This window comes from Nocardia sp. NPDC057227, assembly GCF_042669725.1.
Classification (GTDB): domain Bacteria; phylum Actinomycetota; class Actinomycetes; order Mycobacteriales; family Mycobacteriaceae; genus Nocardia; species Nocardia asteroides_A.
Genome location: NZ_JBHUXA010000010.1, coordinates 54,635 through 112,305, shown reverse-complemented (window position 1 = coordinate 112,305; position 57,671 = coordinate 54,635). Strand labels below are relative to the sequence as shown.

Annotated in this window: 43 protein-coding genes (2 of these 43 running past the window's edge); 16 read left to right on the top strand and 27 right to left on the bottom strand. The window is 73.6% G+C overall.

Features of this window, described 5'->3' with window-relative positions; all coding sequences use genetic code 11:
* The 3 genes in view from ACFUJ1_RS16315 to ACFUJ1_RS16305 are tightly spaced (at most 18 nt apart) and all read left to right on the top strand, a layout consistent with a single transcriptional unit that may run on beyond the window.
* Positions 1-1,984 carry the 3' portion of a type I polyketide synthase gene (locus tag ACFUJ1_RS16315; RefSeq protein WP_378646292.1) on the top strand. 5,579 nt of this gene lie to the left of the window's left edge, so only the last 1,984 of its 7,563 coding nucleotides appear in the window; its start codon lies off the left edge, out of view; its stop codon occupies positions 1,982-1,984.
* Positions 1,985-2,002: 18 nt separating this feature from the next.
* Complete coding sequence (locus ACFUJ1_RS16310; protein ID WP_378646290.1) at positions 2,003-10,408, top strand: SDR family NAD(P)-dependent oxidoreductase; 8,406 nt, start codon at positions 2,003-2,005, stop codon at positions 10,406-10,408.
* Between the two features lie 3 nt (positions 10,409-10,411).
* Positions 10,412-16,690 carry an SDR family NAD(P)-dependent oxidoreductase gene (locus tag ACFUJ1_RS16305; protein WP_378646288.1) on the top strand — a complete coding sequence of 2,093 codons (6,279 nt, stop codon included), beginning with the start codon at positions 10,412-10,414 and terminating at the stop codon, positions 16,688-16,690.
* Positions 16,691-16,742: 52 nt separating this feature from the next.
* Here ACFUJ1_RS16305 and ACFUJ1_RS16300 read toward each other — a convergent pair whose 3' ends face one another.
* The 6 genes from ACFUJ1_RS16300 to ACFUJ1_RS16275 are packed head-to-tail and all read right to left on the bottom strand — an operon-like array spanning position 16,743 to position 23,163.
* Complete coding sequence (locus ACFUJ1_RS16300; protein WP_378646286.1) at positions 16,743-17,156, bottom strand: ester cyclase; 414 nt, start codon at positions 17,154-17,156, stop codon at positions 16,743-16,745.
* Between the two features lie 29 nt (positions 17,157-17,185).
* On the bottom strand, positions 17,186-17,953 hold the full coding sequence (locus ACFUJ1_RS16295; RefSeq protein ID WP_378646284.1) for an SDR family NAD(P)-dependent oxidoreductase: 768 nt from the start codon (positions 17,951-17,953) through the stop codon (positions 17,186-17,188).
* Positions 17,950-19,722, bottom strand: coding sequence for a dipeptide ABC transporter ATP-binding protein (locus ACFUJ1_RS16290; protein WP_378646282.1), 1,773 nt, complete (start codon positions 19,720-19,722; stop codon positions 17,950-17,952). Before ACFUJ1_RS16290 ends, ACFUJ1_RS16295 begins: the two co-directional genes overlap by 4 nt.
* Positions 19,719-20,555, bottom strand: a complete 837-nt coding sequence (locus ACFUJ1_RS16285) for an ABC transporter permease (protein ID WP_378646280.1) — start codon at positions 20,553-20,555, stop codon at positions 19,719-19,721. The genes ACFUJ1_RS16290 and ACFUJ1_RS16285 overlap by 4 nt, the downstream gene beginning before the upstream one ends.
* Positions 20,552-21,490 (bottom strand): ABC transporter permease, encoded by a 939-nt coding sequence (locus ACFUJ1_RS16280; protein WP_378646278.1) that lies wholly within the window; start codon positions 21,488-21,490, stop codon positions 20,552-20,554. The genes ACFUJ1_RS16285 and ACFUJ1_RS16280 overlap by 4 nt, the downstream gene beginning before the upstream one ends.
* A 5-nt stretch (positions 21,491-21,495) precedes the next feature.
* Positions 21,496-23,163, bottom strand: a complete 1,668-nt coding sequence (locus ACFUJ1_RS16275; RefSeq protein WP_378646276.1) for an ABC transporter substrate-binding protein — start codon at positions 23,161-23,163, stop codon at positions 21,496-21,498.
* A gap of 174 nt (positions 23,164-23,337) precedes the next feature.
* On the opposite strand from ACFUJ1_RS16275, the gene ACFUJ1_RS16270 reads away from it, so the two are divergent.
* Entirely contained in the window at positions 23,338-23,919 is a 582-nt protein-coding gene (locus ACFUJ1_RS16270; protein ID WP_378646275.1) for a GNAT family N-acetyltransferase, read from the top strand.
* Positions 23,920-23,927: 8 nt separating this feature from the next.
* Here ACFUJ1_RS16270 and ACFUJ1_RS16265 read toward each other — a convergent pair whose 3' ends face one another.
* Positions 23,928-24,560, bottom strand: coding sequence for a TetR/AcrR family transcriptional regulator (locus ACFUJ1_RS16265; protein ID WP_378646274.1), 633 nt, complete (start codon positions 24,558-24,560; stop codon positions 23,928-23,930).
* Between the two features lie 80 nt (positions 24,561-24,640).
* Between ACFUJ1_RS16265 and ACFUJ1_RS16260 the strand changes: the two genes are divergently transcribed.
* Both ACFUJ1_RS16260 and ACFUJ1_RS16255 read left to right on the top strand, forming a co-directional pair.
* Positions 24,641-24,808: a hypothetical protein gene (locus ACFUJ1_RS16260; protein WP_378646273.1), complete on the top strand. Its 168-nt coding sequence runs from the start codon at positions 24,641-24,643 to the stop codon at positions 24,806-24,808.
* Positions 24,805-26,739: a hypothetical protein gene (locus ACFUJ1_RS16255; protein WP_378646271.1), complete on the top strand. Its 1,935-nt coding sequence runs from the start codon at positions 24,805-24,807 to the stop codon at positions 26,737-26,739. The genes ACFUJ1_RS16260 and ACFUJ1_RS16255 overlap by 4 nt, the downstream gene beginning before the upstream one ends.
* A 182-nt stretch (positions 26,740-26,921) precedes the next feature.
* Here ACFUJ1_RS16255 and ACFUJ1_RS16250 read toward each other — a convergent pair whose 3' ends face one another.
* Positions 26,922-28,091, bottom strand: a complete 1,170-nt coding sequence (locus tag ACFUJ1_RS16250; RefSeq protein ID WP_378646270.1) for a PucR family transcriptional regulator — start codon at positions 28,089-28,091, stop codon at positions 26,922-26,924.
* Positions 28,092-28,498: 407 nt separating this feature from the next.
* Between ACFUJ1_RS16250 and ACFUJ1_RS16245 the strand changes: the two genes are divergently transcribed.
* Positions 28,499-28,975, top strand: coding sequence for a hypothetical protein (locus ACFUJ1_RS16245; RefSeq protein ID WP_378646268.1), 477 nt, complete (start codon positions 28,499-28,501; stop codon positions 28,973-28,975).
* Between the two features lie 45 nt (positions 28,976-29,020).
* Here ACFUJ1_RS16245 and ACFUJ1_RS16240 read toward each other — a convergent pair whose 3' ends face one another.
* Complete coding sequence (locus tag ACFUJ1_RS16240) at positions 29,021-30,016, bottom strand: sigma-70 family RNA polymerase sigma factor (protein ID WP_378646266.1); 996 nt, start codon at positions 30,014-30,016, stop codon at positions 29,021-29,023.
* A 64-nt stretch (positions 30,017-30,080) separates the two neighbouring features.
* Between ACFUJ1_RS16240 and ACFUJ1_RS16235 the strand changes: the two genes are divergently transcribed.
* Positions 30,081-30,425 carry a DoxX family protein gene (locus tag ACFUJ1_RS16235; RefSeq protein WP_378646264.1) on the top strand — a complete coding sequence of 115 codons (345 nt, stop codon included), beginning with the start codon at positions 30,081-30,083 and terminating at the stop codon, positions 30,423-30,425.
* Here ACFUJ1_RS16235 and ACFUJ1_RS16230 read toward each other — a convergent pair.
* From ACFUJ1_RS16230 to ACFUJ1_RS16220, 3 genes are all read right to left on the bottom strand, one after another.
* Entirely contained in the window at positions 30,409-30,867 is a 459-nt protein-coding gene (locus tag ACFUJ1_RS16230) for a DUF2231 domain-containing protein (RefSeq protein WP_378646262.1), read from the bottom strand. The two genes, ACFUJ1_RS16235 and ACFUJ1_RS16230, sit on opposite strands and share 17 nt — an antisense overlap.
* A gap of 32 nt (positions 30,868-30,899) precedes the next feature.
* On the bottom strand, positions 30,900-32,486 hold the full coding sequence (locus tag ACFUJ1_RS16225) for a GMC family oxidoreductase (RefSeq protein WP_378646260.1): 1,587 nt from the start codon (positions 32,484-32,486) through the stop codon (positions 30,900-30,902).
* A gap of 144 nt (positions 32,487-32,630) precedes the next feature.
* Positions 32,631-34,364 (bottom strand): GMC oxidoreductase, encoded by a 1,734-nt coding sequence (locus tag ACFUJ1_RS16220; RefSeq protein ID WP_378646258.1) that lies wholly within the window; start codon positions 34,362-34,364, stop codon positions 32,631-32,633.
* 144 nt (positions 34,365-34,508) lie between these two features.
* Between ACFUJ1_RS16220 and ACFUJ1_RS16215 the strand changes: the two genes are divergently transcribed.
* On the top strand, positions 34,509-35,237 hold the full coding sequence (locus ACFUJ1_RS16215; protein WP_378646256.1) for a TetR/AcrR family transcriptional regulator: 729 nt from the start codon (positions 34,509-34,511) through the stop codon (positions 35,235-35,237).
* Positions 35,238-35,294: 57 nt separating this feature from the next.
* Positions 35,295-35,828 carry a hypothetical protein gene (locus ACFUJ1_RS16210; protein ID WP_378646254.1) on the top strand — a complete coding sequence of 178 codons (534 nt, stop codon included), beginning with the start codon at positions 35,295-35,297 and terminating at the stop codon, positions 35,826-35,828.
* Here the strand turns inward: ACFUJ1_RS16210 and ACFUJ1_RS16205 are convergent.
* From ACFUJ1_RS16205 to ACFUJ1_RS16190, 4 genes are all read right to left on the bottom strand, one after another.
* Positions 35,815-37,389: a molybdopterin-dependent oxidoreductase gene (locus tag ACFUJ1_RS16205; RefSeq protein WP_378646252.1), complete on the bottom strand. Its 1,575-nt coding sequence runs from the start codon at positions 37,387-37,389 to the stop codon at positions 35,815-35,817. The genes ACFUJ1_RS16210 and ACFUJ1_RS16205 overlap by 14 nt on opposite strands.
* A gap of 61 nt (positions 37,390-37,450) precedes the next feature.
* Positions 37,451-38,173 carry an anti-sigma factor domain-containing protein gene (locus tag ACFUJ1_RS16200; RefSeq protein ID WP_378646250.1) on the bottom strand — a complete coding sequence of 241 codons (723 nt, stop codon included), beginning with the start codon at positions 38,171-38,173 and terminating at the stop codon, positions 37,451-37,453.
* Positions 38,166-38,831, bottom strand: a complete 666-nt coding sequence (gene sigK / locus ACFUJ1_RS16195; protein WP_378646249.1) for an ECF RNA polymerase sigma factor SigK — start codon at positions 38,829-38,831, stop codon at positions 38,166-38,168. Before sigK ends, ACFUJ1_RS16200 begins: the two co-directional genes overlap by 8 nt.
* Before the next feature lie 142 nt (positions 38,832-38,973).
* A complete protein-coding gene (locus ACFUJ1_RS16190; RefSeq protein ID WP_378646248.1) occupies positions 38,974-40,119 on the bottom strand; it encodes an acyl-CoA dehydrogenase family protein in 1,146 nt (381 codons plus the stop codon).
* 107 nt (positions 40,120-40,226) lie between these two features.
* Here ACFUJ1_RS16190 and ACFUJ1_RS16185 point away from each other — a divergent pair, with 107 nt between their 5' ends.
* Positions 40,227-40,898, top strand: a complete 672-nt coding sequence (locus ACFUJ1_RS16185; RefSeq protein WP_378646246.1) for a TetR/AcrR family transcriptional regulator — start codon at positions 40,227-40,229, stop codon at positions 40,896-40,898.
* 128 nt (positions 40,899-41,026) lie between these two features.
* On the top strand, positions 41,027-42,487 hold the full coding sequence (locus ACFUJ1_RS16180) for an SDR family oxidoreductase (protein WP_378646244.1): 1,461 nt from the start codon (positions 41,027-41,029) through the stop codon (positions 42,485-42,487).
* Positions 42,488-42,536: 49 nt separating this feature from the next.
* On the opposite strand, the gene ACFUJ1_RS16175 is transcribed toward ACFUJ1_RS16180, so the two are convergent.
* The 4 genes from ACFUJ1_RS16175 to ACFUJ1_RS16160 form a co-directional block, all read right to left on the bottom strand.
* Positions 42,537-43,031, bottom strand: coding sequence for a DUF6764 family protein (locus ACFUJ1_RS16175; protein ID WP_378646242.1), 495 nt, complete (start codon positions 43,029-43,031; stop codon positions 42,537-42,539).
* Between the two features lie 208 nt (positions 43,032-43,239).
* Positions 43,240-43,734, bottom strand: a complete 495-nt coding sequence (locus tag ACFUJ1_RS16170; protein WP_378610622.1) for a MarR family winged helix-turn-helix transcriptional regulator — start codon at positions 43,732-43,734, stop codon at positions 43,240-43,242.
* A 63-nt stretch (positions 43,735-43,797) separates the two neighbouring features.
* Positions 43,798-45,078 carry a family 1 glycosylhydrolase gene (locus tag ACFUJ1_RS16165; RefSeq protein WP_378646240.1) on the bottom strand — a complete coding sequence of 427 codons (1,281 nt, stop codon included), beginning with the start codon at positions 45,076-45,078 and terminating at the stop codon, positions 43,798-43,800.
* A gap of 113 nt (positions 45,079-45,191) precedes the next feature.
* Positions 45,192-46,172, bottom strand: coding sequence for a helix-turn-helix transcriptional regulator (locus ACFUJ1_RS16160; protein WP_378646238.1), 981 nt, complete (start codon positions 46,170-46,172; stop codon positions 45,192-45,194).
* On the opposite strand from ACFUJ1_RS16160, the gene ACFUJ1_RS16155 reads away from it, so the two are divergent.
* Positions 46,143-47,495: an FAD-dependent oxidoreductase gene (locus ACFUJ1_RS16155; RefSeq protein WP_378646236.1), complete on the top strand. Its 1,353-nt coding sequence runs from the start codon at positions 46,143-46,145 to the stop codon at positions 47,493-47,495. The two genes, ACFUJ1_RS16160 and ACFUJ1_RS16155, sit on opposite strands and share 30 nt — an antisense overlap.
* On the opposite strand, the gene ACFUJ1_RS16150 is transcribed toward ACFUJ1_RS16155, so the two are convergent.
* The 3 genes from ACFUJ1_RS16150 to ACFUJ1_RS16140 all read right to left on the bottom strand — a co-directional run bounded on the left by ACFUJ1_RS16150 (position 47,492) and on the right by ACFUJ1_RS16140 (position 50,841).
* Positions 47,492-48,868 carry a DUF4153 domain-containing protein gene (locus ACFUJ1_RS16150; protein ID WP_378646234.1) on the bottom strand — a complete coding sequence of 459 codons (1,377 nt, stop codon included), beginning with the start codon at positions 48,866-48,868 and terminating at the stop codon, positions 47,492-47,494. The two genes, ACFUJ1_RS16155 and ACFUJ1_RS16150, sit on opposite strands and share 4 nt — an antisense overlap.
* A gap of 237 nt (positions 48,869-49,105) precedes the next feature.
* Positions 49,106-50,173, bottom strand: a complete 1,068-nt coding sequence (locus ACFUJ1_RS16145) for an ATP-binding protein (RefSeq protein WP_378646564.1) — start codon at positions 50,171-50,173, stop codon at positions 49,106-49,108.
* Positions 50,173-50,841, bottom strand: coding sequence for a response regulator (locus tag ACFUJ1_RS16140; protein WP_378646232.1), 669 nt, complete (start codon positions 50,839-50,841; stop codon positions 50,173-50,175). Before ACFUJ1_RS16140 ends, ACFUJ1_RS16145 begins: the two co-directional genes overlap by 1 nt.
* Positions 50,842-51,026: 185 nt before the next feature.
* Between ACFUJ1_RS16140 and ACFUJ1_RS16135 the strand changes: the two genes are divergently transcribed.
* Positions 51,027-51,638 (top strand): flavodoxin family protein, encoded by a 612-nt coding sequence (locus tag ACFUJ1_RS16135; protein WP_378646230.1) that lies wholly within the window; start codon positions 51,027-51,029, stop codon positions 51,636-51,638.
* Positions 51,639-51,854: 216 nt separating this feature from the next.
* Here the strand turns inward: ACFUJ1_RS16135 and ACFUJ1_RS16130 are convergent, their stop codons facing one another.
* Together ACFUJ1_RS16130 and ACFUJ1_RS16125 are read right to left on the bottom strand one after the other, a co-directional pair.
* A complete protein-coding gene (locus tag ACFUJ1_RS16130; RefSeq protein ID WP_378646226.1) occupies positions 51,855-52,427 on the bottom strand; it encodes an ADP-ribosyltransferase in 573 nt (190 codons plus the stop codon).
* Between the two features lie 62 nt (positions 52,428-52,489).
* Positions 52,490-53,656 carry a site-specific integrase gene (locus ACFUJ1_RS16125; protein ID WP_378646222.1) on the bottom strand — a complete coding sequence of 389 codons (1,167 nt, stop codon included), beginning with the start codon at positions 53,654-53,656 and terminating at the stop codon, positions 52,490-52,492.
* Positions 53,657-53,862: 206 nt separating this feature from the next.
* Here ACFUJ1_RS16125 and ACFUJ1_RS16120 point away from each other — a divergent pair, with 206 nt between their 5' ends.
* Complete coding sequence (locus tag ACFUJ1_RS16120) at positions 53,863-55,272, top strand: alpha/beta hydrolase domain-containing protein (protein WP_378646220.1); 1,410 nt, start codon at positions 53,863-53,865, stop codon at positions 55,270-55,272.
* Between the two features lie 9 nt (positions 55,273-55,281).
* Here ACFUJ1_RS16120 and ACFUJ1_RS16115 read toward each other — a convergent pair whose 3' ends face one another.
* Positions 55,282-56,181, bottom strand: coding sequence for a macrolide 2'-phosphotransferase (locus ACFUJ1_RS16115; protein ID WP_378646218.1), 900 nt, complete (start codon positions 56,179-56,181; stop codon positions 55,282-55,284).
* 45 nt (positions 56,182-56,226) lie between these two features.
* Here ACFUJ1_RS16115 and ACFUJ1_RS16110 point away from each other — a divergent pair, with 45 nt between their 5' ends.
* Complete coding sequence (locus ACFUJ1_RS16110; RefSeq protein WP_378646216.1) at positions 56,227-56,676, top strand: HIT family protein; 450 nt, start codon at positions 56,227-56,229, stop codon at positions 56,674-56,676.
* Positions 56,677-56,878: 202 nt separating this feature from the next.
* Here ACFUJ1_RS16110 and ACFUJ1_RS16105 read toward each other — a convergent pair whose 3' ends face one another.
* A protein-coding gene (locus ACFUJ1_RS16105) for a diguanylate cyclase (RefSeq protein WP_378646214.1) crosses the window boundary here: on the bottom strand, positions 56,879-57,671 show its 3' portion. 296 nt of this gene lie beyond the right edge of the window; 793 of the gene's 1,089 nt are visible here — the last part of the coding sequence; its start codon lies off the right edge, out of view — the gene reads right to left on this strand; the stop codon is at positions 56,879-56,881.

Genomic DNA, 57,671 nt, shown 5'->3' with positions numbered 1-57,671 from the left:
CACGCTGCCCACCTATGCCTTCGAGCGCACCCGCTACTGGATCGAGGAGCCCGCAGGCACCGAATCCGCCGCCGACCGCTGGTTCTGGGAGCGGGTCGAGGAGCGCGACGGCACCGCGCTCGCCGCCACCCTCGGCGTTGCCGCGGAGCCACTGTCCGCGCTGCTCCCCGCCCTGGACACCTGGCGCACCCGCCGCGCCGCGGCCGGGGCCGTCGACTCCTGGACCTACCGGGTCGAGTGGCGCGACATCCCCGACTCCGCCGCCGTCCCGCGCGGCACCTGGCTGCTGGTCACCCCCGCCGACGGCGCCGCCGACCCGTGGGCGGCAGCGCTCACCGCCGCGCTCACCGCGCACGGCGTCACCGTGCGCACCCTGCGGCTCGAGCCGGGAACCGTGCCCGAATTCGCCGACCGCGCGGACCGGGTCGTCTCCCTGCTTCCGCTGTCCCCGGGTGGCACGCTCGCGGACAGCGTTGCCCTGGCTCGCGCGGTCCCGCGCCCGGACACCCTGCGCGTGCTCACCCCGGACCCGGTGCACACTCCGCAGGCCGCCTGGCACCGCTCCTTCCTCGACGTACTGGCCGTCGAAACCGGTTCGAGCCCGGCGGTTCTCGAACTCCCCGACGACCCGTCGAACGCTCCCCGAGTAGTCGCGGCACTGGCCGCGAACGAACCCAACCTCGCCGTCACCGCCCACACCACCCGCACCCGCCGCATCGTCCCCGCCGCACCCGCCGGTCCACCGGTGACGTGGCGCCCCACCGGCACCGTCCTCATCACCGGCGGCACCGGCGCACTCGGCGCCCACGTCGCCCGCCGTCTGGCGGCCAACGGCGCCACCGACCTGCTCCTGCTCAGCCGCCGCGGCCCGGACGCACCCGGCGCCGCCGCCCTTGCCGCCGAACTCGGCGCCACCGTCGTCGCCTGCGATATCGGCGACCGCGACGCCATCGCCGCCGTCCTCGCGGCCATCCCGGCCGACCGCCCGCTCACCGACGTGGTGCACACCGCCGCCGTCCTCGACGACGCCCTCGTCACCGGCCTGGATCCCGAGCGGATCGAGCGGGTACACCGGGTGAAGGTCGCCGGGGCACTGCACCTGCACGAACTCACCCGCGACCTGCCGCTGCGCTCGTTCGTCCTCTTCTCCTCCGTCACCGGCACGGTCGCAGGCCCCGGCCAGGGCAACTACGCGCCGGGCAACGCGGTGCTCGACGCGCTCGCCGAGCACCGGCACGCGCTCGGCCTGCCCGCCACCGCCATCGCCTGGGGCCACTGGGACGGCGACGGCATCGCTGGCGCCGACGCGGCGGAACAGCTGCGCCGCAACGGCCTGCGCCCCATGAACCCGGAGACCGCCCTGGACGCGCTGGAACGAGCGGTCGCGGACGGCCGACCCCGCGTGATCGTCGCCGACATCGACTGGCCCGCCACCAACGCCAGACCGGGGCTGCTCGCCGAGCTCCTCCCCGAACCCGAGCAGGCCGCGGGCCCCGACCTCGCGGAACTCGACCCCGCCGAACTCCGCGCGCACCTGGAAAACCTGGTGCGCACCGAGGTCGCCGCCGCACTCGGCCACACCGGCACCGCCGCCATCGACGACGAACGCGGCCTGCGCGACCAGGGCTTCACCTCGCTCACCTCGGTCGAACTGCGCAACCGGCTGAGCACCCGCACCGGGCTCGAGCTCCCCGCCACCCTGGTCTTCGACCACCCCACCGTCGCCGCGCTCACCGACCTGCTGCTGCACCGGCTGGCCCCGGCTCCACCGCCGCTGCTCGACACCGTGCTCGCCGACCTGGAGCGGATCGCCGACGTGCTGGCGGGCAGCGCCATCCCGGACGCCGACCGCGCCGTCGCGCTGGACCGGCTGCGCCGGCTCACCGAGGCCACCGCGCCGGGCACCGACCCGACCGCGGCCCTGGCGAGCGCCTCCGACGACGACCTCATCGATTTCATCGGCTCCGAACTCGGTATCTCCTGACACCCGAAAGGTCACGCTGTGAACGACGTCGCCTCCGACGACAAGATGCGGCACCTGCTCCGGCGGGTGAGCGCGGAACTCTACAAGACCCGCGAGGAACTGCGCGAGGTCACCGACGCCGCCCGCGAACCCATCGCCATCGTGGCGACCGGGCTCCGCCTGCCCGGCGCCGACACCCCCGAGCAGTTCTGGGAGCTGCTGGCCGATGGCAGGGACGCGCTGCGCGACTTCCCGGCCGACCGCGGCTGGGACACCGCCGCGCTCTACCACCCGGACCCCGCGCACACCGGGACCACCTACACCACCCGCGGCGGCTTCCTGGACGGCGTCGCCGGCTTCGACCCGGACTTCTTCGGCATCTCCCGCCGCGAGGCGCTCGCCATGGACCCGCAGCAGCGGCTGCTGCTGCACACCACCTGGGAGGCGTTCGAGCGGGCCGGGATCGACCCGCGCACCCTGCGCGGCAGCCGCACCGGCGTCTACACCGGCACCAACGGCCAGACCTACGTCACCGGACCCGGCCCGGTGCCCGCCGCGGTCGAGGGATACCTGGTCACCGGGACGGCGGCCAGCGTGCTCTCCGGGCGGATCGCCTACACCTTCGGCTTCGAGGGGCCCGCGCTCACCGTCGACACCGCCTGCTCGTCCTCGCTGGTGGCGCTGCACCTCGCGGTGCGGGCACTGCGCGCGGGCGAGATCGACTTCGCGGTGGCGGGCGGCGCGACCGTGCTCGCGGCGCCGGACATCTTCGTGGAGTTCTCCCGGCAGCGCGGGCTCGCGGTCGACGGGCGCTGCAAGGCGTTCGCGGCGGGCGCCGACGGCACCGGCTGGGCCGAGGGCGTCGGGGTGCTGCTGGTCGAGCGGCTCTCCGACGCGCAGCGCCACGGCCACCGGGTGCTCGCCGTGCTGCGCGGCTCGGCGGTGAACCAGGACGGCGCCTCCAACGGCCTCACCGCGCCCAACGGCCCGGCCCAGCAGCGGGTGATCCGGGAGGCGCTCGCCGACGCCGGGCTGACCACCGGCGACGTCGACCTGATCGAGGCGCACGGCACCGGAACCGCGCTCGGCGACCCGATCGAGGCGCAGGCGCTGCTCGCCACCTACGGCCGGGACCGGGCGACGCCGGTGTGGCTGGGGTCGGTGAAGTCCAATATCGGCCACACCCAGGCCGCCGCCGGGGTGGCGGGGGTGATCAAGGCGGTGCTGGCGCTGGAGCGCGGCGTGCTGCCGCCGACGCTGCACGTGGACGAGCCGTCGCCGCTGGTGGACTGGGAGTCCGGGCAGGTCGGGCTGCTCACCGAGCTCAGGGAGTGGCCGGAGACCGGAAGGCCGCGGCGGGCGGGGGTCTCGGCCTTCGGGGTCTCGGGGACCAATGCGCACGTCGTGCTCGAGCAGGCGCCGGAGAACGCCGAAGGCGAACCGGTTCCACTCACCGGGGTCGCCCCGTTCGTGCTCTCCGCCGCCACTCCGGAGGCGCTGCGCGGGCAGGCCGAGCGGCTCGCCGCGCACCTGGACGAAGCCGCACCGCTCGGTTCGGTGGCCTCGTCGCTCATCCGGGACCGGGTGCGGTTCGGGGCGCGGGCCGTCGTGCTGGCCGCCGATCACGCCGGGCTGCGGGCGGGGCTGGCGGCGGTGTCCGGCGGGACCTCGGCCGCGAGCGTCGTCACCGCTCCGGAGCAGCCCGCCGCCGGGTCGGTGGCGGTGGTCTTCGGCGGGCAGGGCAGCCAGCGCGCCGGGGCCGGGGCGGAGCTGTATGCGCGGTTCCCGGTGTTCCGCGATGCCTTCGATGCCGCCGCGACGCTGCTGGACGCCGAACTCGGCGCGCCGCACTCGATTCGCGCGGTTTCCTTCGGCGCGCCGGGGACCGAGGGGCTGATCGATGCCACCGAGTACACCCAGCCGGTGATCTTCGCGGTGGAGACCGCGCTCTACCGGCTGCTGGAGTCGTGGGGGATCGAGATCGGCGTCGTGGCCGGGCACTCCATCGGCGGGATCGTCGCCGCGCACGTCACCGGGGTGCTGACGCTGCCCGATGCCGCCCGGCTGGTCGCGGCGCGGGCCCGGCTCATGGGCGCGCTGCCCGCGGGCGGGGCGATGGTGGCCGTGCAGGCCACCGAGGCCGAGGTACGGGAACGGCTGGCCGGCGATGCGCGGGTCGCGGTGGCCGCGGTGAACGGCCCGCGCGCGGTGGTGCTCTCCGGCGCCGAGGAGCCGGTGCTCGAGCTGGCCGCCGAATTCACCGCGGCGGGCAGGCGTACGCGGCGGCTCGCCGTTTCGCACGGCTTCCACTCGCCGCTCATGGATCCGGTGCTGCCCGAGTTCGCGGCGGTCGTCGCCGGGCTGACCTTCGCCGAGCCGACCGGCCCGGTGCTGGTCTCCGACGCGACCGGCGCGGTGGTCACCGCGGCCGAGCTCGCCGACCCGGCCTACTGGACCGGGCACCTGCGCGGCACCGTGCGTTTCGCCGATGCCGTGCGCACCGCGCGTGCGGCCGGAGCCGGGGTCTTCGTCGAGGTCGGCGCCGGTGCGGTGCTGACCCCGCTGGTCACGGCCACGCTCGGGGACGAGGTCGCCGCGGTGCCGACCGCGCGCAAGGGAAGGGACGAGGTCGCGACCGTGCTGGGGGCGGCCGCGACGGTCTTCGCGCACGGGCACCGGGTGGACTGGGCCGCGGTGGTGCCCGAGGCCCCGCGCACCCCGCTGCCCACCTATGCCTTCCGGGCCGAACGGTTCTGGGCCACCGTGGAATCCGGGCAGCGCGTGGTCGGCGGGCACCCGCTGCTCGGCGCGGTCGTCGCGCTGGCGGGCGGGGACGGCGCGGTCGCCACCGGACAGATCTCGCCGCGCAGCCACCCGTGGCTGGCCGAGCACGTGGTCGCCGGCGCGGTGTTCGTGCCCGGCACCGCGCTGGTGGAGCTGGCGGTGCACCTGGCCGACACCGTCGGCGCCGACACCGTGGACGAACTCGTCATCGAGGCGCCGCTGGTACTGCGGCCGGAGGCGGCAGTGGAGCTGCAGGCTCAGGCCCGTCGCACCGGCGACGAATTCACCGTCGAGATCCACTCCCGCCCGGCCGACCGGCCGGACGTCCCGTGGACCCGGCACGCCACCGGCACCCTGCGCGGTACCGGCACTGCCGAATCCCGTTCGATCGCCGACTCTTCCGCGCAGGCACCGGGGGGTTCCGCGCTCACCCCGCCGGGATCGTCGGCCATCGGCGGCACCGAATCCTGGCCGCCCGCCGACGCCGCCGCGCTCGACCCGGCCGAGGTCTACGCCCGGCTGCTCGCCGCCGGACTGGACTACGGCCCGCTCTTCCGCGGCCTCACCGCCGTGTGGCAGCGCGGCGACACGATCTCCGCCGAGGTCACGCTGCCCGACGGCGAACCGGGCGGCTACACCGTGCACCCGGCGCTCTTCGACGCCGCGCTGCACCCGGTCGCGCTGCTCACCGGCGACTTCACCGCGCCGCGCATCCCGTTCGCCTGGACCGGCGTCCGGGTGCACGCGAGCGGCGCCACCGCGCTGCGCGTCACCTTCACCGCCGCCCCGGACGGCCTCACCGCGCTGCGCGCCACCGACACCGCGGGCCGCCCGGTGCTCACCGTCGACGCACTCACCCTGCGCGCCGCCACCGGCTCCGCACCCGCCGTTGCCGACCTGTACGAGCTCGGCTGGGTCGAGCACCCGCTGCCCGCGGTCACCCCGCTCGGGCACCGGATCTGGGACGCGGCGCTGCCGGAGACCCTCGCCGCCCTGCAGCAGGCCGAGCCCGAGCACCCGCTGGTCGTGCTCACGCACAGCGCCGTCGCCGTGCTCGACGGCGACCGGCCGGACCCGGAAACCGCCCCGATCTGGGGGCTGGCCCGCAGCGCCCAGACCGAGCGGCCGGGCGCGGTCATCCTGCTCGACACCGACGACACCGCCGCCTCGGCCGCCGTCCTCAACCACGCCATCGCCGCCGCGCTCGACGGCGAGCCGCAACTCGCGCTGCGCGCGGGCACCGCCCACCTGCCCCGCCTGGCCCGCTCCACCGCCGTCGCCGACGGCAGGGCCTGGAACCCGGACGGCACCGTCCTGATCACCGGCGGTACCGGCGGACTCGGCGCGGCACTGGCCAGGCACCTGGTCGCCGAGCACGGCGTCGGGCACCTCCTGCTGGCCGGACGCCGCGGAACGGCGGCACCCGGCGCCACCGAACTCGCGGCCGAGCTGCGCGCCGCGGGCGCGACCGTGCTGGTGGTCTCGGCCGACGTCACCGACCGGGACGCCGTCACCAGGCTGCTCGCGGCCGTCGCGCCGGAGCACCCGCTCACCGCGGTGGTGCACACGGCGGGCATCGTCGACGACGGCGTGCTCGACGCGGTGACCCCGGAGCGGCTGGCCGCCGTCCTCGCCCCCAAGCTCACCGCCGCCGGGCACCTCGACGAGCTCACCCGCGACCACGACCTGGCCGCCTTCGTCCTCTACTCCTCCGTCGCGGGCATCCTCGGCACCGCGGGCCAGGCCGCCTACGCCGCCGCCAACACCGGCCTGGACGCGCTGGCCGCCCGGCGCCGCGCCGACGGCCTGCCCGCCACCTCGCTCGCCTGGGGGCTGTGGGCCGAGACGACCGGGGTCACCGCGCACCTCACCGACGCCGACCGGGCCCGGCTGGCCCGCCAGGGCGTCCGGGCGCTGGCCACCGAGGAGGGGCTCGCGCTCTTCGACGCCGCCGTCTTCCACCGGGACCGGGCCCTGCTGATCCCGGCCCCGCTCGCGCTCACCGGCAGCACCGACACCCCGGTCCTGCGCGGACTCGTCCGCCGGACCCGGGCGAAGGCGACCGCGGCGCAGCATGATTCGGGGCTGCGCGCCCTGCCCGCCGCCGAGCGCCGCACGACCCTGCTCGAGCTGGTGCGCCGGGAGGCCGCCGCCGCGCTCGACCACCCGGACCCCGCGGGCATCCGCGGCGACCGCGGGCTCACCGAGCTCGGCATCGACTCGCTCACCGCCGTCGAGCTGCGCAACCGCCTGGCCGCAGCCACCGGGCTGAAACTCCCGGCCACGCTCACCTTCGACCACCCCACCCCGGACGCCATCGCCGCCTTCCTCGACCACCTGCTCGGCGGCGGCACCGGTGAGCGGGCGGTCGCCGCGCAGCGCGGCGGCGGGGACGACGACCCGATCGCCATCGTCGGGGTAGCGCTGCGGCTGCCCGGCGGCATCGCGAGCCCGGAGGCGCTCTGGCGGCTGCTGGAATCCGGCGGCGACGCGGTCGCCGAATTCCCGGACGACCGCGGCTGGGATCTGGCCGCGCTCTTCGACGACGACCCGGCCACCCCGGGCACCTCGTACACCAGGCACGGCGGATTCCTCACCGACGTCGCCGATTTCGACGCCGCCGCCTTCGGCATGGCGCCGCGCGAGGCGCTCGCCACCGACCCGCAGCAGCGGCTGCTGCTGGAGACCTCCTGGGAGGCGCTGGAGCGGGCCGGGATCGACCCGACCTCGCTGCGCGGCAGCCGGACCGGCGTCTTCGCGGGCACCATGTACCACGACTACGCCCCGCACATCCAGGACGCACCACCCGACCTGGAGGGGTACCTGGTGAACGGCAGCGCGGGCAGTATCGCCAGCGGCCGCATCTCCTACACCTTCGGGTTCGAGGGGCCCGCCATCAGCGTGGACACCGCCTGCTCGTCCTCGCTGGTCGCGCTGCACCTGGCCGCGCAGTCGCTGCGCTCGGGGGAGAGCGATCTGGCGCTGGCGGGCGGGGTCGCGGTGATGTCGAGCCCGGCCGCCTTCGTCGAGTTCTCCCGGCAGCGGGCGCTCGCCCCCGACGGGCGGTGCAAGGCGTTCGCGGCGGCCGCGGACGGCACCGGCTGGGCCGAGGGGGTCAGCATCCTGGTCCTCGAGCGGCTCTCCGACGCGCGGCGTGCAGGGCATCCGGTGCTCGCGCTGGTCCGCGGCTCCGCGGTGAACCAGGACGGCGCCTCCAGCGGGCTGACCGCGCCGAACGGCCCCGCGCAGCAGCGGGTGATCCGGCAGGCGCTGGCCAATGCCGGGCTCACCGCCGCCGACGTGGACGCTGTCGAGGCGCACGGCACCGGCACCACGCTCGGCGACCCGATCGAGGCGCAGGCGGTGATCGCCACCTACGGCGCCGGGCGCGACCCGGAGCGACCGCTGTGGCTGGGGTCGCTGAAGTCCAACGTCGGGCACACCCAGGCGGCGGCGGGCGGTGCCGGGATCGCGAAGATGATCCTGGCACTGCGGAATCGCACCCTGCCGCGCACCCTGCACGTCGACGCGCCGACGCCGCACGTGGACTGGTCGGACGGGGGAGTCCGGCTGCTCACCGCCGCTGTCCCGTGGGAGCCGGGGGCTCGCCCGCGCCGCGCGGGGATCTCGTCCTTCGGCGTCAGCGGCACCAACGCGCACGTCATCATCGAGGAGCCGCCCATAGAGCCGGAGCTGCCCGCCCGGAGCGGGCAGGGAACGGACACCGGCGGAGCCGTGCGCACGGTGACCAACGCCGATTCGGTGTCGGCCGCGCCCGGCGGCAGTGTCGTGAGCCCGCTGCCGGACGAGCGCCCGCTGCCCTGGGTGCTCTCCGCGCACACCCCGGCAGCGCTGCGCGGACAGGCGGTGGCGCTCGCGACGTACCTGCGCTCCCGGCCCGAGGTGAACGCCGCCGACGTGGCGCGCACCCTGCTCGAGGGCAGGGCCGCGCTGACCGAGCGGGCGGTGCTGGTCGGCGACGACACCGCCCTGCGCGCCGGGCTGGAGGCGCTCGCCGCGGGCGGCGCGCTCCCCGAGCACGCCGCGCGCGGCAGCGCCGACGTGGCCGGGCGCACCGTCTTCGTCTTCCCCGGCCAGGGCGGCCAGTGGCGCGGCATGGCCGCCGAGCTGTACCGCACCGCCCCGGTCTTCGCCGACCGGCTCACCGAGTGCGCCGAAGCGCTGGCCCCGCACGTGGAATGGGATCCGCTCCCGGTGCTGCTCGGCACCGCCGGGATCGACGACGAGCGGGTCGACGTGGTGCAGCCCGCGCTGTGGTCGGTCATGGTGGCGCTGGCCGCGCTGTGGCGCGCGCACGGCGTCGAACCGGATGCCGTCGTCGGGCACTCGCAGGGCGAGATCGCCGCGGCCGTCGTCGCGGGCGCGCTCTCGATCGCGGACGGCGCCCGCGTGGTCGCGCTGCGCAGCCGCGCCATCGCCGCGAGCGCCGGTCCCGGCGCGATGGCCGCGGTGCAGCTGCCAGCCGCCGCGGCCGCCGAGCTGATCGAGCCGTGGGCCGACCGGGTCGCGGTCGCCGTGGTCAACTCACCGACCTCGGTGGTGCTCTCCGGCGAGATCGCGGCCGTTGAGGAGATCCTGGCCCGGCTGGAGGCCGACGGCGTGCGCAACCGCAGGGTCGCCGTCGACTACGCCTCGCACTCCCCGACGGTGGAGCCGCTGCGCGCCGAGCTGGCCGCCGCGCTCGCCCCGGTGCGGCCGCGGGAGTCGGCGATCCCGCTGCTCTCCACGGTGACCGCCGACTGGATCGACGGCACCGCGCTCACCGGCGGCTACTGGTTCGACAACCTGCGCGGCACGGTCCGCTTCGAGCAGGCGACCCGCGCCCTGGCCGAGGCGGGCTACCGGGCCTTCGTGGAGATCGGACCGCACCCGGTGCTCGCGACCACCGTCGAGGAGACGCTGGAAGCGGCGGGCACCCCCGCCACCGCCGTGGTCGGCACGCTGCGCCGCGACGACGGCGGCCTCGCCCGCTTCACCACCTCGCTCGCCGCCGCGCACACCAGGGGCATCCCGGTGGAATGGGCCGCACCACGGGGCAACCGGATCGAGCTGCCCACCTACGCCTTCCAGCGCACCCGCTACTGGATCGACGCCGATCGCTCCGCCGCCCGCCGCGACGAGCGCGCCCCCCGCGCGGTGACCCCGGAACCGGCCGCCCCGGTCGCGCTCGACCGCTTCACCGGGCTGGACATCCCGTCCCGCCGCGCCGCCGTGCTCTCGCTGGTCAGGGACGAGACCGCGGCGGTCCTGAAACACCCGAGCGGCGACGAGGTCGCGGTCTCCCGCGCCTTCCGCGATCTCGGCCTCGACTCGCTCACCGCGGTCGACCTGCGCAACCGGCTGCGCGCGGCCACCGGCCTCGCGCTGCCCGCCACGCTCATCTTCGACCACCCCTCCCCGGAGGCGGTCGCCGAATTCGTGGTCTCCGCCCTGCCGGACGGCAGGGAACCCGAACCGCGCGACGCCGAATCGGCGCTCCGCACCCTGGAATCCGCGCTCACCGCGGTGAACGGCGAGGCGGGCGCGCTCGCGGAGCGGCTGCGCGCCCTCGCGGACCGGCTCGACGGCGACGGCGGACCGGCCGCCGACCTCGACTCCGCCACCGACGACGAACTGTTCGACCTGGTAGACAGGACCTGACCCATGGCAACCGAAGCCAAACTCCGCGATTACCTCAAGCGCTCCATCGCCAAGGAGCAGAAGCTGCAGCAGCGCCTCGACGACCTGCAGGCCAAGACCCGGGAGCCGATCGCGATCGTCGGCACCGCCTGCCTGCTGCCCGGCGGGATCGAATCCCCGGAGCAGCTGTGGGAGCTGGTGGCCGCGGGCGGTGACGCCGTCGGCGAGTTCCCGGCCGACCGCGGCTGGGATCTGGCCGCGCTCTACGACCCCGACCCGGACCGCCCCGGCACCTCCTACACCAGGCACGGCGGCTTCCTGGCCGGTGTCGCCGACTTCGACCCGGACTTCTTCGGCATCTCGCACCGCGAGGCGCTGGCCATGGACCCGCAGCAGCGGCTGCTGCTGCGCACCACCTGGGAGGCGTTCGAACGCGCCGGGCTCGACCCGAACGCGTTCGGCGGCAGCCGGACCGGCGTCTACGCCGGGCTGGCCGGGCACGACTACGGCTCCCGGCTCGACCCGATCCCCGAGGATCTGGAGGGGTACCTGGCGATCAACAACCTGGGCAGCGTCGTCTCCGGGCGGATCGCCTACACCTTCGGGTTCGAGGGGCCCGCGGTCACCGTGGACACGGCGTGCTCGTCGTCGCTGGTCGCCGTGCACCTGGCGGTGCGGGCGCTGCGCTCGGGGGAGATCGACCTCGGGGTGGCGGGCGGGGCGTCGGTGATGTCGACGCCGATCGGGTTCACCGAGTTCTCCCGGCAGCGCGGGCTCGCCACCGACGGCCGGTGCAAGGCCTTCGCCGCGGGCGCGGACGGCACCGGGTGGGCCGAGGGTGTGGGAACCCTCCTGCTGGAACGGCTCTCGGACGCGCAGCGGCTGGGGCACCCGGTGCTCGCGGTGATCAGGGGGAGCGCGGTTAACCAGGACGGGGCCTCCAACGGGCTCACCGCGCCCAACGGGCCCGCGCAGCAGCGGGTGATCCTGGCGGCGCTCGGCGATGCCGGGCTCGGCGTCGGTGAGGTGGACGCGGTGGAGGCGCACGGCACCGGCACCGTGCTCGGCGACCCCATCGAGGCGCAGGCGCTGCTCGCCACCTACGGATCGCGGGACGGGGGTGAGCCGCTGTACCTGGGGTCGCTGAAGTCGAATATCGGGCACGCGCAGGCCGCCGCCGGCGTCGCCGGGGTGGTGAAACTGGTGGAGTCGCTGGAGCGCGGGTGGCTGCCTGCCTCGCTGCACCTGGACGCGCCGTCCCCGCTGGTCGACTGGGAGAGCGGGCATGTCGCGCTGCTCAGCGAGGGGCGTTCCTGGCCGGAGACCGGGCGCCCCCGGCGCGCGGGGATCTCCGCCTTCGGAGTGTCGGGGACCAACGCCCACGTCGTCCTGGAACAGGCGCCGCCCGCCAACGGGCTCGATCCCGTCGCGCCCGTTGGCGAATTCGCGCCGGGTTCCCACGGGGTCGCGCCGGGTTCCCACGGGGTCGCGCCAGGTTCCCACGGGGTCGTGCCAGGTACCGACGGGGTCGTGCCAGGTACCGACGGGGTCGCCCCGGGCACCGACGGGGTCGTGCCGGGCTCTGATGGGGTGGCGCCGGGCTCTGACGGGGTGGCGCCGGTCGGCGAACAGCCGTTCGTGGTTTCCGGCGTCGGCCGAGCCGGGCTGGCGGCTCAAGCGGCGCGGCTCGCCGAGTTCGTCTCGGCGGGGGCCGATTTCGATGCCACGGCCTCGACCCTGCTCCGGCACCGGGTCGAGTTCGACACCAGGGCCGTCGTGCTCGCCGCCGACCGAGAAGCCCTGATCACCGGCCTCACCGCCATTGCGGAGGACCGCCCCGCACCGGGGGTGATCACCCCGGCCGCCCGCTCGGGCACCGGCCTGGCGGCGGTCTTCGCCGGCCAGGGCAGCCAGCGCGCGGGCGCGGGCAGCGCGCTGTACGAACGCTTCCCGGAGTTCCGCACCTCGTTCGACGAGACCGTCGTCCTGCTGGACCGGCACCTCGCCCCGGTGGCCGCGCACTCGGTCCGCGACGTCGCGTTCGGCGCCCCGGGCACCGAGGGGCTGATCGACTCCACGGTCTACACCCAGGCCGTGATCTTCGCGGTCGAGACCGCGCTGTACCGGCTCCTGCGCTCCTGGGGCCTCCGCTTCCACACCGTCGCGGGCCACTCCATCGGCGGCATCGTCGCCGCGCACGTCGCGGGCGCGCTCTCGCTCGCCGACGCCGCCCGCCTGGTCGCCGCCCGCGGCAGGCTCATGGGCGAGCAACCGCCCGGCGGCGCCATGGTCGCGATCGAGGCCACCGAGGCCGAGGTGCGCCAGGCCCTGGAGCAGCACCCGGACCGCGCCAAGGTCGCCTTGGCCGCGGTGAACGGCCCGCGCGCGGTCGTGCTCTCCGGCGCCGAGACCCCGGTGCTCGCCATCGCCGCCGGACTGGCCGAGCGCGGCCGCCGCACCAGGCGGCTCACCGTCTCGCACGCCTTCCACTCCCCGCTCATGGAGCCGGTGCTCGCCGATTTCGAGAAGGTCGTGGCCGAGCTGGTCTTCACCGAACCCACCGAGGCCACCCTGGTCTCGGACTCCACCGGCGCCGTGCTCACCGCCGCCGACCTGGCCGGCCCCGGCTACTGGGTGCGGCACCTGCGCGGCACCGTCCGCTTCGCCGACGCCGTCGCCACCCTGCGCGACCAGGGCGCGGGCACCGTACTCGAGCTCGGCGCCGACGCCGTCCTCACCCCGCTGCTGCGCGGTGCGGGCACCGTCGTCGCGCCGGTGCTGCGCCGCGGCCGCGGCGAGCTCGGCACCGTGCTCACCGCCGCAGCGACTGCCTTCGCCCAGGGACACCCGGTGGACTGGACCGGGCTCGTCCCGGAGACCCCGCGGATCCCGCTGCCCACCTATGCCTTCCAGCGCACCCGCTTCTGGGCGGAGCGGGAGGCGGGCCGGGCGCGCGGGACCGTCCCCGGTATCGACCACCCGCTGCTCACCGGCGCGGTCACCCTCGCATCCGGTGACGGCGTGCTGCTCACCGGGCAGGTCTCGCTGCGCAGCCACCCGTGGCTGGCCGACCACGCGGTGCTCGGCACCGTCATCGTCCCGGGAACCGCGCTGCTCGACCTGGCGGCACGGGCAGGCACGGAGACCGGTGCCGATGGGGTGGCGGAGCTCCTGGTGGAGGCGCCGCTGGTGCTCGGCGACGACCCGGTCGACCTCCAGGTCACCGTGACCGGCGCCGAGGTGCGGATCCACTCCCGTCCGTCCGGTGGCGAGTGGATCCGGCACGCCACCGCCCTGCTCGGCGCCGAGCCCGGCGATCCCTTTCCCGACCTGCGCACCTGGCCGCCCGCCGACGCCACCGAGGTCGATGTCACCGGCATCTACCCGGAGCTGCTCGGCACCGGCCTCGCCTACGGCCCCGCCTTCCAGGGGCTGCGCCGGGCCTGGGAGCGAGCAGGGGAGCTCTTCGTCGAGGTCGAGCTCCCCGAGCCGGAGCGCGCCCGCGCGGCCGCCTTCGGCGTGCACCCCGCGCTGCTCGACGCCGCCGTGCACCTGCCCGCCCTGCGCGCGCTCGCCGACATCCCGGCGGGGACGAACCGGCTCCCGTTCGCCTGGAACGGGGTTCGCGTGCACAGCACCGGCGCCGCCGCCCTGCGCGTCCGGATCGCCGAGACCGCGCCGGACACCGTCGCCCTGCACGCCACCGACCCCACCGGCGCCCCGGTCCTGACCATCGACAGCCTGGTCGCGCGCCGCGTTTCCGCGGCCCAGCTGCGCTCCGCCCGTTCGGAGCTGCGCGACGCCCTGTACGAGCCGGTCTGGGTCCCGGCCCCGCCCGCCCCCGCCGCCCCCGCCACCTTCCTGGTGCTGAACGACGACGAGACGGCCACCCGGCTCCGCGCCCTCGGCCACCGCGCCGAGGAGGTGTCCGGCCCCGCCGCCGCCACCGAACACCCCGCCGCCACCGCCGCCGTCCTCACCGCGACCGCACTCGACCAGACCATCCCCGTCCTGCGCGAATGGCTCGCCGACTCCGCCCTGGAAGCGCTGCCCCTGATCGTCGCCACCCAGGCCGCGATCGCAACGGAGCAGGCAGATCCCACCGCGACCGACCCACCGCACCCCGCCGCCATCGGGGCCGACCCCGCCGCGGCCGCGATCTGGGGCCTCGTCCGCTCCATCCAGGCCGAACAACCCGGCCGCCTGATCCTCACCGACCTCGACGGCACCGACGAATCGCTCACCACACTCGCCGCCCTGCCCCCGCTCGCCACCGCGGAGGACCCGCAGACAGCGCTCCGCGACGGCAGCATCCTGGTACCCCGCCTGCACCGCTGGGCTCCGGACGCCGAACCCCGGGAGTGGGACGCAGAAGGCACCGTACTGATCACCGGTGCCCTGGGCGGCGTCGGCGCCGAAATCACCAAACACCTGGTCACCACGCACGGGGTACGGCACCTGCTGCTGCTCGGCCGCCGCGGCACCGCCACCCCGGGCGCCCCCGAACTCAGCGCCGAGCTCGAGGCGGCAGGCGCCACCGTCCATGTGCGCGCCACCGACATCACGAACCGCGACGAACTCACCGCCGCCCTCGCCGACATCCCGCAGACCCACCCGCTCACCGCGGTGGTGCACGCCGCGGGCGTGGTCGACGACGCCCTCTTCGCCGACCTCACCCCGGAACGCCTGACCACCGTCCGCGCCCCGAAGGCCGAAGGAGCCCGCCACCTGCACGAACTCACCGCGGAGCTGCCGACGGTCACCCGATTCGTCCTCTTCTCCTCGGTCTCGGCGCTGCTCGGCGGCCCCGGCCAGAGCGCCTACACGGCGGCGAACGCCGAACTCGACGCCATCGCCACCGCCCGCCGCGCCACCGGCCTCCCCGCGACCTCGATCTCCTGGGGCCTGTGGGAGCAGCCCAGCGGCACCACCGCCCACCTCACCCCCGCCGACCGCGCCCGCATCGCCCGCGGCGGCCTCCGCTCCCTCCCCACCGACCTCGCGACCACCCTGTTCGACGCCGCCCTCGCCGGTGACCTCCCGGTCGTGGTGGCCGCCCGCTTCGACGCCGCCGCCCTCACCCGGCGCGCCGAAACCGAGGCCACCCCACCGATACTGCGCACCCTGACCGGCACCCGCCGCCGCACCCGGAGCTCGGCACTCACCGAACTCGCCGGCCTCGACCCCGAGGCCAGGCAGCGCGCCCTGCTCGACCTGGTCCGCACCGAAACCGGCGCCGCACTGGCCCACCCCGACCCCACCGCCATCGAACCCGCCCGCGCCCTCGTCGAACTCGGCCTCGACTCGCTGAGCGCCGTCGAACTCCGCAACGGCCTGGCCAGGGCCACCGGCCTGCGGCTGCCCGCCACCCTCACCTTCGACCACCCCACCCCGGAGGCCATCGCCACCTTCCTCGGCACGCAGATCGAGACTCCGACGGCATCGGAGAAACCGGCCGCGACGGGCCTCGCCGCCCTGCACCGCCGCATCCACGAGAGCGGCAAGTACGCCGAGGCCGCGCAGCTGCTGATCGCGGCCTCGCACGCCCGCACCACCTTCCCGGCGGACGGGCGGGAACGGCACGCCCTCGAGCCGATCCGGCTCGCCACCGGCCCGGCCCCGACCGCCGTCGTCGCCTTCCCGGCGCTGAGCGCGATCTCCGGCCCGCACGAGTACTCGCGGGTGGCGCAGGAGTTCCGCGGCGAGCGGGACTTCTTCGTCGTCCCGTGGCCCGGCTTCACCGCGGGCAGCGACGACCTGCCCGACTCCATCGAGACCCTGGTCCGGCTCGGCGTCGACGGGCTGCGCGCCGCGCTCCCGCCGGACCGGCCCTTCGTCGTGCTCGGCCGCTCGATGGGCGGCTGCGCCGCGCACGCCGTCGCCGCCGCGCTCGAGGCGGAGGGGTTGCCGCCGAGCGGGCTGGTGCTGGTCGACAGCTACCCGATCGACGCAGCCACCCAGCCCGGCATGGAGTGGTGGGTCGGCTCGATGATCGGCGGCATGCTGGAGCGGGTCGACCGCTTCGACCTCGCGGTGCAGGACGACCGGCTCACCACCATGGGCAGCTACAACCGCATCTTCGCCGACTGGCGCCCCGGCCCGATCGCGACCCCGATCCACCTGCTGCGCGCCGAGAACGCGCTGCCGGGCACCACCGTCGGCGGCGACCGCGACTGGCGCGCCTACTGGCCCGTCCCGCACGGCACCGCCGACATCCCCGGCGACCACTTCACCGCGCTGGAGGAGCACGGCCCGACGACCGCCGCCGCGGTGCGGGAGTGGCTGCTGCGACTGGAGTCCTGACGCACGGCGAGGGGCCTCCCGATCGAATCGGGAGGCCCCTCGCCGTCGGTGCTCAGCCCGCGAGCTGGGCGATGATCCCGGCCCGGTCCGGCAGCACCGAGTACTCCACGATCCGCCCGTCCCGGAACCGGATGGTGCTGATGCTGAACCCGGTGAAGTGCCGCCCGGTGTCCGGCACGCCGAAGAGCTCACCGCGCTGCGTGCCCTCGATGGTCCAGTAGACGACGACGCGGTCGTCCTCGGCCACGGTGTCGACGACGGTCGCGGTGACGTTCTCGACATTGGCGCGCAGCCAGGTGATGTGCTCGATGAAGCCGCCGCGGCCCTTGACGCTCCCGGCCGGGACGGCGCTGTCGGTGCCGTCGTCGGCGACGATCTCGTCCAGCAGGTGCAGCTGCCCCTCGGTGATCACCTCGTGGTAGAAGCGGCGCGCGACATCCTTGTTGGTCTGTGCGGTGGTGCTCAATCGTCTCTCCTTCTCGTGCGGTGCGGAATTCAGAAACCCTGGCCGGGCAGCGGCAGGATGCCGAGGTTGGCATCCAGCCCGCCGTCGACGACCAGCGTGGTGCCGGTGATGTACCCGGCGGCGGGGGAGGCGAGGAACCAGATGGCCTCGGCCTGCTCGCTCGGTTCGGCGAAGCGGCCGAGCGGGATCCGGCGCTCGATGACGGCGAGCAGCGCCGGATCCCGGTGCACGTTGGCGGTGATGCCGGTGCGGGTGAGGCCGGGGGCGAGCGCGTTGATCCGCACGCCCTGCGCGGCGTAGTCGATGGCGAAGGCGCGCACCAGGTTGATCAGCGCGCCCTTGGAGGCGTTGTAGGCCCAGTTGCCCGGGTCGCCGCGCAGCCCGGCCACCGAGGAGGTGAAGATCGCCGAGCCGCGGGTCTCGCGCAGCGCCGGGATCGCGGCCTTCAGGCCGTGGATGGGGCCGCGCAGATTGACGCCGAAGATCCGGTCGGCCGACTCCACCGAGCCGGGGGTCTCCAGCGGTGGGGTGCCGCCGGTGCCCGCGTTCAACACGACGGTGTCCAGCCGGCCGAACCGCTCCAGCGCGGTCTGCACGGCCGTCCGGTTGACCTCCTCGGCGGAGACGTCACCGGCGATGGTGACGATGCCATCGCCGAGCGACTCCAGCCCGCGCGCGGACACGTCGACGGCGACGACGTGCTCGCCGCGCTCGGCGAAGAGCTCGGCGGTGGCCCGGCCGATACCGGAGGCCGCGCCGGTCACGAGGACGACGCGCGGGGTCGATGGTTCGCTCACAGGAATCCTTTCGAGAGGGGAACGGCCGCCCGCGGGACGGCGGCCAGCAACTGGCGGGTGTACGGGTGCTGCGGGTCGGCGAAGAGCTGCTCGGTCGGCCCGGCCTCGACGACCCGGCCGTCCCGGGTGACCAGCACCCGCCCGCACAGCCTGCGCACCACCGCGAGATCGTGCGAGATGAAGAGCAGCGCGGTGCCGGTCTCCCGCCGGACCCGGTCGAACAGCTCCAGGATCTGCGCCTGGATGGTGACGTCGAGCGCCGAGACCGGCTCGTCGGCGACGATCAGCTCCGGCTCGCTGGCCAGCGCCCGCGCGATCGCCACCCGCTGCCGCTGCCCGCCGGAGAGCTGCGCCGGACGTCGTCGCACCAGCTCCGGATCCAGCCCCACCGACACCAGCAGCGCCGCCACCCGGGCCGCGGGGGAGCGTTCCCGGTGCAGCGCCTCGGCCACGATCCGGCCGACGTTCCAGCGCGGGTCGAAGGCGCTGAGCGGGTCCTGGTCGATGAGCTGGATCCGCGGCCGCAGCGGCCTGCGGGCGCGTTCGGTGCGCTCGCTCCACGGCTCGCCGTCGAAGTGCACGGTGCCGTCGCGCGGGGTCAGGTGGGCCAGTGCGAGCCGGGCGATCGTGGACTTGCCTGAGCCGGATTCGCCGACCACGCCCAGGGTTTCGCCGCGCGCGAGGGTGAACGAGACATCCTCGACCGTGCGTCGCCCCGCACCGCCGGGCAGCTTGTACTCGTGCCCCACCGCCAGGAACTCCAGCAGCGGCGGGCCGTCCGGCGCGGTCGGCTCCGCCGGGGGCGCGCGCCGGGCGCGCGGCCGGTGCTCGCCGGGGTGCAGGCAGCGCGCCGCGTGGCCGTCGCCGAGCTCGGTGAGCGCGGGCAGCGCGGTCCGGCAGCGCTCCTCGGCCAGCGGGCAGCGGGTGGCGAACGGGCAACCGGACGTCGCGGGCGGCGCCCACGGGGCGAGCGCGGGGTGCTCGGCCGGGCCGTCCACCCGGGGCGCGGCGGCGAGCAGCTCGACGGTGTAGGGGTGCGCGGGCGCGGCGAAGAGCTCCGCGGTGCGACCGCGCTCCACCACCACCCCGGCGTAGAGCACCGCCACCTCGTCGGCGCTGCCCGCGACCACCGCGAGGTCGTGGCTGATCAGCAGCACGGCGCTGCCCGCGGCCCTGCGCTCGTCCAGCAGCCGCAGGATCTGCGCCTGCACCCCGACGTCGAGCGCGGTGGTCGGCTCGTCGGCGATGATCAGCTCCGGGCGGGCCGCGACGGCGGAGGCGATGAGCACCCGCTGCCGCAACCCGCCGGAGAGCTCGTGCGGGTACTGCAGCAGCCGGTCGTCCGGGTCCGGGATGCCCGCGGCGGCCAGCAGTCCGAGCACCGCGTCGTCGAGCTCGTCCGGTTTCGCCAGCCCGTGGATCTGCAGCGGCTCGGCCACCTCGTGCCCGATCCGGCGCAGCGGGTCGAGCGAGGTCAGCGCGTCCTGCAGGACGAAACCGATGCGCCTGCCCCGGATCCGGCGCCACTGCCTGCCCGGCAGCGCGCGCAGGTCGATCCCGTCGAAGCGCAGGTCGTCCGCGCGCACCTCGGCGGTGCCGCCGGCCAGCCCGAGCAGGGTGCGGGCCACCACGCTCTTGCCCGACCCGGACTCGCCGACCAGCGCCAGGCAGCGCCCGGCCGCCAGCTCGAACCCCACGTCGCGCACGGCGGGCGTGCCCGCCCCGAACCGCACCGACAGATTCCGCACCTCGAGCAGCGGCTCGGTCACGACTCCCCCTCCGATCGGGCCTGCAGGGCGCGCCCGAGCACGCTCACGGCCAGCACCGTCACCGTCACCGCGAGCCCGGGGAAGACCGCGAGCGTCCACTGCGCGGAGAGATAGTTGCGCGACTGCGCGAGCAGCGCGCCCCACTCCGGCACCGAGGACTCCGCGCCGAGACCGAGGAAGCTGAGCGAGGCGCCGATGATGATCGCGGTGCCGATATTGATCACCACCAGCACCCCGAGCGGGATCAGCACATTCGGCGCCACGTGCCGCAGCACCACCCGGACCGGCGCGATGCCGAGGTCGAGCGCCGCCCGCACGTACGCGAACTGCCGCACCAGGTGCGTCCGGATCCGCACGATCCGGGCGAAACCGGGGGCCAGCGCCACCGTCACCGCGATCGCGACATTCCCGGTGCCCGGCCCGAGCACGGCCACCACCAGCAGCGCCATCAGCACCGCGGGGAACGCGAGGAAGACGTCGGCGAGCCGCATGCCGACCTGGTCCGCCACCGGCCCGCCCAGCGCCGCCAGCAACCCCCACACCGCGCCGACCAGGCTCGCCGCCAACGTCGAGCCGACCCCGACCAGCAGCGTGGCCGCGGTGCCGTGCACCACCCTGGCGTAGACGTCGCGGCCCAGCCAGTCGGTGCCGAACGGGTGCGCGAGGCTCGGCGGCCGCAGCGCGACCGCCGGGTCGATGGCATCCGGTGACCCGGCCAGCAGCCCCGGCGCCACCGCGGCCAGCAGGATCAGCAGCAGCACCGCCCCGGCGAGCAGCACCCCGGCGCCGGGCAGCCGCACGGAGCCGCGGCCGAGCGCGATCGCGGTACTCACCGCACCACCGCCCCGACCCGGGGGTCGACGATCCGGTACAGCTGGTCCAGCGCGATCCCGATCAGCGAGAAGGCGGCGGCGGTGAGCACGACCAGCCCGGTCACCACCGGGTAGTCGCGGCCGCGCACCGCCGTCACCAGCACCTGGCCCAGCCCCTGCCGGGCGAAGACGGTCTCCACGACCACCACCCCGCCGAGCAGGTTGCCGAACATCCAGCCCGAGATGGTGAGCACCGGCAGCGCCGCGTGCCGCAGCGCGTGGTGCAGCCGCACCCTGGTCTCGGTGGCGCCGCGCGCCCGCACCGTCAGCGCGAACGGCTGCGCCAGCGCCTGCTCGATCCCGTCCCGCGCCACCTGGGAGAGCACCCCGGCGATGGCGATGGCGAGGGTGATCCAGGGCAGCACCAGCGCGGCCGGGCCGCCGTTGCCGAGCACCGGGAACAGGTGCCAGCGGAAGGAGAAGAGCGCGAGCAGCAGGAACCCGATCCAGAACGTCGGCATGGAGAGCGCCCCGAACTCCGCCACCCGCGCCACCGCGCGCGGCCGCGGCCTGCCCGCGGTGGCGACCGCGACCGCGAGCGCGAGCAGCAGCCCGAGCACCATCCCACCGAGCGCGAGTGCCAGCGTGGCGCCCGCCTGATCGGCCACCACCGTCAGCACCGGCTGGTTCAGCTGGTACGAGCGGCCCAGGTCGCCGCGGAGCAACCGGCCGAGAAAGCGCAGGTACTGGAGCAGTACCGGATCGTCGAAGCCGTAGTCGGCGCGGATCCGGGCCAGCACCTCCGGCGAGGCGGTGGCCGCGACCCCGCCCGCCACCGCCCGCGCCGGGTCGCCGGGAATGAGCAGCAGCCCGGCGAAGGTCACCGTGGCCGCCCCCCACATCACCAGCAGCGCCAGCGCCAGCCGCCCGGCCAGCCAGCGCAGCGGCTCCGGCACCCGGCTCAGGAGGCGAGCCAGACGTCGGCGAAGCGCGGGTAGGTCTGCGCGTCGAAGACCAGCCCGCGGACCGAATCCGCGAACCCGGTCAGGCTCACCGGGGTGTAGACCGGCACGATGTAGGCCTGCTTGAGCACCTCGCGCTGCACCGCCGAGTAGGCCGCGCCCGCCTTGGCCGGGTCGGCCGCCGCCTCGGTGACCCAGGCGTCGATCTCCGGCGAGTTCACCAGCGCCACGTTGCCGCCCGCCTTGGCGTAGGTGTTGGCGGAGAAGAAGGCGAAGCGCAGCACGTCCGGGGTCGGGCGCGCGAAGCTCACGTCGACCAGGTCGTACTCGCCGCCGATCAGGTAGCGGTCGACGTAGGTGCCGGTGTCGACGGTGGGCCTGGCGATCTCGATGCCGACTGTGCGCGCCTGCGCCTTGAAGCCCTCGGCGATCACCTCGCGCTGGTCCTTGGTGCCCTCGGGCCAGTACGGCCAGACCAGGGTGAGCCGCTTGCCGTCCTTGACCCGGTATCCGTCGGCGTCGGTCCCGGTCCACCCGGCCTGGTCGAGGAGCCTGCGCGCCGCGTCCGGATCGTGCTTCGCCAGTTCGCTGTTCGCGCCCCCGTCGTAGTCGGCCGTGGTCGGGCTCAGCGCGTTGTCCGCCACCGGGTAGCGGCCGAAGTAGACGCTGCGCACCAGCGCGTCGACGTCCACCGCCGAGCTCAGCGCGCGGCGCACCAGCGGATCCTGCAGCGCGCCGCGGGAGCGGTTCAGGTAGACGTTGTAGTTCAGCCCCGGCGTCTCGGTGCTGTGCAGTTCGAAGCCGTCCAGCCCCGACAGGTCACCGGCGGAGACCGGCGGCACCCCGGCGATGCCCTGCACCTGGCCGCTGATCAGCGCGCCGTAGCGGGTGGCGTCCTCCGGGACGAACTCGAACACCAGCCGGTCCAGGTAGGCGGCGCCGCTGTTCTCCGCGCCGGTCGGCGGCGAGGTGTAGCCCTCGTTGCGCACCAGCGTCTCGCGCTTGCCCTGCTCCCACCGCTCGAAGGCGAACGGGCCGGTGCCCACCGGGCGGTACTCCGGCGCGGTGAGCGCCTTCGGGCTCTGGATGCCGAGGCTCGGGGTGGAGAGTGCCTGCAGGAACGGGGTGAACGGCTGCTTCAGCACCACCTCGAGCCGCCGGGCGTCGAGCACCCTGGTCTCCTGGTACGGCGTGATCAGCGAGGCCGCGTAGGCGGACTTGGTCTTCGGGTCGACCACGTGGTCGAGGGTGGCGCGCACCGCGGCGGCGTCCAGCGGGGTGCCGTCGTGGAAGGTGACCCCCTCGCGCAGCGTGAAGGTGTAGGTGCGGCCGTCGGGGGAGAGGCTCCACTCGCTGGCCAGCCACGGGCCGAAGCTCTCCGGGCCGGTCTGCACCACCAGCGAGTCGAAGATGTTGCGGTTGATCACGCTGGTCACCGCGGTCGCCGCGACGGCCGGGTCGAGCGAGACCTGGGTGCCGGCCACCGCGTAGGTCAGTGTCCCGCTGCGGGCGGGCGTCTCCGCCGCGGCGTCCGAGCCCGAACGGGTGGCCAGGACGACCCCCGCCACCACCACCGCGACGACCGCGATGACCGCCGCGATCGGCCACGCCCGGCTGCGGCCCAATCTGTTCCCGGAACGCCGGACCTCTTCGTGCTCTGCAGACATGGGATCGACTCCAGCACGGCCCATCGGCCCAGGTCAACGATTGGCGCACAACCGAATTCAGGTTCCGTCGATACTGATCGGTGTCGATCGGAAGACCCGATCGAAGATCGGAATCTCGCTGCGCGCAGCGCTGTACCCGATGCCACGAACGGCTTCGCGCTCTAGGATCCCGGCATGACCGGACCCGGCAGGATCTTGGCCCGCGCCTTCCACGACGATCCCATGTTCACCTACATCCAGCCCGACCCCGCGCGCCGCGCGGCGGTGCTGCCCTGGTTCTTCGACACCTCGGCCCGGCTCGGCCGGAAGTACGGAAGGCTGGACGAGCGGCCCGGCGCGGGCGCGGCGATCTGGCTGCTGCCCGGGCGCGGGCTCGGCCTGCGCCAACTGGCGGGCGCCGGCTTCCTGAGCGCGCCGGTCCGGCTCGGCCCCGGCGCCTTCCGCCGCTTCGGCGCCTTCACCTCCGAGCTGGAGCGGGCCCAGCGCGCGGTGCTCGAGCAGCCCTTCCTGCACCTGTTCATCCTCGGCGTCGACCCGGACGAGCAGGGTCGAGGGCACGGCGCCGCGCTCATCGACCCGGTGCTCGCCGAATCCGCCCACCCCACCTACCTGGAGACGGTGAACGAGGCCAACGTGCCGTTCTACGAGCGGCACGGCTTCGACGTCGCCTCCACCCACCAGCCCGACGGCATGCCGCGCTTCTGGACCATGATCCGCCAGCCGGGCCTGGGCCTGCCCGGCGACGGCTCCCGGTAGGCGCGGAGTCAGTCGCCGACCGGCTCGGTCACGATCCGCGCGGTCTCGGTCCCCAGGCGCACCAGCGTCTCGACGAACTGCTCCCTGGTCAGCGCGAGCGTTCCGCGCAGCCACATGGCGACCACGTGCGTGGTGCCGGAGATCAGCACCTGTGCCAGCATGACCTGGCGCGCGGTACCGCCGGGCCTGCCGGTGATCATCGCGAGGAGCTGATCGACGAAGGCGGCGACCGCCCGGTCGCGCGCGGCGAGCAGGTGCGGATACCCCGCCGACTCGACATACAGGCGGGCAACGCGCGGATCGTCGAAGGCGTCGAGTATCGCCTCGACCGCGAGGGTGACCACCCCGGCCGGGGAGCCGACGGCACGAGCATCGGCCAGGTCGATCGTCCGGGCCACGCCGGACAGGACATCGGTCAGCGTGACCGCCAGCAGCGCGTCGAGGCTCTCGAAGCTCTCGTAGAAGTAGCGCTTGGAGAGTCCGGCCCGCTGACACACCGCGAGGACCGTCAGCGACACCACGCCACCCTCGAGCACGAGGTCGAGACCGGCCTCGACCAGCTGGGAACGCCGATCCAGCCGTCGCTCGGCGGCGCTGGCGCCCGCGTACCGACGGCCGACCGCGCTTCCCTCGTTCGACATCGTCCCATCTTGACAGGTGCTCCGGTTCGTTTATTCTCAGATCGAGAACTGACACGTTCCAGTTCTCGATTGGAGTGGCGATGCTGTGCTGTGTCCTGGGAATGGCGGTGCTGGCGGCGATCTCGTCGGTGTTCCGCGCACCGATCCGGTGGTGGCGAGGTGGAGTGCCCGCCTCCGGCGCCGCCTTCCCGCCCGCGGCCCGCTTCGGGCAGGCCGGGGTGGCGCTGACCGCCGGAGCGGTGCCGTGATCGCCGATACCGATCGGCAGCCGGCCGGTCGCCTGGTCGCCGCCAGGTTGCTCCCCGAGAATCCGCCGCTCATCGGGGCGGTCACGCGCCGCATCCTGCTCCGGGTCACCGCGGTGCTGGCGGCGACCTGGCTGGCCGGGGCGCTGCTGGTCACCGTTGGCGGACCGAGGGGGCAGGTGGTCGGGGCGGGGTTGCTCGTCCCCGGCGGCGGCTTCCTCTCGCACGGGCACTGGCCGATGACGGCGGTGGCGATCGCGGCGCTCGGGATCTCGGTGCTGATCTGGTGGATGATCGGCGCCGCCGTGCTGCCCGTCGCCGTGTGGATCGCGGCCATCCTGCTGCCCCTGCACCACGACCACCTGCACCCGGCGGGCTGGGCCGCCCCGCAGGTCGTCGCGGCCTGCCTCGTCCCGGGGACGGTCGCGCTGTTCCTCGCGCTGCACCTGGTGCGACACCGCGTCCAGCGGCGCAGGGCCGTCGCGCTCAACACCGAACTCCGCTCGGTGCGATTCCTGGAGACGGCGCTGCCCTCCCGGGAGGTGCTCCCGGTCGCGGAGGCCACCGAAGACGATCTCGCGCACCTGCGCTTCGCCCTCGATCTCGCCCTGCAGCCCCTCGCCGAGTTCGCCGGCTTCGACGAACGGGACCAGTTCCGGGAGGCGGCACTGCGCTATCAGCTGTGCATTCTCGGCTACGCGCTCTCCGTCTACCGCTATACCCACACCCCGTCGTTCTCCGGGTACCTGACCGAGGCCCAGCACCGGGCGATCACCAAGGTGGGGGATCGGCGGGTCTGGGGATACTGGGCGCTGGAGAACGCGTGGGGCCGGATGTCGCTCGGGCGGGACCCGGTCGACAACGGCGACAACGTCATGCTCACCGGCTGGCAGGGCGCCGCGGTGGGAATGTTCGAGACGCTGGAGGACGACCGCTTCTCCCGCCCCGGCGCACTGCGCTACACCTGGTCGGAGACCGAGCACTACGACCACGATTTCGGCGCGCTCGCCGGCTCGATCGCGCGCAATATGGAGCGCTCGCCGTACACCCTGTTCTCCTGTGAACCACGCTGGATCTATCCGGTGTGCAACATCTTCGGCGCCAATACGCTGCTGATGCACGACCGGCTGCACGGGTCGAGCTACTTCGCCGACCTGCGCGACGACATCGGCCGCGCCTACCGCGAGGAGTTCCACCGCCCCGACGGCCGGATGATCGGCGTCCGGTCGGAGACCCTCGGCCTCTCCTGGCACCTCTGGTCCGACGCGGGGGTGCAGATGCCGACCACCTACTGGATGCACTCCTTCATGCCCGATCTCGCACTGCGCTCGTGGTGGCTCATGCGCGAGACCATGATCCGGCACGACGGCGAGCGGTTCCTGCTCCCGCCGACACCGGCCAACCGGTGCGACGCGGGCAGCTACGCCTTCGGCGGGCAATCCTTCGGCCAGGTGTTCCTGGCGATGGCGGCGCGCGAGGTCGGGGACGAGGAGGTCGCCGCCAGCGCACTGCGCTACGTCGACGACACCGAGACGGTCCTCCGCTCGGGCGGCGCCGCCCGCTACGCGGGGCTGTCCACGCAGGGCAATCTCTACTCGCTGATGGCGCGCTTCGGACGCCGCTCCGGCATGCGTGACCTGATCGGCTTCGGCATGCCCGACGCGTGGCGGCAGGGTCCGCGGATCGCCGCTGCCGCCTATCCGGAGGTGCTCGTGGCGCGGGCGGTATCGGACGGCGCCGCGCTCGACGCGGTGTTGTACCCCGGCGCGGGTCCGGTCCGCGCGAACCTCGCGCTCGACCGGCTCGTCCCGGACCGGCTCTACACCGCGAGCGGCGCGACCGAGGCCACGATCCGGGCGGACGCCACCGGCCGGGCGGTCATCACGGTGGAGGTGGGGGCGCGGACGCCGGTGCGGGTGGAGCCCCGGCCATGACGTTGACCCCCGGATTCGCGGTCCGGCGGCGAATGCGCCGCCTCGACCCGCGCACCGACGCCGCCGAGATCGCCCGCCGCTCCGGCGTGCCGTTCGGGTGCGGCTCATCGGCCGCACGCGAGAACGCCCGGCCGGGGCAATTCCGGCCGGGCGTTCTCGGGCGAGGTGGGTCGATCAGCCGGTCAGGACGCGCGGTAGGTGCGCGCGACCAGGGCCGAGCGCAGGTACCACAGCCCGGACGGCTGGGACGGGTCGAAGCCGGTGAGCTGACCGATCCGCTTGAGCCGGTAGTCCACCGTGTTGGTGTGCACGTGCAGGACGCGCGCGGTGCGCTGCCGGTTCAGGTTGTTGGCGATGTGCCGCTGCAGGGTCTCCAGCAGTTCCGGGTGCTCGTCCAGCGGGTCGAGCAGCGAGCCGAGGTACTCCCGGCCCGGGCCGGGGCGGGTGAGCTGGTACTCCAGCGCCAGCTCGTCGAAGCGGTAGAGCCCGGCGACGGCCTGCAGCCGCTGCACCATGTCCAGCAGCTCGTGCGCCTGGTCGGCGGCGTCCGGGATCTGCTCCGGGGTCGCCTCCACCACGGTCGCGGTGATGCCGACCTGCGCCGCCCGGGACAGCTGCTCGACCAGGGCGTCGAAGCCCTCGCGGTCGAACCGGGTGGCCGGGATGAGCACGGTGCCGCCGTCCACGCTGAGCAGCGAGAGCGCGCTCTCCCCGCAGCGGGTGGCCAGCTCGGCCTGCACCCGGCGCAGCTTGCGCCTGGCCACTACCAGGCCGTCCAGGGTCGGGTTGGCCTCGTCCCGGTGCGGCGGGATGGCGACCGCGAGCACCGCGTACGACGTCGCGATGGCGATCCCGCACTCGCGCGCCATGGTCGAGGTGCTGTGCCCGCCCAGCAGCGCGGAGGTGAGCGTGTGCACCGCGGTGTGGTGCTCGCTCACCACTGAGCGCAGCTCGCGCACGTAGGCCATGGAGATGGTGGTGGTGATCATGTCGAGCATCTCGACGACGGTCTTGGCGCCGTCGACCAGGTTCTCGTAGTCCTTGATGCTGGCCTGCGAGACCACGAGATCGAGCCCCATCTTGAAGCCCTCGTGGATGGAGTGGTGGATGGTGTCGATGGGCACGCCCTCGCGCGCCCAGCCCGCCGCCGCGTCCTGCAGCCGCTGCAGCTTCTCCGGGATGTCCTTGCCGTCGAGCATGCTGACCGCGAATTCGAGGCAGACCCGAGTGATCGTGGTGACATCGCCGGAGATGGCGTCGCCGGGTAGGGTCCCGCAGGGCGCGACGTTCGCGACGAAATGCCCCACCATCTGCCGGGAAAGCGACCGCACGTCCTGGAGGGACGACGACATCGGTTTTCCGGACAGGGTCAGGCCCGCTCTGGTCGAACTGTCGACGGACATAGGCGACTCCTTCTGCCCCCGGGTTTACTAGCTGTGCAGGTTGATCACAGTAATCGCAGCACGCTGTCCGGGGAACGAATCCCGTGCTTCTGTGAATCCCGGCGTCGTCGTCCGAAATACCACTGTGACCGATCACAGCCGGTCCGGAAAGCGTAGCCGAAAGAGGGCGTGAGTCGCGTCACGTCCGAATCGGTCGGCCCGGAACGCCGCTCCGACGGTGGCCGCGGATTGTAGAGTCGTGCCGCCCCCGGCCGGTCAGCACCGGAAAACGGGGGCTTGCCCGGTTCGTGTCGCGGCGAGGAAGGTGAGGCGCGATCGGCGTGACACGCGCGTCGACAACCGATAGGAGCGGGCCGATGAGACCGGCTCTGCACTGCCTGGTCTGGGAACCGGACCACACGCTGTGGAACGGCACCGTCAGCGACGGCTCCGGCGGCGCGCTGCGCCCCGCCGCGCTGCGCACCCTGCGGCTGCTCCGCGATCGCGGCGTGCTGCACGCCGTCGCCGGGCGCGGCCATCCCGACCGCACCGTCGCCGCGCTGCGCGGGCACGGGGTGCTCGAGTATTTCTCCGCCGTCGAGGTGGGGTGGGGCCGCAAGTCCGGCGCGCTGCTGCGGATCGCGCGCACGCTCGGCGTCGGGCTGGACGTGATCGGCTTCGTCGACCCCGAGCCGCTGGAGCGCGCCGAGGTGGCGGGGCGGTTGCCGCTCGTCCGCTGCTACGCCGCCCGTAACACCGATGTATTGCCCGCACTCGCCGATTTCCGCCCGGTGCTGCGGAGCAACCCGTACCCCACCCCGCCGCTCGGCTTCGCCCGCGTCCCGGCGCACTGAGGCGGGGGAGGTCGGCGCCGCCCGCGCCCGATCGTCCGGGTGCGGTCAGGGGCCGGGTGCCGATGCGGGCGGGAGTCGCTCGGGATCGGCTGTTCCGCAGCGTCCGTCGCCGCCGTGTCCGTCTCCGCAGCGTCCGCCGTCGCAGCGTCCGCCGTCGCAGCCGCGTCCGTCGCGTCCGCCGCGACGCGCGGGCGTCGCGTCGGGCAGCGCGAGCGTCAGGGTCGCCAGCCGGGGTGGGTCGGCGATCACCTCGTAGCCGGCGATCCGGCCGTCGCGCACCGTGAGCCGCAGCGCCGCGCGCAGCCGCCCGCCGGGCGCGACGACCAGCCCCGGTGTGCCGTCGATCAGCAGTACCGCGGCGTAGCGGGCGCGGGCGCGCAGCAGCACCGTCTCCCCGGCGACGGCGTCCGCGCCGCGCACCACCGGCTCCGCACCCGCGGGCAGCGCCGCCGGGTCGGCGGTGCGCACCACGTCCGGTGCCAGCACGGCGAGCAGCGCACCGATGTCCCCGCTCCGCGCCGCCGCGAGGAACCGCTCCGCCACCGCCCGATCCCGGGACGCGCGCTCCGGCGCCCCCGCCCCGCGCACCTTCACCCTGGCCCGGCTCGCCAGCTTCTTGGCCGTCGCAGGCGTCCGCCGCACCATCGGCGCGATCTCGGCGAACGGCACCGCGAACAGATCGTGCAGCACGAACGCCACCCGCTCCTCCGGCCCCAGCCGATCCAGCAGGACCAGCAGCGCCCGCCCCACCTCCTCGACCAGCACCGTCTCCTCGACCGGATCGACCCCGCCCGCTACCTCGGGGGTGAACGCCCCGAGTTGCTCGGGCCGCCGCGCCCGCGCCCGCAGCCGGTCCAGGCAGAGCCGGGTGGTCACCGTGGTCAGCCAGGCCGCCGGATTGTCCGGCGCGCCTGCCCCGCGCAGCCGGAACCACGCCTCCTGCACCACGTCCTCGGCGTCGGCGGCCGACCCGAGCATCCGGCAGCCGAGCGCAAGCAGCCGGGGTCGCTCGGCCAGGAACAGCTTCTCCGCAGTGCGCACCGGTCACCTTTCGTCGCGGTCGGTCGTCACGTAGTCGACGCCGCCCGTGCCCCGAAGGAGACCCGTGTCCACCGCCCGTATCGTCACCACCCTGCTCGCCGCCGCCCTGGCCGCCATCGCCGCCCTGATCGATCTCGTCCGCGCCGACTGGGTGCGCGGCAATATGCGCCGCTACGGCATCCCGGACCGCGCCCTGCCCTGGCTCGGCGGGGTGAAGGCGCTCGGCGCGGCCGGTCTGCTCGCCGGGTTCTGGGTCCCTGCGGTCGGCGCCGCCGCCGCGCTGGGTCTCGTCCTCTACTTCCTCGGCGCCGCCGCCACCGTGCTCGCCGCCCGCGCCTACCGCGATATCGGCTACCCGCTGCCGTACCTCGCGGCGGCGGTCGCGGCCCTGGTCACCGCGGTGCCGTGAGCGCGCCCACCCCGTCCCACACCGCCCGCGCGCCGGACTCGCCGACGCGGTACACGTGCGCCATCGCCACCACCGCGACGGCGATGCCGAATACCGCGAGCACGATCAGCACCGGTTTCGCCCAGGCGCCCGTCGCCCGATCCACCAGCACGAGCGCCAGCGCCACCAGGAAGAGCGGAACCACCAGGTAGAGCATCCATTCGCCGAGTCCGGCGTGCCGCTCGATCAGCTCGTTGGCGGGCAGTGCGTGCTCCAGCTCCTCGCCGCTGGAGGTGGCGACCGGGGTGAGCGCCGCGGCCACCCCGGCGACCGCGACCACCAGCCACCCGAACCGCGCCCGTGCGGCAGGCAGGAGGGCGATCGCGACCACACCGAGCGCGGCCAGCGGAACCAGCACGACGACGGCGTGCACGACGAGGGGATGGAGCGGAAGCCCGTTCATGACCTACTCCACGTGCTGCTCGGCGATCCGGTTCAGGAGGTCAGCAGGAACGCCGCCGCCTGCTCACCGATGAACACGGCGGGCGCGTGCGTGTGCCCGCGCACCAGCAGCGGCATGACCGAGGCGTCCGCCACCCGCAGCCCCTGCACCCCGCGCACTTCCAGCCGCGGGGTGACGACGCTGGCCGCGTCGGTGCCCATCCGGCAGGTGCCGACCGGGTGGTACAGCGTGTGCGAGTACCCCTCGAGGCTCAGCTCCGCGGCGGCGGCCAGATCCTCCGGCGCCTCCGGCGGGTAGATCAGGCCGCCGAGCACCGCCTTCATGGCCGGGGTCTGCGCGATCTCGGCGCAGGCGCGCAGCCCGGCGAGGATGGCGGCCCGGTCGGCACCGTCGCTGTCGGTCAGGTAGCGGGGGTCGATGAGCGGCTTGGCCAGCGGGTCGGCGGAGGCCAGGGTGATGGCGCCGCGGCTGAACGGGCGCAGCAGCACCGTCGCCAGCACGACGCCGTGCTCCTCGGGGTCGCGCAGCCCCTCGTGGAAGAAGGGCGCGGGCGCGAAGAGCAGCTCGAGATCGGGCTGCTCCAGATCGCCGCGGCTGCGCACGAAACCGTATGCCTCGCCGACATTCGAGGTGAGCATCCCGCGGTGGCGCAGCAGGTAGCCGAGCAGCTCGCGCGGCTTCTCCGCGGCGAAGAGCGAATCGCCGCGCACCCCGTACCCGAGCGCGGCCACCAGGTGGTCCTGCAGCCCCGCGCCGACCTCTGGCGCGTGCCGCACCACCGGAATACCGTGCGCGGCCAGCTGATCGGCGTCGCCGATGCCGGAGAGCAGCAACAGCTGCGGGCTGTTGATCGCCCCGCCGCTGAGCACCACCTCGCGCCGTGCCCGCACCACCTTCGTCGCCCCGCCCTGCCGGTACTCGACGCCGACCGCGCGGGTGCCGTCGAAGAGCACCCGGGTGGCCTGCGCCTCGGTACGCACCCGCAGGTTCGGCCTGCGCAGCGCCGGGCGCAGGTAGCCGTCGGCGGTGCTCCATCGGCGGCCGGCGCGCTGGGTCACCATGGTCTGCGTGAAGCCCTGCGGGTCCGGCCGGTTCGCCGGCTCCACCGGGTACCCGGCCTCCTGCACCCCGGCCAGGTAGGCGGCGGTGAGTGCGCGCGGGCTGCGCTGGTGCTGGATGTGCAGCGGGCCGGTGGTGCCCTCGTCCGGGAACTCGGCGTCCTCGACCGTCTCGATCCGGCGGAACTGCTCGACCGCGGCCTGGAACCCCCACTCGCTGCCCGCGAGCAGCGCCCACTCGTCGTAGTCGGCGCGGAACCCGCGCACCCACATCATGGCGTTCATCGACGACGAGCCGCCCAGCATCTTCCCGCGCGGCCAGTAGATCTGCCGGTTGCCGAGCTGCTCCTGCGGCTCGGTCAGGTAGTCCCAGTCCACCTCGGTGCGGAACAGTTTGGCGAACGCGGCCGGGATGTGCGCGAACCGGTTCTTGTCCGCGGGCCCGGCCTCCAGCAGCATGACCCGGGTCGCGGCGTCGGCGCTCAGCCGGTTCGCCAGCACCGCCCCCGCGGAGCCCGCCCCGACGATCACGTAGTCGGCGTCGATTTCGTCCGTTGGCACAGTTGCACGCTCCGATCGGCCGTACCGGTGTGGGGATATCCGTCAATCTACGAGGAACGGGCCGGTGTGGTCCGCGAAACGCGCATCCGCGCCGAACCGGTCTGTCCGGGAGCCGATCACGGCAGCCCGAGCGGCTCCGCCGGGTCAGCCGACCGCGGGCGTGCGCGGCTGCCCGGAGGTGATCCGCACGATCGGGAGCACCAGTGCGGCGGGGGAGTGCGCCGGGACCGCCGGGTGCTCCGGGGCGACGGGAGCGACCTGGCGGTACTTCTCGCTCTGCGGCGGCCGCTGATCCACCGCACCCTTGTTCGGCCAGTAGGCGGCGGCCCGCTCGGCCTGGGCGGTGATGGTGAGCGAGGGGTTGACGCCGAGGTTGGCGGAGACGGCGGCGCCGTCGACCACGCTCAGCGTCGGGTAGCCGAAGACCCGGTGGTAGGCGTCGATCACGCCGTGCTCGCGGTCGGCGCCGATCGGCGCGCCGCCGAGGAAGTGCGCGGTCAGCGGGATGTTGAACACCTCGCCCCAGGTGCCGCCCGCCACGCCGCCGATCTTCTCCGCGACCCGGCGGGTGACGTCGTTGCCCGCCGGGATCCAGGTCGGATTGGGCTCGCCGTGCCCCTGCTTACTGGTGAGCTTGCGGCCGAAGAGCCCGCGCGTGGTGTAGGTGGTGATGGAGTTGTCCAGGTGCTGCATGACCAGCGAGATGATGGTGCGCTCGCTCCAGTTCCGCACGCTCAGGAAGCTGAGCAGGGTGAGCGGGTGCCGCAGCGCGACGCCGAGGAAGCGCAGCCAGCGCGGCACCCGGCCGCCGCCGTCGACCATGAGCGTCTGCAGCAGCCCCATGGAGTTCGAGCCGCGGCCGTAGCGCACCGGCTCGATGTGCGTGTCCGGGGTCGGGTGGATGGAGGAGGTGATGGCGACGCCGCGGGTGACGTCGATGTCCGGGTTCACCGTGCGGGTGGCCGCGCCGACGATGGATTCGGAGTTGGTGCGGGTCAGCTCGCCGACGCGGGGGGAGAGGTCGGGGAGCGTGCCGGTGTCGCGCATGGCGTGCAGCAGCTTCTGGGTGCCGAGCGTGCCCGCGGCCAGCACCACCTGCTGCGCCGAGTACGTGTGCGGCCGCTTGCGCAGCCAGGCGCCGGTGCGCTCGGTGGTGATGTCCCAGGTGCCGTCGCTGTGCGGCCGCAGCCCGGTCACCGTCGTCAGCGGGACGACCTCGGCCCCGGCCTGCTCCGCGAGGTACAGGTAGTTCTTGACCAGGGTGTTCTTCGCGCCGTGTTTGCAGCCGACCATGCAGTCGCCGCACTCCAGGCAGCCGGTGCGCTCCGGGCCCGCACCGCCGAAGTAGGGGTCGGGCACCGTCTCGCCGGGCTCGCCGAAGAACACGCCGACGGGGGTCTGCACGAAGGTGTCGCCGACGCCCATGTCGTCGGCGACCTGCTTGAAGATCTCGTCGGCGGGGGTCATGTGCGGGTTCCGCACCACGCCGAGCATCTGCTTGGCCCGCTCGTAGTACGGGGTCAGCTCGTCGCGCCAGTCGGTGATGTCGCGCCACTGCGGGTCCTGGAAGAACGGCTCCGGCGGCACGTAGAGGGTGTTCGCGTAGTTGAGCGAGCCGCCGCCGACGCCCGCGCCGCCCAGGATGAGCACGTTGCGCAGCGGGTGGATGCGCTGGATGCCGTAGCAGCCGAGCTTCGGCGCCCAGAGGAACTTGCGCAGGTCCCACGAGGTGCGCGGCAGTTCGTCGTCGGCGAAGCGGCGGCCCGCCTCCAGTACGGCGACCTTGTATCCCTTCTCGACCAGCCGGAGCGCGGTGACGCTGCCGCCGAACCCCGAACCGACGATCAGCACGTCGTAGTCGGTCGTCCGCTGGTCCATGGGCTGCTCCTCGATCCGGGGCGAGTAGTGACGGAGGCAACACTACTCCTCGGTAGCTTGTACGCGAAACTGCCGGTTACACCTTCTGTGGAGCAGCGCTCGCAAGAGTTGACAGTGCTCTCCCTCGACGGTCAGGCTGGAGCCATGTCGACACCCCGCGACCGCGCCAGGGCGCAGACCATGACCGACATCCTGGAGATCGGTCGCAGGCACCTGGCCGCCGAGGGCGCTGCGGCGCTCTCCCTGCGGGCCGTCGCCCGCGACCTCGGCGTCGTCTCGTCCGCGGTCTACCGCTACGTGCGCAGCCGCGACGAGCTGCTCACCATGCTGCTCGTCGACGGCTACACCGCGCTCGGCGACGAGGTGGACGCCGCGCTCGCCGCCGGGCCCGGCGACCCGGTGGAGGCACTGCGCGTGCTCGGCCGCACCCTGCGCGGCTGGGCGCTCGCCGAACCGGCCCGCTACGGCCTGCTCTTCGGCACCCCGGTGCCCGGCTACCACGCGCCCGCCGAGCAGACCGTGCAGTCCGGCACCAGGCTCATCGTCGCCATGATGCGGCTGCTGGGCGAGGCGCACGCGGCGGGCGCGCTCACCGAACCCGACGCGGTACCCGCCGTATCGGCCGCGCTGCGGGCCGACTTCGAGGCGATCCGCGCGGAGTTCGGGTTGCCGCTGCCGGACTGGCTCATCGCCCGCGGCACCGCCCTGTACGCCGGGCTGATCGGCGCGGTGAGCGCCGACGTCTTCGACATGTACGGGGAGCGGACCTTCGCCGACCGCGCCGAGCTCTTCGAATTCCAGCTGGACGGTCTGCTCGGGGTCGTCGGCGCGCACCCGGATCGCCGTGCCGCCCCCGCACCGGCCGGGGAATAGTTACTATTCCGCTATCGGGCAGGCGTGGGCGGCCCGATCAGGGGAAAGGTGGGGTGCATGGTCACGATGGCACAGCTGCGGGCGGTGCTCGCCGTCCTGAACGTGGAACCCGACCAGCCGGGGGTGCTGCGCCCGGTCGATCCGGATCACGGTGTGGAGCAGGCGAAACTGGCCGGTCTGGTACACCGCGTGCTCGGTGACGAGGTGCGCCGGGTGATCGGCACCGCCGACGACGCGGACCAGCGCGAACGCCGCTGGAGCGCCGCCGCCGGCGGGCTCCCGCCCACCGCCGAGGTGACCGCCGAGCGGGCCCGGTTCGACGCGCGTCAGCTCAGCAATCGCATCGAGGTGCTGGCCGCCGACGCCGCCGCCGAACCCGTTCCGGTCCTGCTGGACGCCGCCGCGCGGGCCGCCGACGCCGCCGCGGTGCTGGTGCAGCTGAGCAGGCACCCGCTCGGCGCCGAGACCGAGACGCTGTGGCGCGCCGCCCTCGACGACCTCGCCGCCGCCTACCACCTGATCAACGACGAGCACGAGGAGCTCGCCGCCACCGCGACCCGCCCGCTCGGGGGTGCGCTCAGCGCACCGTGACCACGCGGCTGTGCCAGCCGGTCGAGCCGTCCGGGAAGGGGCGGGCGCGGGCGTCGGTCTGGGTGGCGCCGGTGCGGTCGGTGGCCCGGACCCGAAGGGTGTGCGCGCCCGGTGCGGCATCCCAGGCGAAGCGCCACTGCCGCCAGGTGTCGACGGAGTACTCGGCGGCGAGCTCGGCCCGCTGCCAGGGGGCGTCGTCCACCTGCACCTCGACCCGGTCGATGCCCTTCTGCTGGGCCCACGCGACGCCCGCGACCACCACCCGCCCGGCGTCGACGGTGGCGAAGGAGGCCGGGACGTCGATCCGGGACGAGGTCTTGATCGGGGCCTCGGCGGTCCAGCCGCGGTCGGTCCAGTAGGCGGTGGCGCGGTCGAAGCGGGTGAGCTCGAGGTCGACCACCCACTTGGTGGCGGAGACGTAGCCGTAGAGCCCGGGAACCACCATGCGCGCCGGGTAGCCGTGCGCCACCGGGAGCGGCTCGCCGTTCATGCCGACGGCGAGCAGTGCGTCGCGGCCGTCGGTGAGCGCGGCGAGCGGGGTGCTCGCGGTGAAGCCGTCGATGCTGGTGGAGAGCACCATGTCGGCGTCGGGGCGCGGGCCGGCCTCGGCGAGCAAATCGGCGAGGCGGTAGCCGGTCCAGGTGGCGGTGCCGAGCAGGTCGCCGCCGACCTCGTTGGAGACGCAGGTGAGGGTGAAGGTGGATTCGGCGGCGGCGCGGTCGCGCAGGTCGGCGAAGGCGTACTCGACCTCGCGGTCGACCAGGCCGTGGATGCGGAGCCGCCACTCGTCCGAGGTGAGCGCGGGGAGCTGCAGTGCGGTGTCCACCCGGTAGAAGTCGGCGTTCGGCGTGGTGAACGGGGAGATGCCCGGGTCGGGGAAGGTGACGTCGGCCGCGATCGGGGGAGCGGGCCGCACCGGGCGAGGGAGGACGAAACCGGCCCGGTCCGCCGCCACATCGCGCAGCGCCCGCCCGATGTACTGCCCGCCGGCGTAGGTGGCGACGGCCAGCGCGCCGACCCCGGCCGCGATCCCGAGGAACCCGCGCCGCGAATGGTTCCCGGCGCTCGCGCGTGCTGTGCGGTGCGCGGGTGCGTCGCTCGCCGCACGGCTGCCCCTGGCCGCGCTCCGCATCAGGACGCGGAGAGCGAGGATCCCCGCCACCACCCCGAGCACCGCGGGCACCGCGAAAACCGCTGTCGCGCCCGGCCGTTGCAGCGCGGCCCCGACCACGACCAGCCCGAGCACCGCGAGAACCCCGCACCCCGCGAAGCGGAACCGCCGCTCCAGCAGCCCGGCGACGGCGGCGAGCAGCACCATGACCACGGCCATGCTCGCGAAGAGCACCAGCTTGTCATTGCTCCCGAACTCGCGGATCGCGAAGTCCTTCAGCGCCCGCGGCGTCCGATCCACCATGGCCGCCCCGGTGGCGAGGAACGGCGAGGCGGCCGGCTCGACCACCGCCGCCACCAGGTGCCCGACCCCGAGGACGAGGCCGGCGGCGAGAACGCCGGAGAGCGCGGCCGCCGCCCGGCCGGGGCTGTGCTGCTCGGTCGCGGTCATCGCGCCCTCCAGATCGTGTGGGATGCCGGAGGAGTTCGTCCCCGCGCGGTGCGCGGACTGGTCAGTCCATGACCATGGCCGCGATCGGGGCCCCGCTCGGCGCCTGCGAGCCACCCGCGGGCTCGACCGTGACGGCGATCGTGTCGGCGACCGCGTACCTGGCGATGACCTCCCCGGAGCCGGGCACCACCGCGTCCGGCAGCGGGTCCCCGCCGGGGTGGATGATCCAGAGCTGATAGTCCCGATCGGCGGGCAGCTCGGGCATGGCGGCGAAGGAGATCGCCGCCGCACCGAGCGCGCTCGACGAGTTGACCGTGATCGAGCCACCGCTCGGCACCGCCACCGTGGCGGCGCGCGCATCCGCCTGCTCGAGCACCGTCGCCGCGGTGATCCGCGGATCCGGCGACCCGGAGTCCCGCCCGGCCAGCACCGCACCGCCGACCACCGCGGCGACCAGCACCGCGGCGGCCGTCGCCAGCCAGCCCAGCCGCTTCCCGGAGAACCGCCGCGCGCTGCGGATATCCCGCACGCCGCCCGGCTGCAGCTGGTCGAGCGCGGCCAGCAGCCGCCCCTCCAGCTCCGGCGGCGGTGCGACGGCGTCGACGCGGGACAGCTCGCCGAGCACGTCGTGCGTGCGGTTCACCGCGTCGGCGAAGCGGGCGGCGAGCGGCGCGTCGGCGCGCGCGAGCCGCTCCTCGATGGCGGCGCGTTCGTGCTGGTCGACGGCGTCGAGCGCGTACAGGGGAGCGAGATCGAGCAGGTCGTCGCGGTCGGTGTCAGGCATCGCTGGTCTTTCCGGTCAAGCAGTTCTCCAGCCGTTTCAACCCGTCCCGGATCCGGCTCTTGAGGGTGGGCAGCGGGACCGCGAGGTGGTCGGCCACCTCGCGGTAGGTGCGGCCGGTGTAGTACGCCAGCCCGACCGCCTCGCGCTGGGTCGCGGTGAGCGTCTCCAGGCAGAGCAGCACCGCCTGCTCGTCGAGCCGCTGCCCGACCTCCTCCGCCACGCTGTCGTGCGCGCGGCCCAGGTGGGCGTGGCCGTAGACGGAGTCGCGGCTGGCCGCGTTCTGCTCGGTGCGCACCCGGTCCACCGCGCGGCGGTGGGTGAGCATCATGAGCCAGCCGATCGGGCTCGCCTTGGTCTCGTCGTAGCGCGCCGCCATCGACCAGGCCTGCAGGTACACCTCCTGGGTGACCTCCTCGGCGGCGGCGTGGCTGCGCAGCACCCGCACGGCCAGCCCGAACACGCGGTGGCTGGTGTGCCGGTAGAAGTCGGTGAAGGCATCCCGGTCACCGCCCGCGACGGCGGCGAGCATCCCGATCAGCTGCCGGTTCTGCGCGGTGGTCGCCGCGCGGCCGGCCGGGTCGGCGGGGCACGCCGGATCCTGTTCGCCGGTGTCGGCGCTGTGCAGGCGAATCGGCGCGAACGCCGGTTCATTGGTCATGGTCGCGTCCCTGTCCGCATGACTGGCTTTCGACATGCCTCGGTGCTCGGATGGGTTCCGGGCTGGAATGTACTCGCCCGCGTGGGCGGAAACACGGAACCGGGCGATCTCCGCGGAGACCGCCCGGTTCGAACGCAGCGCGTCAGAGCGAGCGCGCGATGATCTCCTTCATGATCTCGTTCGTGCCCGCGTAGATCATCTGCACCCGGCTGTCCGCCCACATGCGGGAGATCGGGTACTCGGTCATGTAGCCGTAGCCGCCGAACAGCTGCAGGCACTCGCTGGAGATCGCCAGCGCGCGGTCGGTGGTCCACCACTTCGCCATGGCCACGGTCGGGATGTCCAGCTCGCCGACGAGGTGCTTCGCCACGCAGTCGTCGGTGAAGACCCGCGCCACCCGCGCCTCGGTCGCCACCTCGGCCAGCTTGAACTTGGTGTTCTGGAAGCCGAAGACCGGCCGCCCGAACGCCTCGCGCTCCTTGACGTAGCGCAGCGTGTGCTCCAGCGCCGTCTCCATGCCCGCCACCGCGCCGACCGCGATGATCAGCCGCTCCTGCGGCAACTGCTGCATGAGCTGCACGAAGCCCTGGCCCTCGGCCGCGCCGAGCAGGTTCGCGACCGGCACCCGGACGTCCTCGAAGAACAGCTCCGAGGTGTCCTGGCCCTTCTGCCCGATCTTGTCCAGCACCCGCCCGCGCCGGAACCCGGCCCGGTCCGCCTCGACCAGCACCAGGCTGATGCCCGCCGCGCCCTGGCTGACGTCGGTCTTGGCGACCACGATGATCAGGTCGGCCTGCGAGCCGTTGGTGATGAAGGTCTTGGAGCCGTTGATCACGTACTCGTCGCCGTCGCGCAGCGCCTTGGTCTTGACGTTCTGCAGATCCGAGCCGGTGCCGGGCTCGGTCATGGCGATCGCGCCGACCACCTCGCCGCTGGCCATCTTCGGCAGCCAGTGCCGCTTCTGCTCCTCGGTGCCGTAGTGCAGCAGGTAGTGCGCCACGATGCCGTTGTGCAGGCTGGCGCCCCACGCGGTGTCGACGGCCCTGGCCTGCTCCTCGATCATGACGGCCTCGTGCGCGAAGGTGCCGCCCCCGCCGCCGTACTCCTCCGGGATGGAGAGGCACAGCAGCCCGAGTTCGCCCGCCTTGTTCCAGAGGTCGCGGTCGACGTGGTGCTGGGCGAGGTACTTGTCGATGTCCGGCGTGACCTCCTTGTCGTAGAACGCGCGCGCCAGCGAGCGCAGCGCGTCCAGGTCGTCGTCCATCCACACGGACCGGTAGGCGGCCATCGGGTTCCTTTCGTTCTTCTGTAACCGTGAATAACGGGTACAGGCTGTCCCAGCGCTACTGTAGTGCCCGTCACTCCCCGCCGTCGAGTCCGCTAGCCTTGCCCGACATGACGAGAGGACGCGCCGACACCACCGGCACCCGGCGGGCCGCCGCGCCCTCCCCGGTGCGCGCCGAGCGGCGCAGGGCCCTGGTCGACGCCGCCATCGCCGCCATCGCCGAGCACGGCCCGGACGCGCTCACCGGCCAGATCGCCGACCGCGCCGGGCTGGCGCGGACGCACTTCTACCGGCACTTCGCCAGCAAGGAGGAGCTCGACCTCGCCGTGGCCAGGCGCGCGCACGAGGAGCTCACCGAGCGCATCCGCTCCGCGCTCGCCATCGACGGCACCCCGCTCGACGTCATCCGCGCACCGATCGCCGAGCACGTCGCCTGGGCGGGCGAGCACCCGAACCTGTACCGGTTCCTGCTGCGCCGCAACTACTCCCGCGGCGGCGAGGAGGAGTCCAGGCTCGGCGGCAGCGCCTTCGCCTCGGAGATCTCCGAGGCGGCCGGGCGCTACATCCCGTCCTTCAACGCCGACCACGCCGCCGCGGACCGGCTGGTCGTCGCGCTGCTCGGGCTGATCGACGCCTCGGTGCGCTGGTGGCTGGCGCACGGCGGCTCCACCGAAACCGAGCTGGTCGAGCTGCTCACCGCGGAGTCCTGGCTGCTGATCGATCGCAGGCTGCGCGCGCTCGGCATCGAGCTCGACCCCGACGGCGCGCTGCCCGCGCCCTGACCAGGGTGCGGATCACAGCCCGGCGGGCGCGTAACCGCAGGTGCGGCGGGTAGCCAAGGCAGCAGGGGCGCGGTGCCCCGGTCCGCGGCGAGTGCGCAACCGGACCTCCCGACGGAAGGTGAACGCGCGTGCGGTGTGTGGTTTTCGGAGCGACCGGGTACATCGGCGGCCGTCTGGTGCCGGAATTGCTGAAAGCGGGGCACACGGTCCGGGTCCTGGCCCGCACCCCGGGCAAATTGGCCGACACGCCCTGGCACGACGAGGTCGAGGTGGTGCAGGGCGACGTCACCAGCGCCGACGACGTCGCGCGGGCGCTCGCGGGCCAGGAGGTGCTCTACTACCTGGTCCACTCGCTGACCCGCGCGGACTTCGACACCGTCGACCGCAAGGCCGCCGAGCTCGTCGTCCGCGCCGCCGACGAGCAGGGGCTGACCCGCATCGTCTACCTGGGCGGCATCAACCCGGACGGGCAGGACCTCTCCCGGCACCTGGCCTCGCGCGCCGAGGTCGGCCGGATCCTGCTCGAGGGCCGGGTCCCCGCGCTCGTCCTGCAGGCGGCGGTGATCCTCGGCTCCGGCTCGGCCAGCTTCGAGATGCTGCGCTACCTCACCGAGCGGCTGCCCGCCATGGTGACCCCGCGCTGGGTGCGCAACCTGATCCAGCCGATCGCGGTCCGCGACGTGCTCTACTACCTGACCCGCGGCGCCGAGGTCGCGCCCGAGGTGCGCGGCGCCTTCGACATCGGCGGCCCGGACGTGCTCAGCTACCTGGAGATGATGCGCCGCTACGCGCGGGTCGCCGCGCTGCCGCGCCGGATCATCGTCCCGGTCCCGGTCCTCACCCCGTGGCTCTCCGCGCAGTGGGTGAACCTGGTGACGCCGGTGCCGCGCGCCATCGCGGTGCCGCTGATGGAGTCGCTGATCAACGACGTCGTCTGCCGCGACCACGCCATCGCCGAGCACATCCCGGACCCGGCCGACGGCCTCGTCGGCTACGACCACGCGGTCGAGCTCGCGCTGGCCAAGATCCGCGACCTGGACGTCCCAACCCGCTGGTCGGACGCCGACGCGGGCACCGCCCCCTCCGACCCGCTGCCCACCGACCCGGAGTGGTCCGGCGGCTCGCTCTACCGCGACGAACGCTCGCTCGCCACCCCCGCCGACCCGCAGACCGTCTGGGCGGTGGTGGAGGCGATCGGCGGCGAGAACGGCTGGTACTCGTTCCCGCTGGCCTGGTCGGTGCGCGGCTGGATGGACCGGGTGGTCGGCGGGGCGGGGCTGCGCCGCGGCCGCCGCGACCCGCACCGGCTGCGCGCGGGCGAGGCGCTGGACTGGTGGCGGGTCGAGCAGCTGGAGCGCCCGCACCTGCTGCGGCTGCGCGCCGAGATGCGGGTTCCCGGCCGCGCCTGGCTGGAGCTGCGGGTCGAGCCGGACGGCACCGGCGCGGTCTACCACCAGCGCGCGCTCTTCGAGCCGCGCGGCCTCGCCGGGCACCTCTACTGGAAGGCCATCGCGCCCTTCCACGCGGTGATCTTCGGCGGCATGGCCCGCAACATCACCGGCGCCGCCGAGGCGACGACCGCCCCCTGACGCGCGAAAGCGGGTGCCCGCCGGGCACCCGCCTTCCGTCGTTCGCCCGCTACTGCGTGGAGAGACAGCCCTGGAAGGTCTGGAAGTCGCCGGCGAAGGCGAGTCCGCCGGAGCAGGTCGGCCGGTTCACCCCGTCCACCACGACCGTGGCGCCCGGCCCGGCGATCCCGATCGCGAGCCCCGGCCGCACGCCGAGGGTGATGACGCTCGCGCCCGGGCCGATGGCCACGGCGGCCGGGGCCGACAGGTAGCCGGACTCCGAGGTGGCCGCGCCGCCGTTCTGCGCGATGGCCAGGGACAGCCCGGCGGCGTTCGCGTCGGCGTCGGCGGTGCCGCCGGTGCCGATGGCGAGCGCGGCGGAGCCGCCGACGCTGTCCGAGGCGCACGAGGCGTCCCCGACGGTGACGGCGGCGACCTGGCCGCCGGTCGCCGGGCAGGTGGCGGTCTCGGCGTTCGCCGCGGGTGCGGCGAGCAGGGCGCAGGCGGCGGCCGCTCCGGCGCCGGCGAGGACGGCCGCGGTGCGGCGCAGGGGAGTGGTGGTCATGTCGTTCCTCCTGGGTCGTTCGGAACGCCGGACGATGGGTACCACCGCCCCGGCGCCGTTGTCCGGTGACTCAGTAATGACGCGAAATCGACGCGTCAAACGGAGTGGTTTTTGCCACCTCTGGCGGCGCCACCTGCGAAAAGAAAGAGATTCGGGCCGCGGTGGCCGGTGGATGGGTTCGGGCCGCCGATGCGTCCGATGCGGCCGCTCAGCGCCCGGTGAGCTCGTCGAAGTGCGTCCGCATGGAATCGATCAGGGTGCTGAACACGCGGTGCGCGGCGGCCAGGTCCTCGTCCGGCAGCCCGGCCATGGCGGCCCTGGTGCGGGTGCCGAGCGGGGTGAAGAAGCCGCGCGCGACGTCCATGCCGTGATCGGCATAGCGCAGCAGCACCTTGCGCCGGTCGGCGGCGTCGGTGCCGCGCTGGATGTGCCCGGACTCGATCATCCGCTCCACCAGGTAGGTGACCGCGGCGGTGGAGATGCCGAGCAGCTTGGCCAGCCGCCCCGCGGTGAGCGGGTCGCCCTCGATATCGGCGGTCGCGATGTGCATGAGCGCGCGGAAATCGGTCGGCCGCAGCTCGTTGGCGCGCGCGAAGACGTGCCCGAGCTGCTCCGAGACGGCGGTGATCGCCCGCAGATCGGCGGAGATCTCGGACTCCAACAGCTCGCGCTCGCTCTCCTGCGGCACGCGCTCCTCGCTCATCCCCGCGATCCTTTCCAACCACCCGGAAAGGCCAGCCTATCCGAGCGGCGCGGGCGGACCGCGTCAGCGCGGGACGGTGACCGGCTCGGCGCAGCTGGCCGGGCCGTCGACCAGCGAGCACGGGGCCGGGTCCCTGGTCGGCAGGTAGCCGGCCGGGGTGCCGTTCGCGCGGATCAGCTCGGTGTAGGCGGGCACCGCGTCGGTCGGGCGCCTGGTCAGCGTCGGGTCGGTCAGGACGTCCACCGAGTAGAGCCCGAAGCGGGGCGCGTAGCTGCCCCACTCGTAGTTGTCGGTGAGCGTCCAGTAGTTGTAGCCGATCACGTTCAGGCCGTCGGCGACCGCGCGCTGCAGCCAGTAGACGGTGTCGCGCAGGTTGTCGGCGCGGGTGTAGCCGTCGGCGCGCGGCTTGCCGTTGTCGGTCGGCAGGCCGTTCTCCACGATGTAGAGCGGCTTGCCGGGGAACTGCCTGGCGTAGTGGCGCAGCGCGTAGTAGATGCCCTCGGGCTCGAGCGGGTTCTGCCAGAGCTTCTCGAAGTCGTACGGGGTGCGCAGCGCGGTGGGGGAGAGGCCGTAGTAGTAGTCGATGCCGATGTAGTCGAGCGCGCCGCCGATCCGCTCCAGCAGGGCGCCGTTGACCGCGCCGTCGACGGCGGGGATGTAGGCGGCATTGCTGGTGACCATGGCGCCCGGCCGCACCCGGTGGATGTGGTCGTAGATCGCCAGGTGCGCCTGCGCGATCTTCTCGTGCATGAGCGGGACGTCGGCGGCGGGCAGCGCGCCGTGCTGCACCTCGCGCAGCAGATAGACCGCGGGCTCGTTGAAGGTCACCCAGAGCGGGTCGGCGGCGGCGTAGCGGTCGACCACGGTGCGGGCGTTGGCCAGCCAGTTCGGCACCATCTCCGGGTCGCCCCAGCCGCCGCGGTCGGCCTGCCAGCCCGGGTATACCCAGTGGTCGAGGGTGATCATCGGCCGCATGCCCGCAGCACGGATCGCCGCGATCACCTCGTCGTAGAAGCGCAGCCCGGCCTCGTCCCACACCCCCGGCTGCGGCTGCACCCGGGCCCACTCGACCCCGATCCGATAGACCTGCACCCCCAGCCCCTTCGCGAGCGCGATGTCCTCGGGGAACCGGCCGTGGAAGTCGATGGAATCGCCGTACGGCTCGTCCTCGCGGGCGGCGTAGCGAGCCCAATTGCTGTCCGGGGCATCGCCTTCGGACTGGAAGCCGGAGGAGGCGACGCCCCAGAGGAAGTCGCGGGGCAGGGGAGCGGGTGCTCCCGGGGAGGCTCCGGCCTGCGGGGGAGCGAACAGGAGCAGGGCGATGAGGACGGCCACGATACGCATCGCGGCACAGCGTAACTGGTCACTCGTCCGGATGTTTAATAAATGGTGGTACCTAGATATGCGCATCTAACTATATGAAGCTCACTCTCACAAAACAGAAAAGACAGCATCGATCAGGAAGGGAAGTGTGCCCAGCGCTTGGCGATTCGGGCGCATGCCCGGACCAGCTCCGGCGGTTGTACCTCGGTGAGCTCGGTGTCGAAGGTGGCCAGGATTCCGGCAATGCCTGCCCACGACCACGCGCCCAGCGTCAGCCGGCAGTGCCCGGCATCGATGTGCTCGACGACCGACCCGCCGGGCGCCCACCGCGCGACCACGTCCGCGGGCAGCCCGAGCCGCGCCGATCCGGTGCACTGCCAGGCCGCGGGGGTATCGCCGCGGTCGGGGCTGGTCATGACGAAGGCGGCGACGTCGTCGCCGGGCAGCTCCCGCTCCGGGAACGGTTCGGTGGTGGCGCGCGGCCGCAGCCGGTCGACGCGCAGGACGCGCCAGCCGTCCTCCCAGGCGACCAGGTACCAGCGGGCCGCCCACACCGCGAGGTGGTGCGGTTCGATGCGGCGGGCCGGGGTGAAGTCGGGGTCGGCGGGGTCGGGCCGGGTGCCGTCGGCGCGCAGCGTCTCGACCACGAGCGTGTGCCTGCGCCGCACGGCGGTGCCGACGACGGCGAGCGCGCGCGGGTCGATGGGCGGGGCGGGGAACTCCCAGTAGTTGCGGAGCTGGGTGAGGCGCAGGGTGCCCATGGCGGCGCGGAGCCGGGGCGGCATGGCGCGGGTCAGGGTCTCCAGGGCGCGGGCGGTGTCGTCGGCGAGGCCGAAGATGGTGGCGGGCGCGGTCTGCAGCGCGACGGCGACGGCGAGTGCCTGGTCGTCGTCGAGCAGCAGGGGCGGGAGGGTGCTGCCCGCGCCGAGCCGGTAGCCGCCGCCGGGGCCGCGCACGGTGGTGATGGCGTAGCCGAGTTGCCGGAGCGTGTCGAGGTCGCGGGTGACGGTGCGGGCGCTGACCTCGAGTCGCTCGGTGAGTTCGGGGAGCGACCACTGCGGGCGGGCGGCGAGCAGGGAGAGCAGGTGCAGGGCGCGCCGGGATGTTGTTGCCACGGTGTCCATGGTGCGCGCGGTAGTGGTCATCCGGTGTCCGGTATGGGCGGCATCGTTCGGCGCAGGTTGCCGGATGAAGGAGTGGAAGTGATGCGGGTCGTTGTTGTCGGAGGCGGAATCGGCGGGTTGGCGCTGGGGTCGGGGTTGCGGCGGGCGGGGGCGGAGGTGTCGGTGTTCGAGCGGGACACCGATGTCCGGGCGACGGGCGGGTACCACATCACGTTGGACGGGCGGGCGCAGGAGGCGCTGCGCGGGTTGGTCGCCCCGGAGATCGTGGAGCGGATGCTGGCGTCGGGTTCGGCGCTGCGGCTGCGTGATCCGGATGCGTTCTGGGATCGGCGGGGGCGGGTGCTCGGGTACGGCCCGGAGCTGCGCGACGATCCGAGCCTCGATATCGACCGGATCACGCTGCGCGCGCTGCTGGCGGAGGCGGTCGGTGCCGATCTGCACCTGGGGAAGGTGGTGTCCGGGGTCGGGTACGACGGGGACGGCGCGCCGGTGGTGTCGTTCGAGGACGGCTCCTCGGTGACGGGTGATCTGGTGGTCGGGGCGGATGGCGCGCATTCGCTCGTCGCGCGGTTTCTGGCGGGTGGGCCGACGAACGCGCCGGCCGGGATCGTCGGGTTCTCGGGGCGGACCTCGGTGGGTAATTTGAGCGCGGGTGAGCGGGAGCGGCTGGGTACGCGGTCGGGGCTGGTGGTCGGGCCGCGCGGTGCGGCGCTGTATCTGGGGTTTCTCGATCCGGTGGGCAATGCGGTGCTGGATCGGCCCGAGCTGCGGGCCTCGGTGACCACCGGGCCGACGTTCATCTGGGGTGCGATGTTCCCTGATACGTCGGCGACCGGCGCGCTGCGGAAGCTGCACGGGAGCGCTTTGCGGGCGGCGCTTGTGGCCCGGTTCGGGGAGCTGGGCTGGAGTTCGCAGGTGCTGGAGGTGCTGGAAGCGGCCGATCCGGCGACGGTGGCGGCGTTCCGCTTCAATGCGGCCTCATCCCGGGCGCGGGATCTCGCGCCGTGGGGCGCGGGGCGGATCACCGCCCTCGGCGATGCGGTCCATGCCACGCCGCCGACCGCGGGGATGGGCGCCGGTGCGGCGATTCGGGATGCGGCCGATCTGGTCGAGCGGCTGGGGCATTCGTCGGCGCTGGTACCGGCTGTGGCGGCGTTCGAGGCGGCCATGCGGGAGCGGGGTGCCGAGGTGCTGGCCGCGGCGATGGGGCCGGTGCGCTGGATTCTGTTCACCGACACCGTGGCCGGGGCGGCGCTGACGCGGGCCGCTACCCCGGTGCTGGCCGCTGCGGCGCGGGCGCGCGGGCTTCGCTAGCGGGCCTTGTGCCTGGCCAGGTTCCAGCTCTGCCAGGTGTCGCCGTCGAGTTGGTGGGCGATGGCGGTGCGCAGCCGGAGCCGGAGGTCGGCGGGGAGCCGGTCGATGGCGGGGGCGATGTCGGCGGAGAGGCCGCCGAGGTAGCCGGTGTCGAGTGCGCCGGTGTGCTGCCAGCGGTCGATGTTGCGGTCGGCGATCAGCCGTTCGGGGTCGAGTACGGCGAGTGCGAGCAGGGTGGCGACGGCGGTGCCGATGGCGGCGCGCGGCAGCCAGGTCCAGTGCAGTCGGAGCACGGCGACGATGACCATGAGGTAGACGGCGGCGAGCCCGAGTTCGGTGGTGCCGACGAGGAGCCGGAGCACGGTGTGACCGTAGGCCTCCTGGTAGGTCCAGAGCCGGGTGATGGCGGAGGCGTCGATGACCAGGGTGAGGCCGCTGACCGCGATGAGCAGGGTGCGGAGCCAGCGGCGTTCGGCGGCGGTGTCCTTGGCGGCGCGGTGCAGGACGGGGAGGATGACGGCGAGGGTAAGTACGGTGACGGCGGAGAGCTGCCAGAAGCCGCTGCGCGCGTACTCGGCGTAGGTGAGACCGGCGGTGCGCTGCACGTAGTCGCCGCCGCCGAAGGCCGCGACGAGCTGGGTGCCGACGAAGGCGGCGAACAGCGCGGTGAGGGTGCCGACCGGGAGTGTCCACTCCAGGAGCGCGAAGGTGCGGCGGGGCGGTTTCGTGGCCGCGGGTCCCAGTGGTCCGGCGAGCAGGTAGATGGCGCTGATCACGCCGATGACGAGGGCGGTGAAGACGATGATCCAGGTGAAAATGGTGTCGCCGCTGAGGCGGGGGGTGATGGTGTCGATTGCCGCGGCGAAGGTGGCGTCGGCGCCCGTGAGCAGCGGCACGAATACCAGCAGCACGGTGATGGTGGCCGCGAGGGAGACGGCGAGCCGACGGTTTCCGGTGGCGGTGCCGTCCCTGCGGCGCCTGCCCTGCGCGGCCCACACCCAGCCGGTGGCGTCGATGGCGGTGAGCGGGATGGCGAGGATGTCGAAGAGAAATCCGTGGAACGTGCGGCGGCCGAGCACGGCCAGTGAGGCGGTGACCCCGGCGGCTATCGCGCAGAGCGCGAAGAGCCAGGTCGCGGCGCGGAAGGTGCCGACGGCGAGCAGGGCGAGGGTGGCGAGGGTCCACCACAGTCGTTCGGAGCGCCAGACCGGGGCGGTGGCGTCCTCGGCGGGCACGGCGCGCAGGGCGCGCCGGTAGACGGTGGTGACCGCGGCGACGGCGGCGGCGCCTGCGAGCAGCCAGCCGATTCCGGGGCGCTCGAGGGTGACGGTGAGCACGCCCGCCAGGCCGGCCGTGCCCGCGGCGGTGAGCACGCCCGCGGGGTAGCTGACAAGGTGCCGGCGGGGTGGGCGCGGCGGGGGCAGCTGGGGTGTCGCCGGCAGGTCGGGTGGGTGGATGGTGGAGGCGAGCCGCGGTGCCGAGGTGGTTCGCGCGGGTCCGGGCGGTGGGACGGGTGTGGCGTCGTCGGCGACTGCGACGGGCGTTTTCGTGGTCGGTTCCGCTGTCGTGTCGGGATCGGTTGTCTCCGAGGGTTTTTCGGCGGGCACGGGTCACTCCTTGGGGTGTCGGGGGGCTGCCGGTGCGGCGGCGGGCAGCACGATGCGGATGCGGGATCCGGGGTCGGTGACGGCGATGGTGCCGCCGTGCAGGTCGACGATCCAGCGGGCGATGGCGAGGCCGAGGCCGGTGCCGCCACCGTCGGTGCGGCCGCCGCGGGTGAAGCGGTCGAAGATGGTGGCGCGCTGGGCGGGCGGGATGCCGGGGCCGTCGTCCTCGACGTCGATGACGATGTCGTCGCCGACGGTGTGGGCGCGCAGCCGGACCTCGCCGCCGGTCGGCCCGTGTCCGGCGGCGTTGTCGAGCAGGTTGAGCAGGACCTGGTGCAGGCGTGCGCGGTCGGCGTGCGCGGTGGCGTCCGGCTCGGTGGCCGTGTGGAAGCGGATGCCGCGGCCGAGCGCGGCGATCATGACCCGGGCTTCGGCGACGACCTCGGCGACGAGCGGGGCGATCGGGAATTCCTCGCGGTCGAGTGGGGTGGCGCCCGCTTCGATGCTGGAGAGGTCGAGCAGGTCGGTGACGAGGCGGCCGAGGCGTTCGGTCTGGTGCAGGGCGGTCCGCAGGGTGGTGGGGTCGGGTTCGGCGACGCCGTCGACGAGGTTCTCCAGCAGGGCGTTGAGTGCGGTGATGGGGGTGCGGAGTTCGTGCGAGACGTTGGCGATGAGGTCGCGGCGCTGCCGGTCGGCGGCGGCGAGGTCGCCCGCCATGCGGTTGAAGGCCTCGGCGAGCTGCCCGACCTCGTCGCGGGATGAGGCGCGCACCCGGACGGTGTAGTCGCCGCGGGCCATGCGCTGGGCGGCGGCGGTCATGTCGCGCAGCGGCAGCGTGATGCCGTGGGCGAGGAGCTGGGAGCAGACGAGTGCGATGAGCAGGGCGGTGAGGGTGGTGCGCGGGGGGATCCAGCCGATCTGGGTCCAGAAGAAGACGAAGCCGATGCCGCCGGCGAAGGTCAGGAGCACGGCGAGTTTGAGTTTGATGGAGCGGATGGGGTCGAGCGGGCGGGGCAGGGCGGCGCTGATCCGGACCGCTGTCCAGCGCAGCCGGGCACGCACGGCGGCGATCACGGTGTTTCCAGGGCGTAGCCGACGCCGTGCACGGTGCGGATGAGGTCGGCGCCGAGTTTGCGGCGCAGTGCTTTGATGTGGCTGTCGACGGCACGGGTGCCGGTGGCGTCGGCCCAGTCCCAGACCTGTTCGAGCAGGCGTTCGCGGGCGTGCACCATGCGCGGGCGTTGCGCGAGGCGGGTGAGGAGCTCGAATTCGAGCGGGGTGAGCTGGGCTTCGAACCCGGCGCGCCAGACGCGGCGCTGTCCGGCGTCGATGCGGAGGTCGCCGACGACGGTGACGGTGCCGTCGTCGGCGCGGTCGACGCGTCGGAGAAGGGCGTGTACGCGGGCGGTGAGGATGCGCAGCGAGAAGGGTTTGGTGAGGTAGTCGTCGGCGCCGACGCCGAGTCCGACGAGCTGGTCGGTCTCGTCGGTGCGGGCGGTGAGCATGAGCACCGGGACGGGCCGTTCGGCCTGGATGCGCCTGCACACTTCGAGGCCGTCGTAGCCGGGCAGCATGATGTCGAGGACGACCAGGTCGGGCTGGAATCGGGTGGCGGCGGCGGTTCCGGCGGGGCCGTCGGGTGCGGTCTCGACGGTGAATCCTTCGGCGCGCAGCCGCGCCGCCACCGATTCGGCGATGGTGGGTTCGTCCTCGACGACCAGGATCCGGCGCTTCTCCATGGTCGGGGAGCCTAGTTATGGGCTGTGGAGAGTTCCTGGCCCGTTTGTGGAGATTTCGTGTGGTCGGCCGGTCGGCGCGACCCGGTCCGGTTCGCGGTGCACCGGTGTTTGCCGGGCGGGTGGCCGGGCACAGCGGTGCTGCCCGTCGTCGCCCGTCGGCGGGCCGGGTTCCGAGGAGGTTTTCGATGGCGCCGACCGCGCTCGCGCTGGTGTGCTCGCTGAAGAAGTCCCCGGCCGATTCCAGCAGTGACCTGATCGCCGGGCAGCTGCTGGACGAGCTGGCCGGGCACGGGGTGACCGGCGAGGCGGTGCGGGTGGTCGACTACGACGTCCGGCCCGGGGTGAGCGCCGACGAGGGCGACGGCGACCAGTGGCCGCAGCTGCGCGCCCGGATTCAGGCGGCCGACATTCTGATCGTGGCGTGCCCGACCTGGGTCGGGCACATGTCCTCGGTCGCGCAGCGGGTGCTGGAGCGGCTGGACGCGGAGCTGTCGGAGACCGATGACGAGAATCGGCCGAGCATGGTCGGCAAGGTCGCGGTGGCGGCGGTGGTCGGTAACGAGGACGGCGCGCACAAGATCGTCGCGGATCTGTTCCAGGCGCTGAACGACATCGGGTTCAGTATTCCCGCGCAGGGGTGCACGTATTGGAACGGGGAGGCGATGCAGGGCATCGATTACAACGATCTCGACGAGGTGCCGGAGCCGGTGCGGAGCACGAATGCGGCGGCGGCGCGCAATGCGGCGCATTTGGCGCGGGTGTTGGGGGCGCAGGAGTACCCGGCGTATCCGGCATAGGCGTTGCCGAGTCGGGTCGAACCTTCCGACGCCAACTCCGAGCCCGCCGTGCGCGAGCTGCCCTTGCGGGCTACCGGTCGCGCTCACCTGCTGTAGTGGTGGGGCGCGGGGGAAGCTTGCGGCCCAGCAGCTTCTCGGCATCACGGCGATTCGCTTCGACCTGCTCCGGCGTCAGCTTCACCCTGCGTGCGCGCCATGTTTCCTGCGTCAATGCACTCATTGCTCGCCTCCCTTCACGATCGCTTGAATACGCCAGATACTACGCGTGGCGTCCATCCGCACGCCAACAACGACATAGCTGCGAGCGTCGATGAGCAGTACTTCGCGCTCGAGCGGGACCGGGCTGAGTTCACCTAATCGCAGAGCAGGGGTGCCGGCGGGGACGAGGAGATCCAGAATCACAGGGTCGCGGTGCCGCGTCGATCGCGGCGGTACAGCTGTGCCGGCGGTCGACATGAAGCCGTCGTGCGTGAACTGTGCATCGATCAGCGCGACCGCCGATTCCTCGTCGACGATCCCGTAGACATACCCCTCCGCTTCACGGGTCACGCGAACCGTTTGCGCCAATGGATATTTCGCGAGGCCGGACCTGATGAGGGCAATGCGACGTGCCAACGGGGCCGTTATCGGGATCTGCCCCCACAGAGCATCGTTGATCTGCTCGAATCCGTTGAACGCGTAGGCATGTATCACGTCGCGTTCGTCGACGGTGAGCCGGTCGGTACCTTGTCCGGCGAGCGCCGCCTCGGCCCAGGGCCATTCGTCGAAACCGAAATCGTCCTCTGCCACAACAGGATTGTTCAACATGGAGGCCGCGACTCTGCATCGGCGTCGATATCACGAGGCTGTGCTCAGAGGCCGAGTTTGGTGACGGCGTTGTCGTCGAGGGGGTCGGCGGTGCGGATGTAGCCGTGCACGGTGCGGGGGTTGGACCAGCGGCCCTGGCGCATGATTTCGCGGTCGGCGGCGCCGCCGAGGGCGGCCTGGGTGGCGAAGCCCGCGCGCAGGGAGTGGCCGGAGAACAGGGCGGGGTCGAGTCCGGCCTTGGCGGCGTAGCGCTTGACCAGTTCGGCGACGGCGCGGCCGGAGACGGCGCGGTCGCCGATTCCGCCGTGGCGGTTGACGGCGGGGAAGAGGGGGAGGTCGCCGGGTAGGTCGGTGCCGGTGAAGCCGTGGCAGCGGTGCAGGGCCGGATCCCGCTGCGGGAGCGGGTCTCGAGGGTTGGCGGCGCGGAGTTCGAGCCAGTCGGCGTAGGCGCAGACCGGGCAGGTGTGCGGGCGGTTGCCGCGGGGGAGCGCGACCCGGTGTTCGGCGGTGCCGGTGGGGTCGGTCTTGGTGGCGGGCAGGCGCAGGACCAGGACGGGTTCGCCGGTGCGGTGGTCGGTGTGCACGGTGACGTCGCCGATGCGCAGCCCCGCGAGTTCGCTGCGGCGGAGCGCGCCGGCGAAGCCGGTGAGCAGGAGCAGGGTGTCGCGGCGGCGGGCGGGTTCGGTGGGCATGCCGGCGGGTGGCAGGCAGGCGAGGAGCTGCTCGAGGGTGTGCAGCAGGACCGGGCGTTTGCGTAGGGGTGCGGTGCGGCGGGCGCGGCGGATGCCGCGCAGCGTCATGCGGACGACGTCGGAGCGGGTGGGGGAGGGGAGGCCGTTCGCGGCGTGCACCGCCGCCACCGCGGAGGATTTGCGTTCCAGGGTCGCGGCGCCGAATGCCCAGCGGCCGTCGGGTTTTCGGGCGTCGGCGGCGGCGGCGAGGTAGACGGCGAGGTCGAGGGGGTCGGCGGGGAGTGCCTGCCGGGTTTCGGCGGCGCACCAGGCGGCCCAGGCTATCCAGTCCGCGCGGTAGGCGCGGACGGTGTTCTCGGATTGGGCGGCCTGGAGGTAGCGGCTGAGGGCGCCGGCCTGGGTGTCGTCGAAGCGTTCGCGGACTCGGCGCAGGGCGGCGGTGTCGATGAGGACGGTGCCCACGCCGGCGCGGAGGCGTGCCTGGACCGGGTCGGGGATGGCGACGGGGTGTTCGGGCACGGGTCGAGGATAACCGCCGGTGGGGTCCTGTTTCAGTAGCGATTTACGTTGCGTTTGCGTTGCAAGACGAAACGAAACGTAATAGGGCGGCCGATCGAGAACAGGCGCTGCCTGACCTCCGATAATGTTCACTTATCGGAGGTCAGAAAATTCGCGGAAATCGCCGCTACGATCGAGGCACACGACGCGGAACGAGGGAGTCAGCTGTGCGAGATCCCATCCTCACGCCGATCGAGGGCACACCGAACCTGCTGCTCGGAAGCTACGACCTGACCGACCTCGGCTACTCGGTCGGCGAGTTCGTCATCGAGGGAAAGGCGAGCTCCTACGCCCCCGTCGGGGAACTCGGCGCCGACGGCCACTGGAACGTCGTGCCCGCCACGCAGGCCGACTACGCCACCAGGGCGGTAGCCCTCGTCCCCACCGATGCCGGCCGGTTCAACGGCACGGTGGTGGTCGAGTGGCTCAATGTCAGCGGCGGCCTCGACGCTCCCGCCGTGTGGATGATGGCGCACCGCGAACTGCTGCGCGAAGGCTATGCCTACGTCGGGGTCTCGGCGCAGCGCGTCGGCATCGAGGGCGGGGCGGGCATGGTCGGCGACTTCTCGCTCAAAACGGTCGATCCGCAGCGCTACGCACGCCTGAACCATCCCGGTGACGAGTACAGCTTCGATATCTTCGGCCAGCTCGGGACGGCCGCTCGGCACCGGGGCGACGAGCTGCTCTCCGGGCTGCACCCGGAGCGGGTCCTCGCGGTCGGCGAATCCCAGTCGGCCATGTTCCTCACGACCTACATCGACGCCGTCGTCCCCCTCGGGCAGGTCTTCGACGGATTCCTGGTGCACTCCCGGTTCGGCCCCGCCGGACCGCTCGACGGGGGATCCATGTTCGACCCCGGCACCGTCGCCCGCCTCCCACACCCGCGCTTCCGCGACGACCTGCCGGTCCCGGTGCTCGCCGTCATCACCGAGACCGACCTGCTCGGCGGCGTACTCCCCGGCTACTTCCCGGCTCGGCAACCGGACGGTGAACTGCTTCGCGTCTGGGAGATTCCCGGCGCCGCGCACGCCGACAACTACACGATCCAGGGCGCTTTCCTCGACAGCGGGCTCGCGCCGGTCGCCGCACTCGCCGAGGCGTATCGGCCGACCAGCACGATGCTGGGCCGCGAGTTGGCCCACTTCCTCAACTTCGCGCCGCAGCATCACTATGTGCTCAATGCGGCGATCGCGCGGCTGCACGACTGGGTCGTCGCAGGCCGCGGCGCGCCCGCGGCGGCACCGATCGAGGTGGCGGAGGCGGATCCGCCGACGATCGTCACCGACGACGACGGTGTGGCGCGCGGTGGGCTGCGGACTCCCTGGGTCGATGTTCCCGTCGCTGCCACGTCGGGCTCGAACACCGAGAACGATCGCATGTCGGCACTGTTCGGGTCCGGCGCGCCGTTCGACGCGGCGCACCTGGCTCGCCGGTACCCCGGTGGCCTCGACGACTACCTCGCCGGCTTCACCGCCGCGCTGGATCGGGCGATCGACGCCGGTTTCCTCGTGGCCGCGGATCGGGCGGAGATCCTGGAACTCGCGACCATCACGGCGCGCCGTCAGTTCGCGGGGTAGGAGCGGCGTTCAGCTCTGCGGGTTCAGCAGCGCGGCGGCGGTGGCGCGGTCGCTCTCGGCTCCGGTGACGAGCGCGTACAGGGCGTAGCCGATGGGGAAGGCGTTCCACAGGTTCCGTGCCTGGGCCACCAGGCCCGGGTGCACGTGCCCACCGGCCTGCGCGTAGACCTCCAGGGTCGCCTGCAGCAGCTCCTCGCCCGCGGCGCCGTACTGGGCGGCCAGGTCGCGGGCGGGGTCGTCGACGCGGGCGGTGGTCCAGTCCAGGACGCCGGTGATGGTGCCGTCCTCGGTGAGCAGGACGTGGGCGGGGTAGATCTCGCCGTGCGTCATCACCGTCCGGTCGGGCCAGCAGGTGTCGTCGGCCAGCCATGCCGCCCAGGCCTCGGCGATCTCGGGGGCGACCGTGAACTCCGCGCGTACCTTCGCGATATCGTCGCGCCACCCCTGCCTGACCTGCTCGGGGCTGCGCACCTCCACCCCGGCGGCGGCCGCCTGCTCGGGGGTGATCGAGTGCAGGCGGGCCAGGAGGCGGCCGAGGCGGGCGGCGTAGCCGGGGCTCGCGGGGTCCATGTGCCACTCGGGCTCGCCAGCGTCGGACAGGGTCAGGCCGGGCGCGCCGGGCAGGGCCGGGTAGGCGATCAGCTCCGGGGTGCGGAGCTGCCAGTCGGGGACGGCGATGCCGTCGGCGGCGAGGGCGGGGGCGACCAGGTCGAGGATGCGGGTCTCGGCGGCCATCCCCGCGGTGACGTCGGCGCGGCGGGGCAGGCGCAGGACCCAGCGGCGGCCCGCGTCGTCGGAGGCGAGGACGACGCGGTAGTCGAGGCCGGCCTCGATCACCGTCGCCCCCTCGGGGGTGAGGTGCAGGTCGTGCGCGGACGCCAGGGCGACGACGTCGTCGATCGTGCTCATGGGCCGAGACTTTCATGCGGGCCCGCACCGGGTCCATTCGATATCGTGCAGCTCATACGGGATTGCCTGATCTGCGCCAAGCACCGCGGGACCGGGCCGCTGGCGAGCCCGCTCGTCCGCGCCGACGACCTGGTTGTCGTCACCCACCGGCCCGCCGCCGGAGAATGGGCGCGGCCGGGGTACCTGTTCGTCGAACCCCGCCGCCATGTCGCCACCCTCGACGGGCTCGACGACGCCGAGACCGTAGCCGTCGCCCGGGCTGTCCGTTCCTCGATCACCGCGCTGCGCCGCGTCCTCGCGCCCGGCCACGTGTTCACCTTCGTCGCCGGACTGAGCGCGGCGGGCGTCCACCTGCACCAGCACGTCTTCACCCGCCCGGCGGCGACTCCGGCCGCCGTTTCCTGGCACGACGCCGACTCCACGACCGCGCCCCGCATCCCGGCGACCGAACTCGGCGCGCTGTGCGCCGAACTGGCTGCGGCAATGCCGGACTGAGGTACTTGGCTTGCAGGATCGCGGCCGGCAGCGTGCCGCAGCCGGCGCCGACATCGGTGATGAGGGGGAATCGAGCCCAGTCGAAGCCGGGGTGGCCGGTCGGGGTCGGCTCGAGGGCGTCGTGCACCGGGAGGGCGGGGTGCTGCGCGGCCGCAGGCACAGCCTGATCGCCGAGTTCGGGGAGGTCGAACTGCTCTGATTCTCAGTGCCGGTGCTCCGGCGGCAGCGTGAGCTCGTCGACGACCACGTGATTCCCGCCCGCCTGCTTGGCCCGGTACATGGCGGCATCGGCGGCGTGCAGCAGCCGCTCGGGAGTCGGGCGCGGACAGTCCGGGCAGGCGGCGGTGTCGAAGACCGCCACCCCGACGCTGGCGGTCACCTCCACCTCGGTCGGGCCCGGCTCGGCCACCGCGCGGCACAGCCGCTCGGCCTCGGCGCGCGCGGCGACCGCGCCCAGCGGGACGGCGACGACGAACTCCTCGCCGCCGGTCCGCGCGACAACCGCGGGCGTCCCCGCCGCCTCGTGCAGCCTGCGCGCGGTGCTGACCAGCACGGTGTCCCCGACCCGGTGCCCCCAGGTGTCGTTGACCTCCTTGAACCGGTCGATGTCGAAGGCGATCACGCAGACGGCGGGGTAGCCGCGCACCAGCCGGGGGAGCCGGATCTCCAGACCGCGGCGGTTGAGCAGTTCGGTGAGCGGATCCGACAGCGACTCGGTGCGCAGCAGCCAGTACAGGATCTGCAGCGCGGGCAGCACGCTCACCACAGCCGCGATCAGCAGCAACCCGACGGCGAGCGCCAGCCGAACGTCGTGTCCGCCGGTCGCGATCCGCACCGAGAACACGATCACCGACAGCAGCGACCACGCGGTGTGCACCGCCAGCGCCCGCGCACTGTGGAAGAACCCCAGGTAACTGCCGGTGACCACGAGCAGCACCGCGCCCATCGCACCGAACAGCCGATCCGGCACCTGCAGGAACTCCACGGTGAACAGC

Excerpts from the sequence above, each read along its gene's own strand:
- ACFUJ1_RS16305 (WP_378646288.1), top strand. The coding sequence starts at position 10,412 with ATGGCAACCGAAGCCAAACTCCGCGATTACCTCAAGCGCTCCATCGCC.
- ACFUJ1_RS16275 (WP_378646276.1), bottom strand. The coding sequence starts at position 23,163 with ATGTCTGCAGAGCACGAAGAGGTCCGGCGTTCCGGGAACAGATTGGGC.
- ACFUJ1_RS16270 (WP_378646275.1), top strand. The coding sequence starts at position 23,338 with ATGACCGGACCCGGCAGGATCTTGGCCCGCGCCTTCCACGACGATCCC.
- ACFUJ1_RS16265 (WP_378646274.1), bottom strand. The coding sequence starts at position 24,560 with ATGTCGAACGAGGGAAGCGCGGTCGGCCGTCGGTACGCGGGCGCCAGC.
- ACFUJ1_RS16260 (WP_378646273.1), top strand. The coding sequence starts at position 24,641 with ATGCTGTGCTGTGTCCTGGGAATGGCGGTGCTGGCGGCGATCTCGTCG.
- ACFUJ1_RS16250 (WP_378646270.1), bottom strand. The coding sequence starts at position 28,091 with ATGTCGTCGTCCCTCCAGGACGTGCGGTCGCTTTCCCGGCAGATGGTG.
- ACFUJ1_RS16245 (WP_378646268.1), top strand. The coding sequence starts at position 28,499 with ATGAGACCGGCTCTGCACTGCCTGGTCTGGGAACCGGACCACACGCTG.
- ACFUJ1_RS16230 (WP_378646262.1), bottom strand. The coding sequence starts at position 30,867 with ATGAACGGGCTTCCGCTCCATCCCCTCGTCGTGCACGCCGTCGTCGTG.
- ACFUJ1_RS16220 (WP_378646258.1), bottom strand. The coding sequence starts at position 34,364 with ATGGACCAGCGGACGACCGACTACGACGTGCTGATCGTCGGTTCGGGG.
- ACFUJ1_RS16215 (WP_378646256.1), top strand. The coding sequence starts at position 34,509 with ATGTCGACACCCCGCGACCGCGCCAGGGCGCAGACCATGACCGACATC.
- ACFUJ1_RS16210 (WP_378646254.1), top strand. The coding sequence starts at position 35,295 with ATGGTCACGATGGCACAGCTGCGGGCGGTGCTCGCCGTCCTGAACGTG.
- ACFUJ1_RS16205 (WP_378646252.1), bottom strand. The coding sequence starts at position 37,389 with ATGACCGCGACCGAGCAGCACAGCCCCGGCCGGGCGGCGGCCGCGCTC.
- ACFUJ1_RS16200 (WP_378646250.1), bottom strand. The coding sequence starts at position 38,173 with ATGCCTGACACCGACCGCGACGACCTGCTCGATCTCGCTCCCCTGTAC.
- sigK (WP_378646249.1), bottom strand. The coding sequence starts at position 38,831 with ATGACCAATGAACCGGCGTTCGCGCCGATTCGCCTGCACAGCGCCGAC.
- ACFUJ1_RS16190 (WP_378646248.1), bottom strand. The coding sequence starts at position 40,119 with ATGGCCGCCTACCGGTCCGTGTGGATGGACGACGACCTGGACGCGCTG.
- ACFUJ1_RS16185 (WP_378646246.1), top strand. The coding sequence starts at position 40,227 with ATGACGAGAGGACGCGCCGACACCACCGGCACCCGGCGGGCCGCCGCG.
- ACFUJ1_RS16175 (WP_378646242.1), bottom strand. The coding sequence starts at position 43,031 with ATGACCACCACTCCCCTGCGCCGCACCGCGGCCGTCCTCGCCGGCGCC.
- ACFUJ1_RS16170 (WP_378610622.1), bottom strand. The coding sequence starts at position 43,734 with ATGAGCGAGGAGCGCGTGCCGCAGGAGAGCGAGCGCGAGCTGTTGGAG.
- ACFUJ1_RS16165 (WP_378646240.1), bottom strand. The coding sequence starts at position 45,078 with ATGCGTATCGTGGCCGTCCTCATCGCCCTGCTCCTGTTCGCTCCCCCG.
- ACFUJ1_RS16140 (WP_378646232.1), bottom strand. The coding sequence starts at position 50,841 with ATGGAGAAGCGCCGGATCCTGGTCGTCGAGGACGAACCCACCATCGCC.
- ACFUJ1_RS16135 (WP_378646230.1), top strand. The coding sequence starts at position 51,027 with ATGGCGCCGACCGCGCTCGCGCTGGTGTGCTCGCTGAAGAAGTCCCCG.
- ACFUJ1_RS16115 (WP_378646218.1), bottom strand. The coding sequence starts at position 56,181 with ATGAGCACGATCGACGACGTCGTCGCCCTGGCGTCCGCGCACGACCTG.